The organism is Comamonas squillarum (assembly GCF_025309455.1).
Classification (GTDB): Bacteria; Pseudomonadota; Gammaproteobacteria; order Burkholderiales; family Burkholderiaceae_C; genus Comamonas; species Comamonas squillarum.
The window spans coordinates 57,672-114,600 of sequence record NZ_CP104377.1 but is presented as its reverse complement, the minus strand read 5'-3'; the positions used below and the strand labels follow the sequence as shown (position 1 = coordinate 114,600).

Sequence of the window (56,929 nt, the reverse complement as noted above, 5' to 3'; positions counted from 1 at the left end):
GATCGGGCGGTGCGGGCTTGCAGCATTTGGCCAGTTGGGTCATCAGCGAATCAACGCCCACCACCAGCACGCCGCCCTTGCCCGAGCCCTCGGTGGCCTTGCGCGGGCGGCTCAGCACCATTTCATCATCGGCCTGCAGGGGCTCCGGGGGGCGCAGGATGTTCTCAATGGTGCGCAGCGACAACTCGTCCTTGCCCACCACCTCAAACAGTGCCTCTGCGGTCTTGAAGCCCAGCTGGTCGGCCAGGTCATCGTGCTTGAGCGCCGTCTTGCCTTCGCGCTGCAGGAGTTTCTCGACCAGTTCGCGGCCCCGGCTCACCGTCTCGTGCATGACCTGGGCATTGAACCAGGCGCGCACCTTGGCCTTGGCGCGCGAGCTGACCAGGTAGCCCAGCTCGGCATTGAGCCAGTCGCGCGATGGCCGCCCTTCCTTGACGGAGACGACCTCCACCGTCTGCCCGTTTTGCAGCGGTGTGTTGAGTGGCACCATCTGCCCATCGACCTTGGCACCCCGGCAGCGGTGGCCCAGATCGGTGTGCACCGAATAGGCAAAGTCCACCGGTGTAGCGCCCTGGGGCAGCTCAATGACGGCGGCATTGGGCGTCAGCACATAGATATGGTCGTCAAACAGGCCACTGTCCTGGGTCTGGCCGACCATGTCCTTGCGCCAGGCCAGCAGCTGGCGCAGCACCGCAATCTTGGCGTCGTAATCACTGGTGGCAGATACGCCGGCATAGCCCTTGGTGCCCGCTTCCTTGTAGGCCCAGTGGGCGGCCACACCGTTTTCGGCATGGTCGTGCATGGCCTGGGTGCGGATCTGAATCTCGATGGCCTTGCCGTGCTCGTCCCGCACCACCGTGTGCAGCGACTGGTAGCCATTGGGTTTGGGCCGGGCGATGTAGTCGTCAAACTCCGACTCCACCGGGCTGAAGGCCTCGTGCACGAAGGACAAGGCGGCATAGCAGTCCTTGACCGTGGGCACCACCACGCGCAGCGCACGGATATCGAAGAGCTGGTCAAAGCCCAGCGACTTGCCGCGCATCTTCTTGATGATGCTGTAGATATGCTTGGGGCGGCCAGCGACTGTCGCGCTGATGCTGTGCGCGCGCAGGTCGGATTCGAGCCGCTCGCGCAGGCCCACCATATAGAGCTCACGCTCGACCCGGGTCTCATCGAGCAGCTTGGCGATCTTCTTATAGGTATCGGGCTCCAGAAAGCGGAAAGCCAGGTCCTCGAGCTCCCACTTGATCTGCCAGATACCCAAGCGGTTGGCCAGCGGCGCAAAAACCTGCAGGCTCTCGCGCGCCACCGCGGGCGACACGGGCCCCTTGGTGGCCGCATACCAGCGCAAGGTTTGCAGGCGTGATGTGAGGCGCAGCATCACCACGCGCAAGTCGCGCGAGAACGCCAGCAGCATCTTGCGGATGTTCTCGGTCTGCGTAGCCGGGTCATCGACCAAGTGGCCGGCATCGGCCTGGCGCGCTTGCGCCTGCACCTTCATCAGCGCCACGGTCTCCACCGCCAGCACCGCATAGCTCTCGCCAAAGGCTTTGCCGATGACTTCGCGCGGCTTGTTCAGCTGCTCACTGGTGTGTACCAGATAGGCAGCCGCCTGCATCGCTTCGGAGCCACCAATGTGCTTGAGGATGGAAGCGACGGCATCAGCGTGCTGCAGTGCGTTCTCGCCCGTATCCAGGGTCTCCTCGGCGATCAGCGGTACGGAAAAAGCGCGCGCCCGGGCCAGCACGTTGTCTTGCATCGGCAAGGCATTGGCAGTGGCAGCCACCAGCGGGGAGACGGGCTCCGGGGGAAGATATTCCGCGCCTGGCGCGGGCTGAGCGACTGCCGTAAGACTTTTCATGTTGTCACCACCATCACACCCCCTCCGGGGCGTGCGCTACGCACCGCATAAAAAAGCCAGCACGGCAGCCGTTTGATCAAAAGATACCAAGGTGGGCGCATGGCCGACACCGGGGAACTCCACCACCCGCGCCTTGGGGCCGCGTTCCGCCATAGATTGGGCCGTTTTCGCAGAAAGCAAGTCTGAATCTGCACCCCGCAGCACCAAGGTCACAGCCTCGATCTGGTCGTAGAGGCGCCACAGCAGTTGCTCGCCGGCGGCAGCCATCTCTGGGGTCATCGCCTGCATGGGCTGCGCAATGGCGGGGTCGTAATGCAGGCGCACACTGCCGCCAGCTTCGGGCCGCAGCATCGGGCGCGACAGCGCCAGCCATTCCTCATCGCTGTGCGGGCCAAAACCCTTGGAGAGCTGGCCCATGGACGCAACCGCCTCTTGCTCGGAGCCATACAGCATGTGCTGGCCCACATAGCTGCCAATACGTGCCAGCGCAGAGGCCTCGATGGTCGGCCCCACATCATTGAGCACCAGGCGGCGGATGGGTGCGGGCATCAGGGGCCGGATGCTGGGCTCGCCGGCCAGGCCAATGCCGATGAGGCCACCCATGCTGGTGCCCACCCAATCGAGCTTGCCAATGGGCGCTGCGCCGTGCACCTGCTGGAGCAAGGCCAGCATGTCGGCCACATACAAGGGGACCTGGTAGCCGGCCGGGTCTTCCAGCCAATCGCTGTAGCCGCGGCCCACCACATCCGGGCAGATCACCCGCGCCTGCAGCGACAGCTGCCGCGCCAGCACATCAAAATCACGTCCTTGCCGGGTCAGGCCATGGGCGCAGACGATCACATGCGGGTGATGCAGATCGCCCGTATCGTTCCACTCCCAATAGGCCATCCGGTGCGTGGCACCCTGGCGACCCGTGTCCGTATTCCCCGCCACCGCACAGGTGACATACTGCAAGCGTGGATCTTGGTACATGGCCCCTCTTATATAGAAGAACGCAGCGCTACCGGGCGAACCGTGGCTGGGGTTTGCCTTAGGATGGATGCATGCGTTTGCATGAATACTAACCGAGTAACTGGAGATATTGGATGTTGAAAGCAAAAACAGCGCTCGTCACCGGATCGACGAGCGGTATCGGATTGGGGATTGCCAAGGCGCTGGCGCGCCAGGGCGCCAACATCATCTTGAATGGCTTTGGCGACGCAGAAGGGCCCATCAAGGAAGTGCAGGACGTGATCACCAGCAGCGGCTCCGGCGCTCGGGTGGGCTACCACGGCGCCGACATGAGCAAGGCTGCCGACATCGAGGCCATGTTTGCCTATGCAACGCAGACCTTTGGCCGGGTGGACATCCTGGTCAACAACGCCGGCATCCAGCATGTATCCAACGTACAGGACTTTCCGGTCGAGCGCTGGGATGCCATCATCGCCATCAACCTCACCAGCGCCTTCCACACCAGCCGGCTGGCCTTGCCGCCCATGCAAAAGTCGGGCTGGGGCCGCATCATCAATATCGCCTCGGTCCATGGCCTGGTCGGCTCGGCCGGCAAATCCGCCTATGTCGCCGCCAAGCACGGCATTGTGGGCCTCACCAAGGTGACCGCGCTGGAGAACGCCGCCAGCGGCATCACCTGCAACGCCATCTGCCCGGGCTGGGTGCTCACGCCCCTGGTCCAAAAGCAGGTCGATGCCAAAGCTGCCCAAATGGGTGTCAGCAATGAAGAGGCCAAAAAGCTGCTGCTGGGCGAGAAGGAGCCCTCGATGCAGTTCACCACGCCCGAAGAGCTGGGCGAGCTGGCCGTGTTCTTCTGCTCACCGGCCGCCAACAATGTGCGCGGCGTGGCCTGGAACATGGATGGCGGCTGGGTAGCGCAATAAAGTGCAATAAGGCGCAATATGGCGCAATGACCTCCAGCCTGGGCCGCCAGCCCAGCGACACCCAGGCGCGAAAGCGCCTTTTTTCACGCCCATGATCGCCAATGCATTAAACGCATAGATATGAAACATATCCAGGAAAGGGCGATCCAGCATCCTTAAAAGAGGCAATCTCAGCAAAAAATGCAGGAAAAAGTCGATTTTTGGCGTAAGAACCGTCCTCCCATACTGCATATGTAACGCAAACTTTGTAACCATGGGTCAAAAAAGCGGTTCGAGTTGCGCATTTTTCGCAAAAACCGGTCAAAATGTAAAAGTTACATATCAACCGGAGGATTCCACCCATGGTTACAGCAACCAATCGCGTCGACAAAATCTTGGTCGTTGATGATGACGCACGAATTCGCGATCTGCTGCGCCGCTATCTGTCGCATGAAGGCTTTGAAGTCATGATTGCCGAGGATGGCAAGGGCCTGCAGCGCATCTTGCTGCGTGAGACCGTGGATCTGATCGTGCTCGATTTGATGATGCCCGGTGAAGACGGACTGTCCATCTGCCGCCGCCTGCGCGCCAGCAACGACCGCACCCCCATCATCATGCTGACCGCGAAGGGTGAGGACGTGGACCGCATCGTGGGTCTGGAAGTCGGCGCCGATGACTACATCGGCAAGCCCTTTAACCCGCGCGAACTGCTGGCCCGTATCCACGCCGTGCTGCGCCGCCGCCCACCGCAAGAAGCGCCGGGCGCGCCATCGGGCGAGAACGAGGTGGTCAACTTCGGCCCCTTCACCTTTGACATGAGCACCCGCGTGCTGACCAAGGACGGCGAAGAGCTTCCCCTGACCACTGGCGAATTCGCGATGCTCAAGACCCTGGTGCGCCACCCACGCCAGCCGCTGTCGCGTGAAAAGCTGGCCCTGCTCGCGCGCGGCCGCGAGTTCGAGCCCTTCGACCGCAGTCTGGACGTGCAGGTTTCACGCCTGCGCAAGCTCGTCGAGGTCGACCCGGCAGCTCCTCGCTATATCCAGACCGTCTGGGGCGTGGGCTATGTGTTCGTACCCGATGGCGCCAACTGATTGTTGAGCCTGGCGCCCCAAAAACCGCCCCAGCTTGGCTGCGGGGCGGTTTTTTTATACCCCCACTGCCGGGCACAGCATGGTGTCCCGCCCGCTTTACAGCGAGAATGTACAGGCACTTCCGGCCTTTATTGACCCGACTTTTCTACACGCACACGGCCATGGCTCCCACCCCTGTTAACGACGCCGACCAATCCGGTCTGGCCCCTCTGGATGGCAGCGCCGCAGCGGCCGCGCACAGCAACAAGCGCACCCGCGTCGGCCTCAATCTTTTTTGGCGCACTTTCTTTTTGCTCGCCATCTTGCTGACCGGCAGCATCCTGGCCTGGGTGCAGACCCTGCGCTCGCTCGAGACCGAACCCCGCGCCATCCAGACGGCCCAGCAGATCGCCTCGCTGGTCAACCTCAGCCGTGCGGCGCTGATGCACTCCGATGCCATCGCCCGCGTCTCCCTCGTCAAGACCATGGCCGACCAGGAAGGCGTGCGCATTGTGCCGCGTGAGCCCAAGGATGTGTACGAGTCCATCGACAACTCCACCCCGCTGGGCGCGCGCCTGACGCAGGAAGTGACCAAACGCCTGGGCCCCAGCACCATCGTGGCCAGCAGCGTCAATGGCGAAGAAGGCCTGTGGGTGGGCTTCACTATCGATGGTGACCAGAACTGGTTCCTGATCGAGCCCTCGCGCTTCAACCCGGCTGGCGGCAAGACCTGGCTGGTGTGGGTGCTGACGGCCGCAGCGCTGTCGCTCGCTGGTGCAGCGGTGATCGCAGGCCTTATCAACCGGCCACTCAAGCAGCTGTCCAGCGCCACCAACCGGCTGCGCGAAGGCGACTTTGCCGCGCAGCTCGACGAAGATGCCGTCACCAGCGAAATCCGTGAAGTGAACATCGGCTTCAACCGCATGAGCGAGCGCCTGTCCAAGCTCGAGCAAGACCGCGCGGTCATGCTGGCCGGCATCTCGCACGACTTGCGCACGCCGCTGGCCCGCCTGCGGCTGGAGACCGAGATGAGCGTGTTCGACCAGGTCGCGCGCGAGCACATGGTGGCCGACATCGTGCAGCTCGATGCCACCATCGACAAGTTCCTCGATTACGCCCGCCCCGACCATGCCGCCAAGCTCGCGCCGGTCAATGTTTACGGCGTCGTGTCCTCCTGCGTCTACGCCGTGCAGGACCACCAGGAGCTGCAGGTGCACATGAAGGTGCCCGAAGAGCTGATGGTCAATGCCGATGAGATCGAGCTCTCGCGCGTGCTGTCCAACGTGCTGGAAAACGCCCGCCGCTATGGCAAGACGCCAGGCGCCTCGCACACCCGCGTGGACATCACCGTCAAGTTCAGCGAAAGCACCGTCACCATCCGCATGCGCGACCATGGCCCGGGCGTCTCCAAGGACCAGCTGAGCAGCCTGACCAAGCCGTTTTACCGGGGTGACACAGCCCGCACGGCAGCCGCTGGTGCGGGCCTGGGTCTGTCGATCGTCGAGAAAACCGTGCAGCGCATGGGCGGGCGCTTGAGCATGGTCAATGCCTCGGATGGCAGCACGGGCCTGGTCACCAGCATCTACCTGCGCCGCGCGCCCGACCAGGCCATCGGCAAGGAGCCCAAGCGCCGCCTGCTGCGCCCACAGATCAAGCGGCACCTGCCGGGAGCCCCTACCAACCTGGCCGATCTGCAGTAAGCCCCCTCGCCTGCCAGCGGCACGCGCCGCTGGCACAAAGCCACGTCTGTGCATAGAATGCAGGCACCCCGTTGCCCGCCTAGGAGTTGACATGCAAGCCCAGTGCCTTTGCGGTGCGGTCCATGTGACTGCCCCGACTGTCCAAGATGTCCATGTATGCCATTGCAGCATGTGCAGGCGCTGGGGCGAGGGCCCCGCCTTCACCTTGCATGGCGGCACCGAGGTGGAGTTGACGGGCCCCGTCACCCGCTATGCCTCCTCCCCCTGGGCCGAGCGCGCCTTTTGCAGCCATTGCGGCACGCATTTGTTCTACCGCCTGCTGGCCACCAACGAGCATTTTCTGTCGGCTGGCCTGTTCCAGGACGAGGACGGCATGCGGCTGGCCTCGCAGATCTTCATTGACGAAAAGCCTGCCTATTACGACCTGGCCAATGACACCCCCAAGCTCACTGGGGCGCAGGTGTTGGCGCAGTACGAAGAGACCTGAGCTGGTGCCTCACGGCACGTTGGATGACCGCCTCTCGCGGGCCGTCATCCTTTCTTGCCAGCGCTTGACTTAGGCCTGCTCGCCAGCCCGCACCAGCAGCACCACCGCACGGGCTTCCATCGCCGCACCCTGGCCTACCGGGCCCATCTTCTCGGCCGTTTTGGCCTTCACATTGACCTGGGTTTCATCAATGCCCAAGGTCTTGGCAATAGTGGCCCGCATCGCAGGAATATGCGGCGCCAGCTTGGGCGCCTGGGCAATGACGGTGCTATCCACGTTGTTGACCTGCCAGCCTTGGGCCGCCACACGGCGCATGGCCTCGGCCAGCAACACGGCCGAATCGGCACCCCGGAAAGCGGCATCGGTATCGGGAAAGTGCGATCCGATATCGCCCATGCCAGCGGCGCCCACCAAGGCATCGGTGATCGCATGCAGCAGCACATCGGCATCCGAATGGCCCAGCAGGCCCGTGGTATGCGGCACCTGGATGCCGCCCAAAATCAGGTCCCGGCCGGGCACCAGCGCATGAATATCCCAACCCTCACCAATGCGCATTTGCAGCATGTGTATCCCTTATCTCGTCCGTTTACATCCGTACCCCAACGCGAGCCACGACAGGCCCGCCTAAGGAGCCGAGGCTGTGCAGCGCGTCGCCGGGGATTCAATCAAAAAGTGCCGCCACCTGGCTGTCGCCGCTGGCCATGCGCTGCAGCAGCAAGGCCTCGGCCAGCGCAAAGTCATCGGGGAAGGTGACCTTGAAGTTAAAGCTGCTGCCCGGCACCAGCCGGGGCTGCAAGCCCAGCGCCTCGATGGCACTGGCTTCGTCGGTGACATCGTTGCAGCGCTCCAGCGCTTCGAGCAGCGTACCGATGCGGAACATCTGCGGCGTCTGCGCCAGCCACTTGTCCACCCGGGGCAAGGTGCTGCTGACGCGGCTTTGGCCATGGACATCGGTGGCAGCGGCCTTGAGTGTATCGGGCAATGGCAGTGCCAACAGGCCCCCCACCGTATCGGCCGCACATTCCTGCATCAGCTGCTCGATCTGGCCGGGCTTGATCAGGCAGCGCGCCGCATCATGCACCAGCACCCAGTCATGGGGCTGGGCCCCCAGGCCCGAATCACCCAGCAGGCTGCGCAGACCGCCAGCCACGGTATCGGCCCGGGTGGGGCCGCCGCAGGCGCTGATGGCAAAGCCCGGGCGCTGGTAGCGCTGCAAAAAATCATCGCCCGCGCTGACACCGACCAGCACACCCGAGAGCGGCTTGGCCGCCATGAAGGCGGCCAAGGTATGCAGCACCAGCGGCCAGCCCGCCACCTGTTGGTACTGCTTGGGCAGATGGGCGGGGCGCGCGGCATCCACCGCACGGGCGCCCACGCCGGCACATGGCAAAAAGGCCCAGAATTTGGCCACCACCTCCTGGCGCATCTCGCCCAGCGCCTGGGTCTGGGCGCCCGGGTCAGCCGGCAAGACGGCTGCTGGCACCGTCACCGGCGCAGCCACCTCGGGTGCAGCCCTGGGTACAGCAGGGATCAATTCGTTGCGGGTGGTCTGGTTCATGGGGGTATTTTAGAATGGAGCGGTTGCACGGTGCTGTCAGCCAGACCCGTGCTTTTGCTGTTTATTGAGCGCCCAGGGGCGCCCTTGTAGGGGGTGGCCTTGGCTGCACAGGCCCAGGCGCGGCATGCCGCCCCGGGCTGTCGTCCGTGTATGGACTGGTTCGGACCCCTATGGAACTCCCCAAACTCAACGCCGGAAAACGTTTTCAACTGCCCATGCCCCCGGGCAGCGCCGATGCCTTGCTGCTCGCGACCTTGGCCACCCACGAGGCCGCAGCGCAGCGCGTCACGGCCATCATCACCGCTGACGCAGGCGATGCCCACCGCTTGCAGGACGAGCTGGCGTTTTTTGCCCCCGAGCTGCGCATAGCCCTGTTCCCGGACTGGGAAACCCTGCCCTACGACACTTTCTCGCCGCACCAGGACCTGATCAGCGAGCGGCTCGCTGCGCTGTGGCGCATCAGCCAGGCCGAAGCCGATGTGGTGCTGATCCCGGCCACCACGGCGCTGTACCGCCTGGCACCGCCCTCCTTTTTGGCGGGCTACACCTTTGCGTTCCAGGCTGGGCAAAAGCTCGATGAGGCGCGCCTCAAGGCCCAGCTGACGCTGGCCGGCTACAACCATGTCTCCCAGGTGGTGAGCCACGGCGAGTACTCGGTGCGCGGCGGCCTGATCGATCTGTACCCGATGGGCTCGCTCGTGCCCTACCGGGTCGACCTGTTCGATGACGAGATCGACTCCATCCGCACCTTTGACCCCGACACCCAGCGCAGCCTCTACCCGGTCAAGGATGTGCGCTTGCTGCCCGGGCGCGAGTTCCCGATGGATGACGAGGCCCGCACGCGCTTTCGCAACAAGTGGCGCGAGATGCTCGAAGGCGACCCGACCAAGAGCCGCATCTACAAGGACATGGGCAACGGCGTGGCCACGGCCGGTATCGAGTACTACCTGCCGCTGTTCTTTGAGGAGACCGCGACCGTGTTTGATTACCTGGGCAGCCAGGCCACCTTGGTGCTGCATGGCGATATCGAGCCGGCCTTCCAGCGCTTTTGGCAGGACACACGCGACCGCTACCGCCTGGTGCAGGGTGACCCCGAGCGCCCGGTGCTACCGCCCGACAGCCTGTTCCTGAGCCCCGACCAGTTCTACGCCACCGCCAAGCAGATGGCCCAGCTGTCGCTGCGTCCGCAGTTGGAAGACGTGGAGCACAGCGCCATCTTCCAAAAGCTGGGCGACCTGGCTGTGGTGCGCGGCGCCGAGGACCCGCTCGCCAAGCTGCAGCAGCACATTGCCCAGCGCCAGGCCCGCACCTTGCTGCTGGCCGAGAGCGATGGCCGGCGCGAGAGCCTGCTCGACTTCTTCCGCGCCAGCGGCCTCAACCCGCCAGCCTTTGATTCGCTGGCCGAGTTCCAGCAGACCACGGATGAGCCCGTCGGCATTGCCACAGCGGCGCTCGCCAAGGGCTTTCGCTGGGCCGAGCAAGGCATTGACTTTGTCACCGAGACCGAGCTGTTTGCTGCCACCGGCGGCGCCCGCCGCAAGCGCCGCCAGGAGCAGGCCAGCGATGTCGAGGCGCTGATCAAGGACCTGTCCGAGCTCAAGGTGGGCGACCCGGTCGTCCATGCCCAGCACGGCATCGGCCGCTACCATGGCCTCATCAACATGGATGTGGGCCAGAAGAACCCCGATGGCACACCGGCGCTGCAGGAGTTCCTGCACCTGGAATATGCCGACAAGGCCGTGCTCTATGTGCCAGTCAGCCAGCTCGCGCAGATCAGCCGCTACACCGGCGTGTCGGCCGAAGAGGCCCCCTTGCACAAGCTGGGCAGCGGCCAGTGGGAAAAGGCCCGCCGCAAGGCCGCCGAGCAGGTGCGCGACACCGCCGCCGAGCTGCTCAACATCTATGCCCGCCGCGCCGCCCGCGAAGGCCATGCCTTCCGCTACAGCCCGCAGGACTACGAGCAGTTCGCCAACGACTTCGGCTTTGAGGAAACCGCCGACCAGCGCGCCGCCATCCATGCGGTGATCCAGGACATGATCTCGCCCCAGCCGATGGACCGTCTGGTTTGCGGCGATGTGGGCTTTGGCAAGACCGAGGTCGCCTTGCGCGCGGCCTTTGTGGCCGTCACCGGGGGCAAGCAGGTGGCCCTGCTCGCGCCCACCACCTTGCTGGCAGAGCAGCACTACCAGACCCTGGCCGACCGCTTCTCCAAGTGGCCGATCAAGGTGGCGCTGGTGTCGCGCTTTCGCTCGGGCAAGGAAGTGAACACCACGATCAAGGGGCTCGATGACGGCACCGTCGACATCGTTGTCGGCACGCACAAGCTGCTGTCCGAAAAAACCCAGTTCAAGAACCTGGGCCTGCTGATCATCGATGAAGAGCACCGCTTTGGCGTGCGCCACAAAGAGGCGATGAAGGCCATGCGGGCCGAGGTCGATGTGCTCACGCTGACGGCCACCCCGATTCCGCGCACCATGGGCATGGCGCTCGATGGCCTGCGCGATCTGTCAGTGATCGCCACCGCGCCGCAGCGCCGCCTGGCGATCAAGACCTTTGTGCGCAGCGAAGGCACCGGTGTGATCCGCGAAGCCGTGCTGCGTGAGTTGAAGCGCGGCGGCCAGTGCTACTTTTTGCACAACGAGGTCGAGACCATCGAGAACCGCCGCCAGAAGCTCGAAGAGATCCTGCCCGAGGCCCGCATCGCCGTGGCCCACGGCCAGATGCCCGAGCGTGAGCTCGAGCGCGTGATGCGCGACTTTGTGGCCCAGCGCTACAACATCCTGCTGTGCTCGACCATCATCGAGACCGGCATCGACGTGCCCAGCGCCAACACCATCATCATCAGCCGCGCCGACAAGTTTGGCCTGGCGCAGCTGCACCAGCTGCGCGGCCGGGTGGGCCGCAGCTACCACCAGGCCTATGCCTATCTGATGGTGCCGGACTTGGACGGCCTGACCAAGCAGGCTGCGCAGCGCCTCGAAGCCATCCAGCAGATGGAAGAGCTGGGCAGCGGTTTTTACCTGGCCATGCATGACCTGGAGATCCGGGGCGCGGGCGAGGTGCTGGGCGACAACCAGAGCGGCAACATGATGGAGATCGGCTACCAGCTCTACAACGAGATGCTGTCCGAGGCCGTGCGCAGCTTGAAGGAAGGCAAGGAGCCCGACCTGCTCAGCCCCCTGTCTGCTGCCACCGACATCAACCTGCATGCCCCGGCGCTGCTGCCCAACGACTACTGCGGCGATGTACACCTGCGCCTGTCGTTCTACAAAAAGCTGGCGACTGCCAAGACCAGCGAGCAGATCGACCACCTGCTCGAAGAGATCGTGGACCGCTTTGGCAAGCTGCCATCGCAGGCCCAGACCTTGGTGGATGTACACCGCCTGCGCGTGCTCTGCGAGCCCTTTGGCGTGCAAAAGGTCGATGCCGCGCCCGGTGTGATCAACATTACCTTCCACCCCAACCCGCCGATCGAGCCGATGACCATCATCGGCCTGATCCAGAAGAACAAGGCCATCAAGCTGGCGGGCAACGACAAGCTGCGCATCGAGCGCGCGCTGCCCGAGGTCAAGGACCGCGTGCAGATGGTGCGCGATGTGGTGCGCAGCCTGGGCAAGCCCGTTTCGGCCGCTCCGACCGCTGTGGCCACGGCCTGAGCGGCCTTTGCCCATCCCGCAGCCCGTTTATCATTCCCCTACCCTCACCCCTCAAAAGCTCCCATGAGTGCCTCTACCGAATTCGCCCCTGGCCTGACGATCCAGAACCTGGCCACGCCGCAAAAGCTGTCCGACTACAAGCTGATCGCGTTCGACATGGACTCGACCCTGATCACCATCGAGTGCATCGACGAGATCGCCGACATCACCGGCAAGAAGGCCGAGGTGGCGGCGATCACCGAAGCGGCGATGCGCGGCGAGATCACCGACTACAAGGACAGCCTGCGCCAGCGCATGGCCCTGCTCCAGGGTGTGCCCATGGCCGCGATCGAGCGCGTGCTGCAAGAGCGCCTGACCCTGACCCCCGGCGCCAAGACCCTGGTAGATGCGGCGCATGCGGCCGGCCTCAAGGTGCTGCTGGTCTCGGGCGGCTTCACCTTTTTTGCCGACCATGTCAAAAGCCTGCTGGGCATCGACTTTGTGCGCGCCAACCAGTTCGAGGTCAAGGACGGCCAGCTGACCGGCGGCCTCATCGACCAGAGCTGGGGCGATATCTGCGACGGTGAAGAAAAGCGCAGCACCGTGCTGGGCCTGGCGTCGCTGATGGGCATCACGCCCGAGCAGGTGATTGCCGTGGGCGATGGCAGCAACGACCTGCCGATGATGCGGGCCGTGGGCCTGTCGGTCGCCTTCCACGCCAAGCCGCGCGTGCGCGCCGAAGCCAAGGTGGCGATCAACACCGGCGGGCTCGATCGCCTGCTGGAAGTGCTGGGCTGATAGCCCCGGCCGATCCGGCCGCACAACAACGGGAGCCATGTGCTCCCGTTTTCCGTTCTGTCCCAGCCGCTGGGCCATCTCATCTAAAACCCCAACACCCAACCCCAGCTTAGGCAGCGCGCCCTGCCGCCAGGGCCCAAGCACCCTACACTCAGTCACTTGCATGTAACACCAAGTGAAGCGCTATGAACACCCGCTCCTGGCTGGAAAAGCTGGTCGCATTCGACACCACCAGCCGCAACTCCAACCTCGCCCTGATCGAAACCGTGCGTGACGCACTGGCCCTCCAGGGTCTGAAGGCTGAGCTGATCCACTCACCCGAAGGCGACAAGGCCAACCTGTTTGCCACCCTGCCTGCCGATGACGGCAGCACCCAGGGCGGCATCGTGCTGTCGGGCCACACCGATGTGGTGCCGGTCGACGGCCAGAACTGGGACAGCGATCCCTTCAGCCTGACCGAAAAGGAAGGCCGGCTCTACGGCCGTGGCAGCGCCGACATGAAGGGCTTTATCGCCGCATCGGTCGCGCTGGTGCCCGAGTTCCTCGCCATGCCGCGCAAAAAGCCCATCCACCTGGCGCTGTCGTATGACGAGGAAGTGGGCTGTGCAGGCGCCCCGGTGATGCTGCGCGCCTTGAAGGCACGCGGTCAGCAGGCCGATGGCTGCGTGGTGGGCGAGCCCACCAGCATGCAGGTGGTGGTCGCGCACAAGGGCATCAACCTGTACCGCTGCAAGGTGCATGGCAAGGCAGCGCATTCGTCGCTGACCCCCAAGGGCTGCAATGCCATCGAGTACGCCGCACGCCTGATCTGCCATATCCGCGATGTGGCCGACCAGTTCAAGGCCAACGGCCCCTATGACGAGTTCTATGACGTGCCGTTCACGACCATGACCACCAACCAGATCTCGGGCGGCATCGCCGTAAACACCATCCCCGAGCTGTGCGAGTTCAACTACGAGTTCCGCAACCTGCCGGGCATGACGGCCGAGAGCATCCAGGCCAAGGTGCAAAGCTATGTGACCGGCGAGCTGCTGCCGCGCATGCGCCGCGAGTTTGCCGATGCCCGCATCGACATCGAAACCGGCCCCGCCGCCCCCGCGCTGGAAGCGAGCGAGCAAGCGGCCATCACCGCGCTGGTGCGTGCGCTGACCGCCGACCAGGCCACGCGCAAGGTGGCCTATGGCACCGAGGCAGGCCTGTTCCAGAACCTGGGCATCCCCACCGTCGTCTGCGGCCCCGGCAATATCGAGCAGGCGCACAAGCCCAACGAGTTTGTCGAGATCAGCCAGCTCGAGGCCTGCGAGCGCTTCCTGCGCAAGCTGGGCCAGTCGCTCTGATTTAAAATACGCACTGCGGCCGCAAGGCTTGCCACCGAGCCCACCCTGCCCCAGGGGGGGCTTTTTATCTTCTGCCAGAAACCGGCGCCAGCGAATGCTGCTGCAGCCTTCACGTACCATTGCGCCCATGAGCACCCAATACGAAGCCCTCAAAGCCCCCGAGCTGTACCTCAGCGCCTTCCAGGTAGAGCCCCCTGCAGAGATGGGCGAGCGCAAGATGACGCCGCGCCGGCCCGGCTTCTTTATCACCACCAGCCTGACAGGCGCCACCGATGCCGAGAACGCCGCGCGCAAGGCAGCGCTGGCCGAGCAGGCCGCTGCAGAGGCTGCCGCTGGGGGCACCAACGCGGAGCCCGCACCTGCTGCAGCCGCGCCTGACACACCCCGCCTGCTGGTGCCCGCGCAATGGGGCCTGGTGCCGCACTGGGTCAAATCGGCCTCCGATGGCCAGCTGCGCGCCACCAAGCTGGTGAATGTCAAATCCGACAACGCCTCCACCAGCACCGCCTTTCGCGATGCCTGGCTGAACAACCAGCGCTGCATCGTGCCGATGATGGCCTTTGTCACCGACGACTACCGCACCGGCAAGGCCAAGCCCACGCGCATTGCCCGCGTTGACGGCCTGCCGATGGGTGTCGCCGGCATCTGGTCCCGCTGGACAGACGACGACGGCACCGAGCTGCTCAGCTACGCGATCATTACCGTCAACGCCAATGCCCATGCGCTGATGAACCGCTACCAGCAGCCCGGCAACGACAAGACCATGCCCGCCATCCTCAACGAAGGCGCCTATGACGCCTGGTTGCGTTCATCGGCCTACAAGGCCAAAGAATTTCTGCGCGCCTACCCCGCGCAAAAGCTGCTGGCCAACCCGGTGGAGAAGGGCCGCAAGAATCTGCTGGGCATCTGATTGCCGCTGCCCGCCGCGCTAGCTGTGAACTGTCAAGAGGTTGTTTGCAGATTTGAGCCTGGCCATCGGGGTAATTCGACCAATGCCGCTGTGAGGCCTGTGCCAGTTGTAGTAATGCTGCCAGCGATGTAAGGCTTGTGTTCGCTCAGCTGAATTCTGGTATGTCCAACCATAGGCCCACTCGCGCAGCGCCGATTGGATGAATCGCTCGGCCTTGCCGTTGGTCTGTGGCCGGTACGGCCTGGTGAACTTGTGCTGCACGCCCAAGGCGTTGCAGGCCGCAGCGAACTCCCTTGAGCGAAATGCCGCACCGTTGTCCGTCAGCAGGCGTTTGATGCTCACTCCAAGCCCCGCGTAGTACGCCACGGCGTTGCGCAGAAAGGCGACGGCTTGCGGCGTTTTCTCGTCCGGATGCATAGCGGTAAAGGCAATGCGTGCGTGGTCGTCAATGGCCACGAACAGTGTCTCCCATCCCGCACCATCGACCGAATCGCGCCGATTGCCTGTGACGCGGTGGCTGGGCCGAACGATGCGCCCGAGCTTCTTGGTATCGATGTGCAGCATGTCTCCAGGCGCATCGTGCTCATAGCGAACCACGGGCTCGGACGGCTGCAGATCGCTGAGTCGAGACAGGCCCGCACGGGCCAATACCCGGCTCACGGTGGACGCCGAGACGCCTGCGTAGCTGGCAATGCGCGACTGCAGCATGCGGCGTTTGCGTAGCTCAACAATGAGTAAGGCCTTGGACTCGCAGATGGCTTTGGGAGAGCAAATGGGCCTGGAGGAAGCATCGGCCAGGGCTGCTTCGCCGCCCCAGAGGTAGCGGCCCAGCCACTTGCGAGCGGTCTGTGCGGTGACGCCTTGAAGGGCTCCGGCCTGAGAGGCATCCAGGCCTTGCAAGGTCATCTGTTTGACCATCTCCAGTCTCCGGGCAAAGGTAAGTCGGGCATGCTTATGAGTGTTCATCCGGTTGGCTGTCCTGAGTGGGTTGGGTGTTTGGCGACTTCCAGTCTCTCAAATCCAACCCGGATGAACACCGGATACAACCTATTGAACCTTCACAGCTAGCCACGCGGATGGTGCTGGCTGTGCAGCACCTTGAGGCGCTCGCGCGCCACATGGGTGTAGATGGTGGTGGTGGAGAGATCGGCATGGCCCAGCAGCAGCTGCACCACGCGCAGATCGGCGCCATGGTTGAGCAGGTGCGTGGCAAAGGCATGGCGCAAGGTATGCGGGGACAGCGGCGCAGTGATGCCAGCGCGCTGCGCATATTTTTTGACGATCATCCAGAACGCAACCCGCGTCATGCCGCTGCCGCGCTGGGTGACAAACAGGTCCGCGCTTTGCCGCCCCGCCAGAATGGCGGGCCGGCTCTCGGCCAGGTACTGCTCCAGCCACTGCTGGGCCACCTGGCCAAAGGGCACCAGCCGCTCCTTGCTGCCTTTGCCCACCACGCGCACGATGCCGTCGGCCAGGCTGAGCTGCACGCTTTGCAGCTCTACCAGCTCCGACACGCGCAGGCCGCTGGCATACATCAGCTCCAGCATCGCGCGGTCGCGCAGGCCAAGCGGGTTGCCGGCGTCGGGCGCTTCGAGCAGGGCCTCCACCATGGCCGAGGTCATCGTCTTGGGCACGCGCAGCGGCTGGCGCGCTGCCAGCATGCGCAACGTGGGATCGGCGCTGATCAGCGACTCGCGCAGCGCCCAGTGGAAAAAGCGCCGCAGCACTGTGAGGCGCCGGTTGGCCGTGCTGGCCTTGTCGCCCATGCGCGTGGCAAAAAAGGCCTGCAGCTGGGCCTCATCGCTGCGCTCAAGCGGCTGGCCGGGGTGCTCCTGGGCGAGCCACTGGCCGTACAGCGCCAGGTCGCGCCGGTAGGCCGCCAAGGTGTTGCGCGCCAGGCCGTCTTCGAGCCACACCGCATCGATAAAGCGGTCAATCACCGGGTGCGCCGCAGCAGTGCGGGCCGGGTCGGCGGCAGGGGCTGAAGGGGCTATCGGGGGTTTTGCAGATCGTGGAGCGCTTGCCATGCCCGGCATCATGGCATGAAAAAAGCCGCCGGCTTGCGCGGGCGGCTTGGGACTTTATGAGTCGGGATCAGTCCAGCTTCAGGTCCTGCTTCTTGACCACGTCCTTGTAGACGTCGAACTCGGCCTTGATCTGCTCGGCGAACTGCTCGGGCGTGTTGCCCACCACCAGCGAGCCGGTGTCTTCGATGCGCTTCTTCACCGCAGGGTCGGCCAGCACCTTCTTGGTGGCGGCATTGATGCGGTCCACCACATCCTTGGACACGCCCTTGGGCGCGAGGATGCCGTAGAAAGCCATGCGGTTCACCGGCTCCAGGCCCACTTCCTTGAAGGTCGGCACATTGGGCAGCACCGCCAGGCGCTCGGGCGCGGCCACGACGATAGGCACCAGACGGTTGTCCTTCACAAAAGGCAGGGTCGAGGGCAGGTTGTCCAGGATCATGTTGACCTGGCCGGCCACCGTGTCGTTGAGTGCCGGGCCCGCACCGCGGTAGGCGATGTGGGTCATCTGGATGCCGGTCAGGCTCTTGTACAGCTCCATCAGCATGTGCTGAATGCCGCCGGTGCCGGACGACGAGTAGGCGTACTTGTTGGGGTTCTTCTTGAGCTCGGCCTCGAACTCCTTGTAGTCCTTGGCTGGGAACTTCGGGTTCACCGCAATGATGTTGGGCGTGGCCGCCACATTGATGATGGGGGTGAAGTCCTTGATCGGGTCGTAGGAAATCTTGGGGTTGATCGCCGGGTTGGTGGCCACCGTAGAGACGGTCGCAATGCCCAGGGTGTAACCGTCGGCCGCTGCGCGCACCGTCTCCACCGCACCGATGGTGCCGCCCGCACCACCCTTGTTGTCCACCACCACGGGCTGGCCCAGCTCCTTGCCCAGGGGGTCAGCGATCACGCGCGCAATGATATCGGTGGTGCCGCCAGCTGCAAAAGGAACGATCAGGCGAATGGGCTTGTTAGGGTATTTTGTATCGGCCAGAGCGCCAGTGCTCAAGGTGGCTGCGGCAGCAGCGATCAAGGTCAGGCCCACGAGAGAGCGACGTTGCATGATGAATCTCCTCATTTGAAATGGTGTGGCCGTCGTTCGCGTGCCGGTGGATGACCCGCATGGCGCACGGCCACGTAATGCTTTTTCAGCACAGCGCGTTTATACCGGATTAATACGTCCGCAACCGTGCTGCAACCGCACAAAAAGCGCGTGATTTCCCTAGGATTTCCCTAGAAAAGGGCACGCGCTTTGAGGCAGAACAGACGAGGGACGGGGATCAGTCCAGCTGGATGCCCTGCTTGTCCACCACCGCCTTGTAGGCCGCGTATTCGTCCTTCATCTGCTGGGCAAACACCTCAGGCGTTGTGCCCAGAATGTCCGAGCCGGTCTCTGCGATGCGCTTTTGCACGTTCGGGTCTTCCAGCGCCTTTTTGGTGGCCGCGTTGACTTTGTCAACTATCTCCTTGGGCAGGTTCTTGGGGCCGACGATGCCGTAATAGGCACTGCGGTTGACCACGGGAACGCCCACTTCGGTGAACGTGGGGATGGACTCCAGCCCGGCCACGCGCTTGGGGGCGGCGACCACGATGGCGCGCAGGCGCTTGTCGCGGATAAAGGGGTAGGCCGAGGGCAGGTTGTCAAAAATCATGTTGACCTGGCCGGCGACCGTGTCGTTCAGCGCCGGGCCGCCGCCCCGGTAGGGAATGTGCACCACATTCACGCCGGTTTCGGACTTGAGCATTTCCATCAGCAAATGGGCAATGCTGCCGGTGCCGGGCGTTGCATACGAGTACTTGCCGGGGTTCTTCTTGAGCTCGGCAATGAACTCCTGGTAGTTGGTGGCCGGAAAGCTCGGGTGCACCGCAATCACATTGGGCGTCGCCGCCACATTGATGATGGGTGTGAAATCGCGCTGCACGTTGTAGGGCATCTTGGGGTTGACGGCCGGGTTGGTGGCTGTCGTCGACACCGTCGCGATGCTCAGGGTGTAGCCATCGGGCTGGGCACGCGCGGCTTCGGCCGCGCCCACGGTGCCGCCGCCACCGCTCTTGTTGTCCACCACCACCGGCTGGCCGAGGGCCTTGGACAGCGGCTCCGAGATCACGCGCGCCACGATGTCGGTGGTGCCGCCTGCGGCAAACGGCACGATCAGGCGGATGGGCTTGTTGGGATAGGGATCAGCGGCCAGGGCAGCGCTGCTGCCCAGCGCCAGTGCCATGGCCAGGCACAGTCGGCGGTTCATCATGGTGGAGGTCTCCTCGGGATCTGGGGCGCTGGCTGGGGCCAGCTTGGACGTAGCTCCCATGCTAGCGGTGTTGCCTGGCGGTTCTGCCCCAAAGCGCGCCGCGGATGGCCCGTGTTTTCCCGCATCGGGGAGGCGGATAGCGCAATTGGCAACTGCTTTGGCAGGGCTTGCACCCACACGGTGGCGACAGGGCACGGGCAGGGGCCAGCGCCCTTCCGCTATGCTTGCGCCGGTGAACTACGCCCAACTGCTTTTCCCTGATTTCTCGCTGATCCTGATCGGCTACCTGGTCTGCCGCTACACGGCGCTGAACCGGGCCATCTGGCAGCCGGTGGAAAGCCTGGTGTACTACTTCCTCTTTCCCACCTTGCTGTTCTATTCGATCATCAGAAGCCCGATCGACTGGCACGGCACCTCCAACCTGATGCTGGCCGGCGTGGCCACGGGCCTCGTCGCGGTGGCCCTGACCTACACCCTGCCGCGCTGGCCCTGGCTGGGCCGGCGGGTGGACAGCCGCGACGCCGCTGCCAGCGCGCAGATCGCGTTTCGCTTCAACTCCTTTATCGGCCTGGCGCTGGCCGACCGGCTCGCCGGCCCCCAAGGCCTGCAGCTGATCTCGGTGCTGATTGGCGTCTGCGTGCCCATGTTCAATATTGCTGCCGTCTACCCGATGGCCAAGGGCTCGCAAAATGGCTTTATGCGCGAGCTGCTGCGCAACCCGCTGATCGTCGCCACGCTCACGGCCCTCATCTGCAACCTGCTGGGGCTGCGCCTGCCCGCCATCGTCGAGCCCACCGTCGCCCGCATCGGCCAGGCCTCCATCGTGCTGGGCCTGATGTCGGCGGGCGCCGGCATGCAGCTGGGACTGCTGGCGCGCGGCAAATTGCTCAGCGGCGCAGTGCTGGCCATCCGCCACTTTGTCACGCCGCTGATTGCGCTGTGCATGGCCCACTGGCTGGCGCTGTCGGCCCAGCAGGCCGCCATTTTGCTGATCTTCTCGGCCTTGCCGACCGCATCGACCTGCTATGTGCTGGCCGCCCGCATGGGCTACAACGGCGCCTATGTCGCGGGGCTGGTGACCTTGTCCACCATCTGCGGCGTGGCCAGTCTGCCGTTTGCACTCAGCCTGCTGGGCTGGTGGCCGGTTTAACAACGCGGCCTGCCAAGGCCATCGGTTAAGCTCGGCGGCTATGGAGAAAACCATTGATTCCGCACGCCGCCATAGCCTCCAGCGCCTGGCGCTCATCCCCTTTCTGGGCCTGGCCGCAGCCGGGCTGGCCGCCTGCAGCAAAAAGGTGCCACTCGCCGCTGCGCTGCCCGCTGGCGCCACGGTGCTCGCATTGGGCGATTCGCTGACCCAGGGCGTCGGCGCCAGCGCCGCGCAGTCCTACCCGCAGTTGCTGGCCGAGCGCACCGGCTGGAACGTCATCAATGCCGGCATCTCCGGCGAAACCAGCAGCCAGATTGCGCAGCGCCTGCCGCAGCTGTTGGAGACCCACCAACCGGCCCTGGTGATTGTTTGCGCCGGCGGCAATGACTGGCTGCGCCGCCAAAGCGCGCAAGCGGCCCAGGCACAGATCGCCAGCATGCTGCAGCAATGCAAGGCCCAGCACATTGCCGTGTTGCTGGTGGCGGTGCCCGAGTTCAGCATGAGCGCCGCGTTGACCGGCCGCATCCAGGACCACCCGATCTACGAGGCGCTGGCCAAGGAGGAGCAGGTGCCCTTGCTCGCCAACGCCTGGAGCGAGGTGCTGGCCAATGACGCGATGCGCGCCGACCAGGTGCATGCCAATGCGGCGGGCTATGCGCGCTTTACCGAACTGCTGGTCGCGCAACTCAAGGCCTCGGGCTTTCTCAGCGCCTGAGAACCTGTTCTAAGCGCCGATCGCAGCGCCATCAGGCGCTGTGCGCTGGCCCAGCCCCCAGGCCACATGCTCGCGCACCATGGCGCTGTCGTGGCCCGCGCGGCTGTGCAGCGCCTGCGCATAGCGCGCCTCGCCCGTCTGGCGCCAGGCATTGCCCAGCGCAACGGCAATATTGCGCAGCCAGCGCGCATGGCCGATGCGGCGTATGGGGCTGCCCTCGGTGATGCGCAAGAACGTCGCCTCGTCCCATGCAAACAGATGGGGCAGCTGCTGGTCCATCAGCGCGCCGCGCGCATCAAAATCGGGCAGCGCCGCACGCTGGGCAAACTTGTTCCAGGGGCAGGCGAGCTGGCAGTCATCGCAGCCGTAGATGCGGTTGCCCATGGGGGCGCGAAATTCTTCCGGAATGGCGCCATCGAGCTCGATCGTCAGGTAGGAGATACAGCGCCGCGCATCGACCGATTGCGGCGCCACGATCGCCGCCGTCGGGCAGACATCGATGCAGGCCGTGCACTGGCCGCAATGCGCAGTCACCGGCGCAGTCGCCGGCAAGGCGATATTGACAAAGATCTCACCGAGAAAAAACATCGAGCCGGCATCGCGGCTCAGCACCAGCGTGTGCTTGCCGCGCCAGCCCTGGCCGCTGCGGCTGGCCAGTTCGGCCTCCAGCACGGGGGCCGAATCGGTGAACGCGCGGTGCGCCAGGTTGTGTTCGCCAAGCGCTGCATCGATGCGCTCGGCCAGCTTTTGCAGCCGGTTGCGCAGCACCTTGTGGTAGTCACGGCCCCGGGCGTAGACGCTCACCAGCCCCTCGCCAGGCCTGGCATGGCGCTCCCACTCCAGCCGCTGCCAGTCGGCAGGGATGTTTTGCGGCAGATAATCCATGCGTGCTGTAATCACGCTGAGCGTGCCGGGCACCAGCTCGGCCGGCCGGGCGCGCTTGAGGCCATGGGCCTGCATGTAATGCATCTCGCCATGGAAACCTTTTTCCAGCCACTGCATCAATCCAGTTTCCGCCGTCGACAAATCCACGCCTGCCACGCCGATTTGGGAAAATCCCAGCTCCAGCGCCCAGTCGTTGATCTGTTGAATGAAAGTGGGATCAGCGGCGTCCATGTGCTGCCATTGTAAAAAACCTGAGGGCCCGCGCGGCCCGGGAACGACATTTTGAACGCTACTGCCAGCCCCTCCTACCCCGCGCTCCACTGTGTCTGGAAAGACGAGCGCGATACGGAAGCCTTTGCCGCGCGCCTGGCCGCGCAGGCAGCGCTGTCGAATGTTTACCTAACTTTGCATGGCGATCTGGGCGCGGGCAAAACCACCTTGGTGCGCCACCTGCTGCGTGCGCTGGGCGTGCAGGGCCGCATCAAAAGCCCCACCTATGCGGTGGTCGAGCCCCATGAAGGGCGCGACTTCCCCATCTGGCACTTTGACTTCTACCGTTTCGACGATCCGCGCGAATGGGAAGACGCCGGCTTCCGGGATATTTTTGCCAGCCCCGGCCTGAAAGTGGCAGAATGGCCGCAGAAGGCTGCAGCGGTAACACCCATTGCCGATGTAGCTATCAGTATTGAAGCAATCAACGAATCAGAACGCCAGGTGCATCTGCAGGCCTTCACCCCGGCAGGTGCCGCCATCGTCCAAGGGTTTTCAGCGTGAGCGACACCCCGCAATATCTCCCAGCCTCTGCCCCTTTCACCACCGCTGACGGCGCGCCCGCCAGCCACCACGGTCTCTCGCGCCGCGATCTGCTGCGCGGCGGCAGCCTGGTGCTGCTGCTGGGCAGCAGCCACCTGGCCTTTGGCGCCAGCATCGTTGCAGTTCGCCTCTGGCCCTCCAAGGACTACACCCGCGTCACGATCGAGTCCGACACGCCGCTCAAGACCGAGCAGCGCTTTGTGCCCGAGCCGCCGCGCCTGGCGGTCGATATCGAAGGGATCGATCTCAACCCCGCGCTGCGCGAGCTGGTGGCCAAGGTCCGCTCGGACGACCCCAATATCGCCGGCATCCGCGTGGGCCAGAACTCGCCCAATGTCGTGCGCCTGGTGATCGACCTCAAGCAGGAAGCCAAGCCCCAGGTGTTTACGTTGAAGCCGGTCGCCCCCTACCAGCACCGCCTGGTGCTGGACCTGTACCCGGCCAAGCCCAGCGATCCGCTCGAGAGCCTGATCACCGAGCGCATGATGGAAAACAGCCATAGCGCCGTGGCCGCAGCGCCGGCCCCTGTGCCCCCGCCGGCTGCCGGCAGCAGCCTGCCGCCGTCGGTAGCTGCTGCGATTGCCGGCGACCCGCCCGCGCCCGCTGCACTGGGAACCGTGGTGGCCGCCACCCCTCCATCGCCAGCAGCCGCTGCCCAGGCTGCCGACCCGCTGGCCGAGCTGATTGCCAAGAGTGGCAACCGCCCGGTGGCACCCCCGGTTGCACCGGTCGCGCCGCCGCCCACCGTCGTGGCTGCAGCACCTCCTCCGCCCCCGCCGCCGCCACCTCCTCCACCGCCCGCACGCGGCCGCCCGGCATCGCGCACCGACCGCCTCATCATCGTCGCGCTCGACCCTGGCCATGGCGGTGAAGACCCTGGCGCCACCGGCCCCAGCGGTATCCGCGAAAAAGACATTGTGCTCAAGATCGGCCATATGCTGCGCGAGCGCATCAACAACAGCAGCGTGGGCGGCAACCCGATGCGCGCGTTCATGACACGCGATGCCGACTTCTTTGTGCCACTCAACACCCGGGTCGAAAAAGCCCGCCGTGTGCAAGCCGACCTGTTCATCAGCATCCATGCCGATGCGTTCACCAAGCCATCGGCCAACGGCGCCAGCGTGTTTGCGCTGAGCGAGCGCGGCGCGACCAGCTCGGCCGCGCGCTGGCTGGCCAACAAGGAGAACCAGGCCGACATGGTGGGTGGCCTGAACGTGGCCGGCGTCGGCAGCAGCGATGCCCATGTGCAGCGCGCGCTCCTGGACATGAGCACCACCGCGCAGATCAATGACAGCCTCAAGCTCGGCACCCATGTGCTGGGCCAGTTGGGCCAGTTCGCCCGCCTGCACAAGCCCCGCGTGGAGCAGGCCGGTTTTGCCGTGTTGAAGGCGCCCGACATCCCCAGCGTGCTGGTCGAGACCGCCTTCATCAGCAACCCCGAAGAAGAGGCCAAGCTGCGCACCACCGCCTACCAAAACCAGCTGGCCGATGCCATCATGCGCGGCATCCAGGCTTACTTTGCGAAGAACCCGCCGCTGGCGCGCAACCGCACGGTATAAGCTTCGATCCACCTTTGCAGCCACAAAAAAGGGACCGCCTCGGCGGTCCCTTGCTCATCGTGCAGTCGCTGCTCAGACGGCGCCAGCGGCCTTCTCGTTCCTGCCGGCGCGCCAGGCGCCAAAGATGGCCAGCAGGCCAGGCACGAGGATCAGGCCCCAGATGATCTTCTCCAGGTTGGCCTTGACCCAGGGCAGGTTGCCAAAGAAGTAGCCCGCCGCGCAGATGCCAAATACCCAGATGGCCGCGCCAATCAGGTTGTAGGCAATGAACTTGGCACGGTTCATGTTGGCAACGCCCGCGACAAAGGGCGCAAAGGTACGCACAAATGGCATGAAGCGCGCCAGGATGATGGTGATGCCGCCATAGCGCTCGTAGAACGCATGGGCCTTGTCAAAGGCCTTGCGGTTGAACCAGCGCGAGTTCTCCCACTTGAACACCTTGGGCCCCAAATGGTGGCCGATCTGGTAATTGCATTGGTCGCCGAGGAAGGCCGCCGCAAACAGCAAGCCGGTAGCCAGCGGAAAACTCATCAGCCCCGCGCCGCACATGGCGCCGACGATGAACAGCAGCGAATCGCCGGGCAAGAAGGGCATCACCACGACACCGGTCTCGACAAAGACGATCAGAAACAGCAGCGCATAGACCCACATGCCGTAGGTCGTTACAAAAGCTTCCAGGTACTTGTCGACATGCAAGATGAAGTCAATCAAATGCATGCCTGCATCGATGAACCAGCTGAAGAATTCCAAAACACAACCTCTCTACACAAAAACCGCAGCGGTCATGAGACCCTGCGGCAAACCATCTGGATGCCACCCTCCCAGCCCTCAGAGGCACAGCCCCAGAGCCCAAAGTGGCGATTGCACACTTTACCCCGAATGCCAGGCGGCTTTGCCTAAAATCCCTGCATGACCGCTGATACCGCACCCGCCACCCTTGACCCGGCAGACGCCCCCAACGACGCCCTGACGCCTGCAGCCGACAGTGGCAGCAGCGCGGCGCCCACGCGCCGACCCATCCAGGATCTGCCCGATGAGCTGGTCAGCCAGATTGCGGCCGGCGAGGTGGTCGAGCGCCCCGCTTCCGTCGTACGCGAGCTGGTCGACAATGCGCTCGATGCGGGCGCCACCAGCATCACCGTGCGCCTGCTCGCCGGTGGCGTGCGGCTGATCACCGTCGAAGACGACGGCTGCGGCATTCCGCGCGAAGAGCTGCCCATTGCGCTGCGCCGCCACGCGACCAGCAAGATCCGCAACCTGCATGACCTCGAATCGGTAGCCACCATGGGTTTTCGGGGCGAGGCGCTGGCTGCCATTGCCTCGGTGTCGGAGATGAGCGTGCTCTCGCGCCCCGCCCAGCAAGAGTCCGCCTACCTGCTCGATGCCCGCAGTGGCGAGCTGCGCCCGGCCGCCCGCAACCCCGGCACGACGATGGAGGTCAAGGAGCTGTTTTTCAGCACGCCTGCGCGGCGCAAGTTCCTGAAGACCGATGCCACCGAGCTCGCCCATTGCGTCGAGGCCGTGCGCCGCCATGCGCTCACCCGCCCGGGCGTGGGCTTTGCGATCTGGCATGAGGGCAAGCTGGTGGAACAATGGCGCGCCACGCTGCCGCCCCGCAACGATCAAGACCAGCCCGACGACGCTGCCTGGCAGCAGCTGGAGCAGCGCGCGATGGACAAGCGCCTGGCCGATGTGCTGGGCCCCGATTTTCTCGAGCAATCGATTGTTGTGAACTACCAGGCTGGCCATGTGCAGGTGCGCGGCCGCGCGGGTCTGCCCGATGCCGCTCGCTCGCGTGCCGACCAGCAGTTCTGCTATGTCAACGGCCGCTTTGTGCGCGACAAGGTGCTCACCCATGCGGCCCGCGCCGCTTATGAAGATGTGCTGCACGGCCACCGCCAGCCGGTCTATGCGCTCTATATCAGCCTCGATCCGATGCGCGTCGATGTGAATGTGCACCCGACCAAGATCGAGGTGCGCTTTCGCGATAGCCGCGAGGTGCACCAGGCGGTGCTGCATGGCGTGGAGAACGCGCTGGCCGCCCCGCGTGCCCAGCAGTTGCTGGATGCAGCGGCCGCCGCACCCACAGCCGCCGCTGCGGGCCAGCCCACCGCCTTGCCCGGCCAGGCCTATGCGCCAGCTCCCCAGGCACAGACTGCGATGCGCTTTGAGGCCCCGCCCCGCGTCAACGGCCTGCAGGCGCTGCAGCAAACCGCTGCGCTCTGGTGCCAGGGCGGGGGCGCTGCAACGCCGGATGCAGCGCTGGCAGGCATGTCCAGCAACACAGCGACCAGCATCGATGCCACGCCCTGGCAGGTGCAGGAAGCGAGCCCGCGCTGGAACCCGCAACCCGCTGCCGGCGTGATGGCTGCCGGCGCCCCACTGGTGCCCACCCTGCCTCCGGAATCTGCCGACAACCCCTGGCCGCTGGGCCGCGCCGTGGCGCAAATCCATGGGGTCTATATCCTCGCAGAAAACGCCCAGGGCATGGTCATTGTCGATATGCATGCCGCCCATGAGCGCATCGTCTACGAGCGCCTCAAAAGCCAGCTCGATGACGGTGATGCCAACAGCGCCATTGCCAGCCAGCCGCTGCTGATTCCCGCGACCTTCTCGGCCACACCCGAAGAAGTGGCCACCGCCGAAGACCACAGCGAGACCCTGGCCCAGCTGGGGCTAGAGGTCGTGCCCTTCTCGCCCAAGACCCTGGCCGTGCGCGCCACACCCACCACCTTGGCCCAGGGCAACCCGGTAGAGCTGGCGCGCAGCGTGCTCGCTGAGCTGGCCCAGCACGATGCCAGCACCGTCGTGCAGCGCGCCCGCAACGAGATCCTGGGGACGATGGCCTGCCACGGCGCCGTGCGCGCCAACCGGCAACTCACCATCGACGAGATGAATGCGCTGCTGCGCGATATGGAGCACACCGAGCGCTCGGACCAGTGCAACCATGGCCGGCCCACCTGGCGCCAGCTGAGCATGAAGGAGCTGGACGCGCTGTTCTTGCGCGGCCGCTAAACCGCGCCCCAGCGCCCAGACCGAAAAAAGGAAGCCGAGGCTTCCTTTTTCCATGTATGCAGCCGTGTGCAGTGCTGGATCAGTGCGCAGCCGATGCTGCCTCCGATCCGCCGCCGCCCTGGCCCTTCTTGGGGCCCTTGGCCAGCCAGACCAGCGGGATCAGCAGCAGGAACAGCATCGACGAGGCCCAGAAAATATCATTGGCCGCCAGCATAAAGGCCTGCTGGTTGACCAGCTGGTCGACCCGGGCGAGCGCCTGCTGCAGCGTAAGCCCGCTGGCCTGCAGGCCTTGCACCACTTGCGCGGTGGGGCCATCGCCCAGGCTGATGTGCTCGACCAGTTGCGCATGGTGCAAGGTGGCGCGGCGCTCCCAAAGGGTGGTGGCGACCGAGGTACCGACGGCACCGGCAGTGATCCGCACAAAGTTCGACAGGCCCGATGCACTGGGCATTTTCTCGGGCGGGATATCGCTCAAGGTGATGGTCATCAGCGGGATGAAAAAGCCTGCCATGGCCGCACCCTGCACGATGGTCGGGATCATGATGGTCGTCAGGTCCACCTGGGTGTTGAAGCGCGAACGCATCCACATCACCAGACCGAAGACGATGAACGAGGCCGTCGCATAGCGCCGGGGATCGACCTTGTGGATGGTCTTGCCCACCACCGGTGAGAGCACCAGCGCCAGCAAGCCCACCGGCGCCAGCACCAGGCCCGCATCGGTGGCGGTGTAGCCCATGAACTGCTGCAGCCACAAAGGCAGCAGCACCACATTGCCGAAGAACAGGCCATAGCCCACCGAGATGGCCAGGGTGCCCGCCCAGAAATTGCGGTTCTTGAACAGGCGCAGGTCCACCACCGGGTGCTTGTCGCCCAGCTCCCAGATCAGGAAGTACAAGAGGCCAACGACCGCAATCACCGCACAGGCGACCACCATCGGCGACTGGAACCAGTCGTGCTCCTTGCCGATATCGAGCATGATCTGCATCGCCGAGACCCAGACCACCAGCAGCCCCAGACCGATCGCATCGATCGGCAAGGCCTTGCGGACCGAATCCCGGTTGCGGAAGATCGCCCAGGTGGCGCCCACGGACAGCATGCCGACCGGCACATTGATGTAGAAGATCCAGGGCCAGGACATGTTGTCGGTGATCCAGCCGCCCAGGAGCGGCCCCATCACCGGCGCGATGAGGGTCGTCATCGACCAGAAGGCCATGGCCGTGCCCGCCATCGCGCGCGGGTAACTGGCTAGCAGCAGCGACTGCGACAGCGGAATCATCGGCCCGGCGACAAAGCCCTGCAAGATGCGGAACGCGATCAAGGTCGTCATGTTTGGGGCCAGGCCGCAGAGCCACGACGAGATCACGAACAAGGTCACGCTGAGCATGAACAAGCGCACCTGGCCAAAGCGCATCGACAGCCAGCCGGTCAGCGGCACCGAGATCGCATTGGCCACGGCAAAGCTGGTGATCACCCAGGTGCCCTGGTTGGCGCTGACGCCCAGGTCACCGGCAATGGCCGGCAGCGACACGTTCGCGATCGACGTGTCCAGCACATTCATGAACACCGCAGCTGAGAGCGCCAGGGTGCCAATGAGGCGCGCCGAGCCTTCGAGCGGCGGGTGGGGTAGCGAGGGATTGGAAGTTGCCATAACGCATCCTTGGGCCACCCTCTGGGCGGCCCCTGGTCAAAAATTACAGCTTCTTGCCGGCGTTGCTGGCGATGACCTGCGCAATCACCGCATCGGCGCCTTCGTCCTGCACCTCATAGACATTGGTCTGCACCAGGGGCTCCTTGCGCGGCACATCGGCCAGCAGCTTGCCGTCCTGGTTCTGGATGTCCACATCGACCAGCATCGACAGGCCCACGCGCAGCGGGTGCTCCTGCACCTGCTTGGCATCGAGCGCAATGCGCACCGGCACGCGCTGCACGACCTTGATCCAGTTGCCCGTCGCGTTTTGCGCGGGCAGCAGCGAGAAGGCCGAGCCGGTGCCCACCCCCAGGCCTTCAACCGTGCCGCTGTACTCGACCTTCTTGCCGTAGAGATCGGCCGTCATCTTGACGGGCTGGCCCAGGCGCAGGTTGCGCAGCTGGTTTTCCTTGAAGTTGGCCTCCACCCAGAGCTGGTTCATCGGCACCACGGTCATCAGCGGCGTGCCGGGAGCCACGCGCTGGCCCACCTGCACCGAGCGCTTACCCACCACGCCCGAGACGGGCGAGACCAGCTCATTGCGCTGCATCGCCAGATAGGCCTCACGCACCTTGGCCGCAGCGGTCAGCACATTGGGGTGGTCATTCACGCTGATGCCTTCGGTCAGCGACTGGTTGCTGGCCAGCTGCTCGCGCGCCGTGTTGACGGCGGCCTGCGACGCATTGACCGCTGCCTGGGCGGCATCGACCTGGCTTTGCGCATGGCTCAGCTCTTCCTTCGATACGGCGCCATTGCCCGTCAGAGCCTGGCGGCGCTTGAGGTCGCTTTGCGCGCGCACCAGGTCGTTCTTGGCCTTGGCCACCTCGGCCTGGCGCTGCGCGATCTGCGCAGTGTAGGAGCCATTGTTCACATACAGGGTGCGCACCTGGCGCACCGCCTGGGCCAGGTTGGCCTTGGCCTGCTCGAAGGCCACCTTGGCATCAGCCGGGTCCAGGCGCACCAGCGGCTGGCCTTCCTTCACATAGTCGGTGTCATCGGCCAGGATGGACTGCACCGTGCCGGCGGTCTGCGGCGCGATCTGCACCAGATTACCCTGCACATAGGCGTTGTCGGTTTCTTCGAAGTGGCTGTTGACCATCCAGTCATAGATGCCGTAGGCGGCGCCCAGCACGATGACGATGCCGGTCAGGCGCAGCAGCCATTTTTTGCGCGGCTGGGCTGCCGGTGCCTCAGGGGCAGCGGGCGCGGCGGAGGGAGAAGCGGAGGTGTTGTTGTTCGACATGGTATTGCGTAGCGAGTTATGTGACGAGAGGCGTCGCCTTCAAGGTCTTGCTTATGTGTGTTGCACGCGAGGTGGGCAGGTCAGCTCCTGGCGCTGTCCATCGGGGCGTTGGTCTGGGTGGGGAAGTTGCCGTCCAATTCGGCATTGCTGTCGCTGTTGCTGCTGCTCTGGGTCTGCTGCTGGTAGCCCCCACCCAAAGCCTGGGCCAGCGCGGCATTGGTCGACAGAATGCGGGCCTCGACATCCACCATCTGCTGGCGCTGGGTGAGCACATTGGTCTCGGCCGACAGCACATTCAAATAGGTGCCAAGCCCTGCGGCATAGCGCTGGTTGGCAATATCGAGCGCGCTTTGCGCGGCATCGGCAGCGCGGCGCTGCTCGGGCAGTTGGGCCTGCGCGGCGCGCACGCTGGCGACCTGGTCGGCCACATCGTGTACCGCCGTGATCACCGCCTGGTTGTAGGCCTGCACGGCCAGCTCGTAGTCGGCCGATGTGCCGCTCAGGTTGGCACGCAGCCGGCCCGAATCAAAGATCGGCAGGCTCAGCGCCGGGCCCACGCCCCATTCACGCGCGCTGCCCTTGGCAAAGTTGTTAAAGCCAATGCTCGACAGACCCAGGAACGCGGTCAGATTGATATCGGGATAGAACTCGGCCTTGGCCTGGTGAATGCCCTGCTCGGCCGCTTCCACGCGCCAGCGCGCGGCCACAATATCGGCACGGCGCCCCAGCAGGTTGGATGACAGCTGCGACGGAAAACGCGGCAGGCTCAGTTGTGTGATAGGCGATGCGACCAATTCCTGGGCGCGTGCGGGCTGGCCCATCAGCGCGGCCAACGCGTTTTGTGCCAGCTGCTTTTGCTCACGCACTTGCAGCAACTGCACCTTGGCTTGCGGCACGCCGCTCTCGCTTTGGCGCACTTCCAACGTGGTCTCCAGGCCTGCGTCATAGCGGTCACGCACCAGTTGCAAGGTGTGGGCACGCTGGTCGATGGCGCGCATGGCCACCTCTTCCTGCGCCTGCAGACGTGACAGCTGCACATAGGCCTGCACCATGGAGCTGGTCAGCAGCACGCGGGCGGCGTCCATGTCGGCCTGGGCCGCGCGGGCCGAGCCCACGGCGGCATCGAGCGCAGCGCGGTGCTTGCCAAACAGGTCCAGCGACCAGCTGCCATTGATACGCGCCTCTGCCGTGCTGTAGTTGTTGCCCGCCAGGGGCGGCGGAATCATGCCATTGGCCGGCGCATGGTTGCGCGCGGCACTGGCCTGACCATTGACCTGCGGGCCCATTGCTGACTCACTGACCTGCGCCAGCGACCAGGCCTTGCGGATGCGCGCCTGCGCCGATTGCAGGTTGGGGCTGTCGGCCAAGGCGGTATCGATCAGCGCATTGAGCTGCGCATCGCCCAGCGCCTTCCACCACTGCGCATCGACCGGGGCCACGGTCGCGGCCTGGTCTGCCGCTGAAGGCTCAGTGAGCAAGCCGACGGACTGCGGCGAGCGCATCTGGGCATGTGTATCGATGCCGCGCATATCGGCGCATCCGGCGATGAACGTGCTGGCCGCCAGCGCAATGGCTGACAGGGCCAGCCGGCGGTCGGCGCCCACAAATGAAAAACTGCTGGTCATACTGCCCTCTCCTTGCCGGGCTGCTGTGCTGTGTTGTCGGAGTTGTCGGTGGCGTCACCGGCGCAGCCATCGGGGGGCAGGCACATGTCCACCGACAAGGTGTTGGGCATGGCCTCATAGATGCGGCGCAGGTAACCGTGGAACTGGGTCAATTCATCGGGTGACAAGGGGCTGAGCGCGGCGCTGTTGACGCCTTTGACGATATCGGGCACCTGCCTTGCAGCAGCCAGCCCCTCCTCGGTCAGGCACAGGCTGACCACGCGGCGGTCGTCGGTGGAGCGTTCGCGCTCGATGATGCCCTTGTCGACCAGGCGGTCGATGAGCCGCGTCATCGCGCCCGGGGTCTGCAAGGTGCGGCGCGCCAGGTCGGCCGCCGTATGGGCCTTGCCGCTGGCCAGGTGCAGCACAGGAATCCACTGCGCCTGCGTCAGGCCCAGCGGCTCCATGCGGCGGTCCACCTCGGCACGCACCACAGTGGAGATGATGCGCATCAGCCAGCAGGGGAAATCCACCGGCCGGATGGCTTCAATCTCGGGAAAGCCGCCCGCCAGCGCTTCTTGGTCCTCGCCAGCAGACGCGGGTTTTTCCTGGTGCGAATCGGTCATGCCGCAGGCCCTTTCTGAAATGGTTTACAAGGCAATGATTATCCAATCATTCATTGCCTAGGCAATTGTTGAAAAGGCAAAGACCACAATCGGCACACAGATTTGTGGCACTGCAGCGCCCGGGATGACAGCCAGCCCCCCGCACAGCCCCATTTCAGGGCATGGCAGCCGGCCCGTAAAGCCGCTCGCGCCCTCAAAAAGCACCAAACCAGTGCGACCCGCTGATTGTTCAGGGTCATCCCATGTGGGTTTTATGCATTAATGCATGCGGATTCGGCATAATGTCGGTTTTCGGCGCGATGGCGCACCATCGCTGTGCACACCTCGGCCCTCGCACAAAATCAGTGCAAGCCGGCTTTAGACCTTGAAAGTTTGTCCATGCAACACCAATCCCTGGCCCAGTTTCTCGCTTACGTCGAACAGCGCAACCCCGGCCAGCCCGAGTTCTTGCAGGCCGTGACCGAAGTCATGGAAAGCCTGTGGCCCTTCATCGAGAAGAACCCCCGCTACGCCCAGCACAGCCTGCTCGAACGCCTGGTCGAGCCCGAGCGCGTGGTGAGTTTTCGCGTCAGCTGGGTGGACGACCAGGGCGTGGTGCAGGTCAACCGTGGCTACCGCATCCAGCACAGCATGGCCATCGGCCCCTACAAGGGCGGCCTGCGCTTTCACCCCTCGGTCAACCTGTCGGTGCTCAAGTTCCTGGCGTTTGAGCAGACATTCAAGAACGCGCTGACCACGCTGCCCATGGGCGGCGGCAAGGGCGGCTCGGACTTCGACCCCAAGGGCAAGAGCGATGCCGAAGTGATGCGCTTCTGCCAGGCCTTCATCAGCGAACTGTTCCGCCATGTGGGCTCGGACACTGACGTGCCCGCCGGCGATATCGGCGTGGGCGGCCGGGAAGTGGCCTTCATGGCCGGCATGTATAAAAAGCTGGCCAACCGCGCCGACTGCGTGTTCACCGGCAAGGGCCTGGCCTTTGGCGGCTCGCTGATCCGCCCCGAAGCCACCGGCTTTGGCACCGTCTACTTTGCGCAGGAAATGCTCAAGACCCGTGGCAAGAGCTTCGAAGGCCTGACGGTCTCGGTTTCGGGCTCGGGCAATGTGGCGCAGTTCGCCATCGACAAGGCCATGGCACTGGGCGCCAAGGTGGTCTCGGCTTCTGACTCCTCGGGCACCATCTACGACGCGGCCGGTTTTGACGGTGACAAGCTGGTCAAGCTGATGGACATCAAGAACAAGCAGTACGGCCGCGTGAGCGACTACGCCAAGCAAGTGCCGGGCGTGGAGTACTACGAAGGCAAAACCCCCTGGTTCATCAAGGCCGACGTGGCCCTGCCCTGCGCCACCCAGAACGAGCTGGAACTGGCCGACGCCCAGACCCTGATCAAGAACGGCGTGCTGTGCGTGGCCGAAGGCGCCAACATGCCTTGTACCATCGAAGCGGCCAAGGCCTTTGAAAAGGCCGGCGTGCTCTACGCGCCCGGCAAGGCATCGAACGCCGGCGGCGTCGCCACCTCCGGCCTGGAGATGAGCCAGAACGCGCTGCGCCTGAGCTGGCCCGCTGCCGAAGTCGACCAGCGCCTCTTTGAAATCATGGAAGGCATCCACTCGGCTTGCGTCAAGTACGGCCAGCGCGACGACGGCACCATGAGCTATATCGACGGCGCCAATATCGCCGGCTTTGTGAAGGTGGCCGACGCCATGCTGGCCCAAGGCGTGTTGTAAAAACGCCCGGGCATAGCGCCCGGTCAGCACCCACTGCACAATGCCCCCATCGTTCAGCGCGCTGGGGGCTTTTTGCTGCGCGCCAGAACATCACAACGACAACCACAACGACAAGGTATGAGGGGCGGGCCATGGAGCAAGCGGACTTTATCCATCTGGTGCGCGAGAGCGAAATAGAAAGCGCCAACGACAGCGCCGCCTACCGGCGCAGCGTCATCCAGTTTGCGCTGCTGGGCTACCTCTGGGTGGTGGGCTGCCTGGTGCTCAGTCTGGGCGTCCTCGGCTTTGTCGTGGCCCAGGCAGTGCGCGGCCAGTTTCGCGGCGGCTATGTGCTGGCGCTGGTGTTTGCGCTGGGCCTGCTGTGGACCAGCTTCAAAGCGCTGTGGACGGGCCCGGCCGACGAGCCCGAAGGCATTGCCATTACCGAGGCCGAGGCTCCGGAGCTGTTCAAGGCGCTCGATCGCATACGCCGCAAGGTCAAGGGCCCGGCCATCGATGCCGTCTACCTGCAAGATGACTTCAATGCCGCCATCTGGCAGCGGCCCCGCTTTGGCATGCTGGGCGTCTCGGTCAACTACCTGATAATTGGCCTGCCGCTGCTGATGGCGCTCGACAAGGCCAGGGTGATGGCCGTGCTGGCCCATGAATACGGCCATCTACGCGAGAACCATAATCGCCTCAGTGCCTGGGTGTACCGCTCGCGGCGCGCCTGGCTCAAGCTTTACTACAGCATGCGCGAAGATGACGGCCCGATGGCCGCAGCCACCCGCTCGTTCCTGAACTGGTACTTTCCGCGCTTTGCCGCCAAGACCTTTGCGATGGCCCGGCAGGACGAGTACGAGGCCGACCGCATCGCCGCCCAGCTGCTGGGGGCCGACGTGGCGGCTGCCACACTGACCGAGCTGGAGATCAAGGCCGCCTGGCTGAGCGATGCCTTCTGGGGCCAGCACTGGCGCAGCGCAGCCCAGCACCCGCTGCCCCAGGGGCCGTTCAGTGCCATGCAGGCCCTGCTGCGCCTCAAGCCCGAGCCGGCATTTGCGCAACAGGCCCTGCGCCAGGCGCTCGCGCGGATCAGCGATGTGGACGACACCCATCCCGCCTTGCGCGACCGCGTGGAGGCCATCAGTGGCGAGCGCCCTGGCCTGCCCAGCTGGTCCACCAAAGGCGCTGTGAGCCTGCTGGGCCCCAAGGCTGCGGAATGGATGCAGCAGTTCGACGCCCGCTGGTGCAAGGACAACGCCAGCACCTGGAAGCAGCACCATGCACGCATGGCGCGCTGGCAGCAGCATGCCCAGCAGCTGCGTGCCAATGCGGCCCACTCCAGCAATGCAGAGCTGATCGAGCGCGCGCGCATTGAGCGCAAGATCGACCGCCAGGCCCCCGTGCGCCAGCTCTACGAGCAGGTGCTGGCCCGTGATGCGCAGCACCCCGGCGCGCTGGCCGGACTGTCCGCCTGCCTGCCCACCAGCGATACCGCCTTGCAGCAAAAATGCCTGGAGGCGCTGTGGCAGACCGCCCCGAGCTACCGTCCCTATGCCACGCGGGCGATGGTGGGCATGCTGGAGGCCCAGGCCAAGCAAAGCAGCTACGACGCTGCCGCCATGCGCCTGTGGCGTGACCGCGCCCGCGAGGCCGAACAGCAACAGCAGGAATTTTTTGACCGCTTGCAGCAGGCCCCTGTGTTCCAGGGCACGCGCGTGAACGATCTGAGCGCCTTCGAGCTGGCCGATCTGCGCGGCGAGCTGGCCCTGTTCAAGCCGATCAGCCAAGCCTGGCTGCTCAGCAAACCAGAATCAAGCATGCCCGAGCTGCGCATCCATCTGCTGCTGGTGCAGGCCCCTCGCCTCCATGAAGAGCAACGCAGCGAGCTGCGCCGCGCGCTGTACGCCGATATCGACCTGCCCGGCATGCTGCTGGTGGTGTGCGTGGGCCCGGGCGAGCCGGCCAGCGAAGAAGAGGCAAGGCGCCACGCGCGCCAACCCATTTACCTCGCCACTCTGTAGAACCAGCGTCAGGCCTGCATCGAAAACTCCCGCCCAGCCAGTTGGCTTCGCTTTGGCCCTACACTGGCGGCCAGACATCACTCCTGTATTGATAGCTGTCTGCGCCAGCCCCCATGCCTGCATAGGGTCCCTGCGTGGCCAGCTCACCGCTTCTTTACCGTGCCATCCGCTGCAAGCTCTCCTCTCTGCCTGGGCCTGGCAGGCCCCACCGCCTCCGGCAAGACCGGCGCTGCCATTGCGCTGGCGCAGCAACTGGGCGCGGCGCGGCCCGTCGAGATCATCAGCGTGGACTCGGCCCTCATCTACCGGGGCATGGACATTGGCTCGGCCAAGCCCAGCGTGCAGGAGCAGGCCGGCATTGCCCACCACCTGCTCGATATCCGCGACCCGCTGGACGCCTACAGCGCGGCCGAGTTTGTGCGCGATGCGCTGGCGCTGGTCGCGCAAATCCATGCGAGGGGCGGCATCAGCTTGCTGGTGGGCGGCACCATGCTGTACTTCAAGGCGCTGATGGATGGCATGGACGATATGCCCGCCGCCGACCCGGCAGTTCGCGCCCAGCTTGATGCCGAAGCCGCCCTCCATGGCTGGCCCCATATGCATGGGCTGCTGGCGCAGGTTGACCCGGTGACCGCGCAGCGCCTCGCGCCGGGCGACAGCCAGCGGGTGCAGCGCGCGCTGGAGGTCTGGCGCATCAGCGGCCAGCCGCTGTCGCACTTCCATGCGCAGCAAAAGCGGCCGTCGCCACTGCTGCAGCTGGCACCGGGTTTTCAGCTCTTCAGTTTGGAGCCCAGCGACCGCGCCTGGCTGCATGCGCGCATTGCGCTGCGCTACGACCAGATGCTGGCCCAGGGATTCTTGGCCGAGGTGCAGCAGCTGCGCGCGCGCGGCGATCTGCAGCTGAATCTGCCATCGATGCGCTGCGTGGGCTACCGCCAGATGTGGGAGATGCTCGACCGCTGCGCAGAGCGAGGCATTGCCGTGCACACCGAGCGCGACGTGCCGCCCGCATTGTGGGCCGAGATGCGCGAGCAAGGCATTGCCGCCACGCGCCAGCTGGCCAAGCGCCAGATCACCTGGCTGCGCAGCATGCCCGCCCGCCAAGCGATTGCCTGCGATGCGCCGGGTGCGCTGGACCAATGGCTGCGCGCCGCCAGCGCCCGGCTCGCCGCTGCTGGCGCCTAAACGCGGGCCCACACCATGCCCACCCAACCGCAAGAAACACGGCCGCCTGCGGGCAGCCGCATCGCCGAGCGCCTAGCCGGCGCGCATTTTCAGGATGCCTGGTGCATCCACACCGCGCAGACCGGCGAGCCGGCGCTGGCCTATTTTCTGGCCGCAGTCGCGCGCACGCCGCGCTGGATTGAGTGGTGCATGCAGGCCCGCAACCGGGTTGGACAGCTGGTAGGGCTCAAGAACCTGGGCACCCTCTCCCAGATCGACCCGCAGCGGCCCGCCAGCGCCTACCAGCCTGGCGAGCGCGTGGGCGTTTTTACGGTGTTAGAGAACAGCGCAGGTGAAGCACTGATCGGCGACAGCGACAAGCATTTGAACGTGGTGCTGAGCGTCCACCGCGCGCCTGTGGCGGGCCGCCAGGACCAGGTCGCCATCACCATCACGACGGTGGTGCATGTCCACAACCTGCTCGGCCACTTGTATATGCTGCCGGTGGCGCCGATGCACCGGCGCATTGCACCTGCGGTGCTGGCCGCCTTGGGCCAGGCACAACCTGCAGCGGCCTAAGCGTTCGCAGCGGCGTTCGCAGGATCCGCACGCATCCAGTCGCAGGTCGCCCGCCAAAACAGCAGCGCGCTGCCGCTGACCACCGCACCCAGCGCACACACGCCGAGCCACCCCGCATAGGCATAGACGCTGGTGGCGCTGATGGCGCCTAGGCCGCTGCCTACTGCATAGAACAGCATGTAGACGGCGACCACGCGGCTGTGCGCATCGCTGCTGCGCGCAAAGATCAGGCCCTGGTTGCTGACATGCAAGGCCTGGCCCCCCAGATCCAGTAGCACAATGCCCAACACCAAGGCTGTGATCGCCCAGCGCGGATCGGGCAGCCCGCCCAAACCGGCCAAGGGCAGCCAGGCCAGCAGCAAGGCCAGCAAGGCCCACATTGATGCGCGCTGCGCCTGGCCCCTGTCCACCCAGCGCCCCGCTAGCGTCGCCGCCAACGCGCCGGCGGCACCTACCAGGCCAAACAGGCCAATGGCAGTGTGCGAAAAACCAAAAGGCGCCGCGCGCAGCGGCAGCACCAGGCTGCTCCAGAAAATGCTGAACGCGGCAAACATCAGCAAGGCCAGCACCCCGCGCACCTGCAGGACCCGGTCGCGCCGCAGCAGGCTGCCCATCGACGCCACCAGTTGTCTATAGCCCAGGGTGGATGGCCGATGCGCCAACACTGGCAACCACCACCACAGTGGCAGCGCCATCGCCAGCATCAGCGCCGCCGATGCCATATAGACGCTGCGCCAGCCCCAGGCATCGCCCACGGCCCCGGCCAGCACACGCGCCAGCAGCAGCCCGATAAAGACCCCGCTTTGCGCGCCCCCCACCACCCGCCCCCGGGCATCGGGCGGCGCTGCACTGGCGGCGTAGGCGATCAGGCCCTGGGTCATCGCGGTGCCCAGCAAGCCCACCGCCAGCATCGCCCCCATCAACAGCGGCGCAGAAGGCGCCCAGGCTACGGCCAGCAACGCCAGCACCAGGGCCAGCAATTGCCAGGCCATCAAGGGGCGCCGGTTGACCCGGTCGCCCAAGGGCACCAGCAGCAGCAAGGCGAGGGCCGATCCCAGCTGCGTGGCGGTGATCACGCCACCGACCGCAGCCAGCGGTATGCCCAGGTCCAGCGCCACCGCATCCAACAAGGGCTGGGCGTAGTACACATTGGCCACGCTGGCGCCAGCGGCCACGGCGAACAGCCCCACCAGGCCTGATGGCACGACAGGATGCTGGACCTGCCGGCCCGGGGTATCAACACAGGAAGAGGAAGTCATCGAGTCATCACAATCTAGTTTTAATTTAAAACCAGATGAATTCTAGGCATTCCAGTTTTAAAATGCAACTCAAATGAAAACTTGGAGGATACCGCATGACCCAGCCTGAGCCCTGCCCCGTTGCGCGAGCGCTCGATACCATTGGCGACCGCTGGTCGCTCTTGATCGTGCGGGATGCCTTTGACGGCGTGCAGCGCTTTGGCGATTTGCAGCGCAACCTGGGCATGGCGCGCAATATCCTGAGCGACCGCTTGCGCAAGTTGGTGGACGCGGGCGTGCTGCAGACGCAGCCCGCATCCGACGGCAGTGCCTACCAGGAATATGCGCTGACGGCCAAGGGCCTGGGCCTGTTCCCGGTGGTGGTGGCGCTCAGGCAATGGGGCGAGGACCAGCTGTTCGCGCCGGGCGAGGCGCATTCGAGTTTGGTGGAAAAAGCCAGCGGCAAACCCGTGGCGCGCATGCAGCCGCAAACCGCCGATGGCCAGGTGCTGGCGCCCAGCGCCGCCATGGTGCGCAAGCTGGGCTAGCCGCTTATTAGCAAGACAGGCCAGGGCCTTACTTGCCGACCAGGTCGCTCAGCTTCTGGGCTTCAAATTCTGTCTCTCGCTGCGCATCGCAAGGCACGCAATCGCCCAGCTTGCTTTGCAGCGACAGCTTCTCGATGGCAGCCCAGAGCATGGTGATCTGCTGCTCATGGCCGGCCGCGCTGTCGATGATGCCGCGCATGGCCTTGGACAGAGGATCGTCTTCCTGCGTCACGCCGTAGGCGGCAAACTTCTGCTCAGGCTGGGCCTCGGTCACATCGGCGCTGGCGCCTTGGCGCGAGGCAATGATGCGCGCGGGGATGCCCACGGCGGTGGCACCCGCAGGCACCGGCTTGATGACCACGGCATTGCTGCCGATCTTGGCGCCGTCGCCCACCTCAAAGCCGCCCAGCACCTTGGCACCCGCAGCCACCACCACGTTCTTGCCCAAGGTGGGATGGCGTTTGGCGCCCTTGTAGAGCGTGGTGCCGCCCAGGGTGACGCCGTGGTAGATGGTGCAGCCGTCGCCGACAACCGCGGTCTCGCCAATCACGACACCCATGCCGTGATCAATAAAGACATTGCGGCCAATCTGCGCGCCGGGGTGGATCTCGATGCCGGTCAGCCAGCGGGCCATGTGCGAGATGAAACGGCCCGTCCATTTGAATCCATGGCTCCAGCACCAGTGCGCAGGACGCTGCATCCAGATCGCATGCAGACCGGGATAACAGGTGATGACCTCCCAACGGCTGCGGGCAGCAGGATCGCGGTCGAGGATGCACTGAATATCGGAGCGCAGGCGGTCAAGCATGGAAACAATGGTTATATAAGTATTCGAGGGCCCGCCAGTCTAGCGTTTTGTGGCCTCGGCCGTGCGCAGCATGGCCTTGGCAACACCTCTGAGGATATGGATTTCCTCCTGGGTCAGTTGCGCGCGGTTGAACATCTGGTTGAGCCGGGGCATCAGCTTCTTGGGCGCATCCAGGTCCAGAAAGCCGATCTCGGCCAGCGCCTGCTGCCAGTGCGCGAGCATGCCCGCCACCTGCTGCGCATCGGCCCGCTCGCCCCGCGCCGCCACATCGCTCACGCCATAGCCGCCCAGTGCCTGGCGCCAGTCATAGGCCACCACCTGCACGGCCGAGGCCAAGTTGAGCGAGCCAAAATCCGGATTGGTCGGAATCGACAGCGCCACATCGCAGCGGTACACATCCTCATTGGCCATGCCATAGCGCTCGCAGCCAAACAAAAAGGCCACGCCACTCTCGCCGCTGGGGTTGGCGGCTGCGGCGTCGCTGGCTGCGGGGGTGGTCTCTTCATCCAGCCGATCCGGCCCGGCCTGGGCGGCCAGCGCACCTTGCAGCAGCAGCGCAAAGTGCTCGCGCGGCGTGCGCGCGGGCGGGCCAAAGTCACGCGGGGTCATCGCCGTGGCGCACAGGTGGCTCATGCCATCGAGCGCTTCCTCCACGGTGGCCACAATGCGGCAGTTGGCCAGCACATCCAGTGCGCCGCTGGCGCGCTGGATGGTTTCTTCCTTGCGCAGCACATTGCTCCAGCGCGGGCGCACCAGTACCAGGTCATCGAAACCCATGGTCTTGATGGCGCGGGCGGCGGCACCCACATTGCCGGCGTGGCTGGTTTCGATCAGAACAAAACGGGTTTTCATAGACAGGTCGAGCAAAAATGGACATGCACCAGCGAAAAAAATCGACCGCAGGTACAATCTAGCCCCTATTGTCGCTGCCGCATCGCCGGCCGCGGTCTACTTGCCGCTCTTGCCCCAGCGTTTCGCAGCGTTTTTGCTGCCCCACTTACGCCCACACAATTTATGTCGTCCTCCTCCCTGCACCCCATGCTCAACATGGCCATCAAGGCCGCTCGCGCTGCTGGCGCCATCATCAACCGTGCCGCGCTTGACGTGGAATCGGTGCGGGTATCGACCAAACAGGTGAACGACTTTGTGACTGAAGTGGACCAGGCCTCCGAGCAAGCGATCATCGAGATCTTGCTGACCGCCTACCCGGACCACGGCATCCTCGCCGAAGAATCGGGCAACGAATACGGCAACCCCCGCTCCAACCACATCTGGATCATCGATCCGCTGGACGGCACCACCAACTTCATCCACGGCTTCCCCGTCTACTGCGTCAGCATCGCGCTGGCCGTGAACGGCCGCGTCGAGCAAGCCGTGGTGTACGACCCCACCCGCAACGACCTGTTCACCGCAACCCGTGGCCGTGGCGCCTTCCTGAACGAGCGCCGCATCCGCGTGTCCAAGCGCACCCAGCTGCGCGACACACTGATCACCACCGGCTTCCCCTTCCGTCCGGGCGACAACTTCAAGCAGTACATGGCCATGCTCGGCGATGTGATGCAGCGCACCAGCGGCGTGCGCCGCCCCGGCGCAGCGGCGCTGGACCTGGCCTATGTGGCCGCCGGCTTCAGCGATGGTTTCTTTGAAACGGGCCTGAGCATCTGGGACGTGGCAGCGGGCTCGCTGCTGGTGACCGAGGCCGGTGGCCTGGTCGGCAACTTCACCGGTGAAGCCGACTTCCTGGAGCAGCGCGAAGTGCTGGCCGGCACGCCCCGCATCTACGGCCAGTTGGTGCCCATCCTCGCCAAGTACAGCAAGTTTGCCAGCGCGGGCGACAAGGCTGCCGTGCGCCAGGCGCTGAACGACGACGGCGCCGAGCCCGCTGCGGACACCCCGGCCGAGCCCGACGCCGAGCAAGCCGAGTAAATTTCCGCACTCTCCTACGACAAAGCCCACAGGCCAGGCCTGTGGGCTTTGTCTTTGGGCGATCAGAAAACCGCCTATGTCTGTCAGTTGCCAAACACGATCTGCGCAACCACACCAGACGCAATGGCCACCAGCAGGTAGTCACCGCCATTCTGGATCCAGTGGTAGCCGCGCGGAGGCGAGCTCAGGCGGTGTCCGCGCCAGTCATTGACCACATAGCCATGCGCCCGGTACTGGGGCGGCACGCGCGAGCCCTTGACCCAGCGGTGGTCCGGCCCCGCACCGCGGTGGTTGCGCGCATCGGGCCGGTGCGCATCATGGCGGCGATCGGGCTGCGCACGACCCCGGTCATCATGGCGGTGCACCTCCTGCGGCGGGCGCGGTTGCGCTTGCACGCCGACTGCTCCAGCCCCCATCGTAGCCACCAGTGCAGCGGCGGCGATACGGCTCATCCATGTTGTCGTTGCGTTTGTCATTGAGGACCTCCTATCCTTGTAGAGCACAAGGCAGAACCGCCTTGCTTGCAACCCATGATGGCGCAAGCCTGAGGGCAAGGTGGTAGGAATCGGGCAGCTTTACCGAGATTTTCGAGGCGGTGCGATGGGCTTTACATTCGCATCGGGGTGTTAAATCTCTTCAAAGATAGCGGCGCTTGCCGCTGCGGCGTCCGCCCGCGCCGAGAACTCCTTGCATGGCAGATCTGCCAGATATTTCCATGCGCTGCATGCGAGTGACCGCCAACTTTATTCGCCAATTGCGTTAATATGCTCACCCCGCCCAGGCCAATCCCCCCCAGCCAGCCTTGTATGATGCGCATAGCGGCCAGACGCACACAGGCGCAGCCACCCTGCCCCCTGATGCACCGCCGGTGGTGCCGGCTTTATGGGCCCGGTGCCAACCCCATCACCCATGCCATGCCAAGTTGGATGCATACCAACCCATACCAATAGATGAGTTCAAACCCAATGGAAAATCCAACGCTGACAAAAGCCGATTTTTCATCGCATACGCCCATGATGCAGCAGTACCATGCTGCCAAAGTTGACCACCCCAACACCTTGCTGTTCTACCGCATGGGGGATTTTTACGAGCTGTTTTATGGCGATGCCGAGAAGGCCGCGCAGCTGCTCAATATCACCCTGACCCAGCGCGGCCAGTCGGCCGGCCAGCCGATTCCGATGGCCGGCGTGCCCTTCCATGCGCTGGAGAACTACCTGGGGCGCTTGCTCAAGCTCGGCGAATCGGTGGCGATTTGCGAGCAGGTGGGCGAAGTGGGGGCCAGCAAGGGGCCCGTCGAGCGCAAGGTGGTGCGCGTGGTCACGCCCGGCACGGTGACCGACAGCGAGCTAATGAGCGACAAGGCCGAGGCCATGCTGCTGGTGGTGCACCAGGCCCAGCGCGCCCGCTGTGGCCTGGCCTGGCTCAGCGTCACCCAGGGCAAGATTTTTCTGGCCGAGTGCACGCATGAAGAGCTGCCCGCCTGGATTGCGCGCATTGCGCCCAGCGAAGTGGCTTACAGCGCCGGTGCCTCGCAGCGCTTTGAGCAATCGCTCTACCAGCTGCGCAGCAGCGGCGTGCTGACCTGCCCGCTGGCACTGCGCCCCGACTGGCAGTTTGACGAGAAGCTGGGCGAGCGCAAGCTGCTCGAGCAACTGGGCGCGGCCAGCCTGCAGGCCTGGAACGCGCAGGCCTTGTATGCCGCCCATGCGGCCGCTGGCGCGCTGCTGACCTACGCCGAACACACCCAGGGCCGCAACCTGCCCCATGTGCAGACCATCCATGTGGTGCGCGACGATGCACTGATCGACCTGCCTGCGACCACACGCCGCAATCTCGAGCTGGTCAAGACCTTGCGCGGCGAGGACGGCCCGACCTTGTTCTCGCTGATCGATACCTGCCAGACCGGCATGGGCAGCCGCTTGCTCAAGAGCTGGTTGCTCGAGCCCAGCCGCGACCGCAGCGATGCGCGTGCGCGCCTGGGCGCCATCGCCGTGCTGCGCGGCGACAGCGACACGCTGTCGGCAGCGCCGTGGCAGATTCTGCGCACCGAGCTCAAGGGTGTCTCCGATGTGGAGCGCATCACCGCCCGCATCGCCCTGCGCCAGGTGCGCCCGCGCGAGTTGGTAGCGCTGGGTTTGACCTTGCAAAAGGCCCAGCAGCTGGCGCGCAATGCCGCTGCGCCCGCGCCACTGCTGGGCGAGATTTTTGAAGCGCTGCAGCCACCCTTGGAGGCGATGGAGCTGCTGATCCGTGCGATCGATCCCGAGCCCGCAGCGCTGGTGCGCGACGGCGGCGTGATTGCAAACGGTTTTGATACCGAGCTGGATGAGCTGCGCGCGATCCAGACGAATTGCGATGCCTTTTTGCTGGACCTGGAGACGCGCGAAAAAGCGCGCACCGGCATCAGCAACCTGCGCGTGCAGTTCAACAAGGTGCATGGCTTCTATATCGAGGTCACCAGCAGCCACAAGGACAAGGTGCCCGACGACTACCGCCGCCGCCAGACCTTGAAGAACGCCGAGCGCTTTATCACGCCCGAGCTCAAGACCTTCGAAGACAAGGCGCTGTCGGCCCAGGAACGCGCCTTGCAGCGCGAGAAATGGTTGTACGAGCAGGTGCTCGACCAGTTGCAGCCGCATGTCAGCGCCCTCACGCGTGTGGGCCAAGCGATTGCCTCGCTCGATGCGCTGTGTGCGCTCGCCGAGCGCTCATTGACCCTGAACTGGTGCGCGCCGCAGTTTGTGCCCGAGCCCTGCATCGACATCGATGCCGGCCGCCACCCGGTCGTGGAAGCGCGCCTGGCCGAAACCTCCAACGCTTCCTTCATCGCCAACAACACGCGGCTGTCGAGCCTGCAGCGCCTGCAGATCATCACCGGCCCCAACATGGGCGGTAAATCGACCTATATGCGCCAGGTGGCGCTGATTGCGCTGCTCGCCAGCATGGGCAGCTATGTGCCCGCCACGCGCTGCCTGCTCGGGCCCATTGACGCGATCCACACCCGCATCGGCGCGGCCGATGACCTGGCCAATGCCCAGTCCACCTTCATGCTGGAGATGACCGAGGCCGCGCAGATCCTGCACAGCGCCACCCCCAACAGCCTGGTGCTGATGGACGAGATCGGCCGGGGCACCAGCACCTTTGATGGCCTGGCGCTGGCCAGCGGCATTGCCACGCATCTGCATGACAAGACCAAGGCCCTGGCCTTGTTCGCCACCCATTACTTTGAGCTGACCGAGCTGCCGGCCAAGGCCAAACATGCGATCAACATGCATGTGGCCGCGACCGAAGCGGGCAGCGACATCGTGTTTTTGCATGAACTGCAACCGGGCCCGGCCAGCCGCAGCTATGGCGTGCAGGTGGCCAAGCTCGCGGGCATGCCCGCGCCCGTGCTCAGCCATGCCCGCCATGCACTGGCCGCGCTGGAAGCGCGCCAGCAGGCGGGCGACTCCCAGGTGGACCTGTTTGCCCAGCCGGCCTCGGCCGAGACCCCCACTCCCAGCGCCGTCGAGGCGCAATTGCGCGAGCTGCAACCCGATACGTTGACACCGCGCGACGCCCTCGATCTACTGTATTCACTCAAGCGACTCGCTGACAAGTCATGACCTATTGTGTAGCCATCAAGCTGAACGCCGGCCTGGTGTTCCTCTCCGACTCCCGCACCAATGCGGGCCTGGACCATATCAGCACCTTCCGCAAGATGATGGTGTATGAGAAGCGCGGCGAGCGCTTCATGGTGCTGCTGTCTGCCGGCAATCTGTCGATCTCGCAATCGGTGCGCGAGATATTGCAGACCCAGCAGCTCGAAGACGAGAACGGCGGCCCGCCCATCACCATCTGGAACGCCAAGAGCATGTTCGATGCCACCCGCGTGCTGGGCGCTGCCGTGCGCCATATCCAGGAGCGCGATGGCAAGGCGCTCGAGCGCGCTGGCGTCGACTTCAACTGCAGCCTGGTGTTTGGCGGCCAGATCGCTGGCGAGAGCCCGCGCCTCTTTCAGGTCTACTCGGCCGGCAACTTCATCGAGGCCACGGCCGAGACCCCCTACTTCCAGATTGGCGAGGCCAAGTATGGCAAGCCCGTTCTCGACCGCGTGCTGACGCCCAAGACCCCCCTCAATGAAGCGGCCAAATGCGCGCTCGTCTCCATGGACAGCACGCTCAAATCCAACCTGTCGGTGGGCCTGCCGCTGGACCTGGTAGTCTACGAAACCGACCAGCTCGCCTGCGACAACATCGCCTGCATCGACGAGTTCAACCAGTACTTCCGCATGGTGCGCAACACCTGGGGTGACAAGCTGCGCCAGGCCTTTGACAGCATCGACGACCCGCACTGGGACAGCGGTGATATGGCCGCATCGATCCAGCCGGACAACAGCGCCATCCGGCCGGTCAAAAAAATCACCAATTCAAATGTGATGCTCTAAAGCGGTAGTTGGTACGGAGTGCGCCAGCCTGCGCACAAACTATCAGCCATGCACCAGATTGGGGTTTTGCGCCAGCTGCTGGGCAATCGCACGGCAGGTGCGCAGCAGCGGCTGGATATAGGCGGCCTGCACATCTTCGCGCTGGCGGAACAGCAAGGTGCTGACGCTGATGGCGGCCACGGGGCTGCCGTCCGGCCCCAGCACCGCAGCGCCAAAGCAGTAAATGCCCTCTTCATTTTCTTGCGCATCGGTGGACCAGCCGCGTTGGCGCACTGCGTCCACCTGCTGCTGCAGCGCCTGCGCATCGCCCACCGTCTGCGCCGTCAGCGGCGCATAGCTCAGCTCTGCCATCAGCGCACTGGCATCGCCGGGAGGCAGCGCGGCCAGGTAGGCCTTGCCCACGGCGGTGGAGTACAGGTTCACGCTGGTGCCAATGCGCGATGACATCTGCACGGCGCTGTCGCTCTCGAGCTTTTCGATATAGACCATGCTGTGGCCCGAGGGCACGGCGAAATGGATGGTCTCCTGCGTGGCATCGCGCAGATCACGCAACGCCTGGGTCGCTGCCATGCGCAGGCCCGAGCGGCTCCAGCTGCGGCTGGCCAGTTGTACCAGGCGCGGGCCCAGGGTCCAGCAGCGCGTGCTCCCCACTTCCACCAACATGCGCTCGGCCTGCAGCGCCGCCACAATGCGGTGCACCGTCGGGCGCGGAAAACCTGTTGCCTTGGCCATCTCGGCAATGCCCAGCGGCTCGCTGCCATCTGCCACCAGCTGCAGCACGCGCATGAACTTGGAAAACGCTGCCGTGCCGGCAACACTGCTTTCAGAAGACGAAGTAGCCATGCGCCGTAGCATACCCCAGCGCAAGAGGGTTCAGGGTCGCCAGCTGCATGCACTGCGCGCTCTCCTGCCATTCGACGCATACAGAGGCCAAAGCATTCTTCTTTTCCATAGGAATGCGGTTCCATCCCTTCAACGGTGATGCCTTCCGAATGATCACTATGGAAAATCCATAGCCAGAATCGCGGCAGACCGCTACCATGGCGCATCCCCCCACGACACCGCTTCCCGCCCGCCATGCGCTTTGACCTGCAAGACCTGCGCCTTTTTGTCCATACGCTGGAGTCCGGCACCATCACCCAGGGGGCAGAGCGCTGCCATATCACCCTGGCATCGGCCAGCGAGCGCATTCGCGGCATGGAAGCGGTGCTGGGCGCGCCCTTGCTCCACCGCAGCAAGCGCGGGGTCACAGCGACCGAGGCGGGGGCCGTGCTGCTGCCCCATGCCCGCCGCATGCTGCTGCAGATGGAGCAGCTCGCCGGCGACATGCAGGCCTTTGGCCAGGGCCTGGGCACGCGCATTGAGCTGCTGGCCAACACCTCAGCGATCAGCGAGCACCTGATTGCGCCGCTGGGCGCGTTTATGCAAGCCAACCCGCAGCTGCGCCTGGAGCTGCGCGAATGCACCAGCGATGCGATTGCGCGCGCGCTGATGGCCGGTGAGGCGGATATGGGCGTGCTCTCCAACGCCGTACCTGCGGGCAGCCTGCACACCCAGGTCTGGCGCGATGACCCGCTGGTGCTGCTGGGCACGACGCGCCTCTTGGCCGCCCTGCCCCAGGATGTGCAACTGCACCACCTCAAGGACATTGCGCTCCTGGGCCTGCTGCCCCAGCATGCGCTGCACCAGCTGATGGCCGCGCAGGCACTGCAGGCGGGCGTGGCGCTGCGCTACCGCGCGCTGGCCCCGCACCTCGAAGCCCTGTGCGACTGGGTCGCGATGGGCCTGGGCGCTGCGCTGGTGCCGCGCACCGCTGCCGAATGCGCCACCCTGCGCTGGCCCCAGGCCCGGCTGCGCCTGCGGCCGCTGAGCGCCGACTGGGCCGCACGCCAGCTGGTGCTGGCCTGCCGCGACCCCGCCCAGCTGCCGCCCCAGGCGCTGCAGCTATGGACCTTTCTGCAGGAAGCGGCCCACTAGGCATTGCAGCGAGCGCCATCCACGGCCCGCATAGCCGACGGCCTGCCCGGCCTTTGTCCCCGGCGGGCCCATCTTGTGCAACACTTGCGCGCTTATGTTTTCCCGCCTCTCTGTTTACCTGGCGCCAGCGCTGCTGTGCGCTGCCGCCCCTGCCCTGGCTGCAGGCTTTGATGACTGCCCGCAGTTCTTCTCGGGCAAGCCGCCCAGCACCAGTGCCTACGGCCAATTGCGTCCTTTGTGTTTTGAAGAGTTTGCCGTGCTGCATTCGGGCCAGACCAAGACGCCGATCTTTGTGGCCCAGCGCCTGAACGCCCGCATGCTGGACCAGGCCAAGGACTTGAAGCGCAGCGACAAGTTCTACGAAGAAGCCCGTCTGCCCGCGCGCGAACGCGCCCAGCTGTCGGACTACCGGCGCTCGGGCCTCAGCCGTGGCCATATGGCTGCGGCCGGTGACATGAGCACCAAGTACGGCAAGGCCCAAAGCTATTCGCTGGCGAATATGGTGCCACAGGACCCGACCCAGAACGGCAAGCCCTGGTCGCAGATCGAGCAGGACACGCGCCGCTACATCCGCCGCGCCAAGGGCGATGTCTTTGTCATCACCGGCCCGGTTTTTGGCAGGCAGCACCGCACCATCGGTGACGGCCAGGTCTGGGTGCCCGATGCCGTGTTCAAGATGGTCTACGACCCAGCGACCGGCCAGCGCTGGGTGCATCTGCAGGACAACCAGCCATCGACCAAGGCGGGCAAGCCCCTCAGCTACGCGGAGTTTGTGCAGCGCACGGGCATTCGCCTGCTGGACTGAGCACAGTCCCTGGCTCAGAAAAAAGGCCCATGCTGCAATGCGCAGACATGGGCCTTCGCGGGTGAATGGTGCGGCTCAGTGGTCGTTGGCCGCATCCAAAAACGCCGTGCCTTCGCTCAGCGGCGCAAAGCGGTAGGACGCGGGCGTGCGGCTGAGTTTGACCGGGGCGCCCAGGCCGGTGTAGTCGCCCATCTTCACAACCATCTCGCGGTGCGCGGTGTGCGGCGCTTGCAAGGCCTGCTCCACATTCAGCACCGGCGCGGCGGGCACGCCAATGGCCATCAGGTCTTGGGCCAGTTGCACGCCGTCGTGCGCGGCAAAGGCTTTTTCAAGCAGCGGCTTGAGCACATCACGGTTTATTGAGCGTTGGCCGGCGGTGGCAAAGCGCGTGTCATCGGCCAGGGCCTCCTGCCCCAGGTGCTGGCACATCAGGCGGAACTGGCGGTCATTGCCCACGGCCAGGAAAATAGGCGCCTTGCCGGTGTTCACCACATCGTAGGGGTAGATATTGGGGTGGGCATTGCCGGAGCGGCCGGGGATCTTGCCGTTCATGAACCAATTGGCGGCATGCGGGTGCAAGAGCGAGATGCCCGCGTCGTACAGCGAGGCATCGACCAGCTGGCCCAGGCCGCTGCGGCCGCGCTCATGCAGCGCCAGCAGCACGCCAATGACGGCATTGAGGCCGGTGACCATGTCGACCACCGGCAGGCCCACACGCAGCGGGTCGCGGTCGGCCTCGCCGTTGATGCTCATCAGCCCGGCCATGGCCTGGATGGCCGCGTCATAACCGGGCAGGCTGCCCAGCGGGCCATCGGCGCCAAAGCCGGTGACGCGGCACCAGACCAGGTGCGGAAACTGCTGCTGCATCTGCTCGTAGCCAATGCCCCATTTCTCCATCGTGCCGGTCTTGAAGTTCTCGACCACCACATCGGCCTGCGCCATCAAAGCGCGCACCTGGGCCTGGCCTTCGGCACTCGCCAAGTCCATGAACTGCACGCGCTTGTTGCGGTTCAGACCCAGGTAGTACGAGGCCACGCCTTCGCGGAACGGCGGGCCCCAGCTGCGCGTATCGTCGCCTTGCGGCGGCTCGACCTTGAGCACATCGGCGCCATGGTCGCCCAGGATCTGGCCGCACAGCGGCCCGCCCAGAATGCGCGAGAGATCGAGCACCTTGATGCCCTGCAAAGCGCCTGCTTGGGCCGCCTGTGTTGTTGTCATGGTCCGTTTTTCCGTTTTCCGTTGGATCAGTCCAGCGTCACACCCGACTGCTGCACCACTGCCTGCCATTTGTCTACTTCAGTACCGATAAAGCGCCCCAGATAGGCGGGCGACCGGTCCGGTGATGCCTCCAGGCCCTGCGCGGCAAAGGCCTTTTTCACACTGTCCGAATCCAGCGCCTTGGAGAAGGCCTGGTTGAGCACCTGCACACGCTCGGGCGGCGTGCCCTTGGGGGCGACGACACCGAAGAAAACACCCACGTCATACCCGGCCATGCCCTGCTCGGCCACGGTGGGAATGTCGGGCAAGGCGCTGGAGCGGCGCGCGGTGGCTACGCCCAGCGGTTTGACCTTGCCTGCCTTGATATAGGGCATGGCCGTGAGGATATCGGTAAAGCTCATGTCGACCTGTCCCGCCAGCAAATCATTGAGCGCCGGGCCCGTGCCCTTGTAGGGAATGTGCTGCAGCTTGGTGCCCGCCAGGTTGTTGAACATGACCCCGGCCAGGTGCGACGAAGCGCCATTGCCCGATGACGCGAAATTGAGCTTGCCGGGCTGGGCCTTGTCCAGCGCGATCAGGCCCTGCACGTTGTCGGCTGGCAGGCTGGCCTTCACCACCAGGATATTGGGCAGGTAGCCCACATAGATGATGGGCGCGTAGCTGGTGCGCGGGTCGTAGCTGATCGACTTGTACAAGCTCTTGTTGATCGCCAGCGGCCCCGAGGTGCCGAACATGATGGTGTAGCCATCGGGCTTGGCGCGCGCCACATACTCGGCGCCGATATTGCCGCCTGCGCCCGCGCGGTTCTCCACCACTACGCTCTGGCCCAGCTCGCGCGTCAGCTCGGTCGCCAGAATGCGGGCCATCGCATCGGTGGGGCCGCCCGGTGGGAAGGGTACGGTGAACATGATCGGACGGTCGGGGAATTTGTCAGCGGCTTGCGCCGAGGCGATGCCCACGCCACCCAGCCCGGCCAGGCATGCGAGGGCGAGCGCCGCCGTGTTCAAGGAAAATTTTTGCATGTTTGTCTCCATGTATTGAGGGATGCAGGTCTGCTGCCTGCGTATTGATGGGGGTGTCTCTGCCGGTCTGCGTATCTGTTATTCAGTCCAGCCAATCAGCGGGAATGGCGTCGCTCGCCAACGGGTCGCGCGGCAACACGCGGTGCAGCAGCACCAGTTGCGACAGACGCAGGCGCTCGGCCGAGTCGATCTGGCCGGCTTCCCAGGCCATCGCAATGGCGGTGGTGCAGTTGTACAGACCGGTGGCAGCCTGGCGGGCCAGCACCGCGCCGCCGTCTTGCGCGGCACGCTCGGCCAGCGCGCTGGCGCGGGCCAGAGCGGCATCCAGCGTCTGGCGGTAGCCTGCGCTGATGCTGCAATGCGCCAGCAGGCCGTGCAGATAGGCCTGCAGCACCGGCAGCGAGCCTTCCCGCTGGATGGCGCGCACGACATCAAGCGCGACAATATTGCTGGTGCCTTCCCAGATGGAGCCCAGGTGGGCATCGCGCACCAGGCGCGGGTCCGTCCATTCCTCGATGTAGCCGCAGCCGCCGCGCACTTCCATCGCGTCACCTGTGACCTTGCGCGCATCGCGGCAGGCGCGGAACTTGATCATCGGCGTCAGGATGCGCAGCAGCGCATAGGCCTCCTTGTCGCCCGCGTCCGAGCGCATCAGGGTCTGCGCGGTCTGGAACACCATGGAGCGCGCCTGCTCGGCGGGCACGCGCAGCTTGTCGAGCTGGCGCTGCATCAGCGGCATGTCCTGCAGGCGCTTGCCAAAGGCCACGCGCTCGCTGGCGACAAACTCGGCCTCGGCGACCGCGCGGCGCATCATGCCGGCCGAGCGCACACCATTGGACAGGCGCGAGTTGTTGACCATGTCGGCCATCTGCACAAAGCCCCGGCCCTGCTCGCCGATCAGGTAGGCCGTGGCGCCTTCCATGCGGATCTCGCCGCTGGCCATCGACTTGGTGCCCAGCTTGTCCTTGAGGCGAATGATGCGGTAGTGGTTCTGGCTGCCGTCATCGAGCTTGCGCGGCAGCAAAAAGAGCGAGATGCCCTTAATGCCAGCGGGCGCGCCTTCGACACGGGCCAGCACCATCGCAAACTCGGCATCAGGGTTGGAGCAGAACCATTTGTCACCCGTCACGCGCCAGCTGCCATCGGCCTGCGGTTGGGCCAGGGTCTGGGTGTTGGAGATGTCGGAGCCGGCGGCCTGCTCGGTCATGAACATGGCGCCCTGGGCCTGGCTGTCCCAGTCCAGCGACAGCAGCTGCGGCAGGTACTTGGCGACCAGCTCCGGCGCGCCGAACTTCTTCAAGGTGCGCGTGAGCGAATCGGTCATCGACAAGGGGCAGCACAGGCCAAACTCGGACTGCACAAACAGATAGGTCAGCGCATATTTGACGATGGGCGGCATCTTGCCCTGCCAGCCCAGCATGTCGTCGCGGTGCGAAATCGCCTGCAAGCCGAACTCGCCATAGGCAATGCGTTCGAGCTCTTCATAGGCCGGGTGCTTGATGATGCGCTGGCGGTCTTCACCGGCGCGGCTGCGGTGCTCCAGGGTGGGCGGGTTCTTGTCGGCAATGCTGGCGAGCTCATCGATGCGGCCGCCTGCGAGCTCACCCATGCGCTGCAGATAGGGCTGCAGATGGGCCAGCAGGTCGGCGGGAAGGTAGAGCTGCAAAAGCTGCTGCAAAGCCGGGTCGGTGCTGTAGAAATTGCTGCCGTGGCGATCGGGCACGGGGTGCTCATGGGCCTGTGCCACTTGCGCCATGGCGCTGCGCTGGGATGGGTCCGGTGCGGACATGCGGGTCTCCTGATGGCGGGCTGGCGGCGATGCTCTGCCGGCCCGCATGGTTAGGCGTGTTTTGTGCGCGGGTTCGCGCTCGGGTCGCGAGGTTTTGCGCCATTTCAGCAGCCAGTGCTATTCGCGTCAAATATTATTAAAATCTTTATCGATACGTATTAAATATAGATAGGAGCCTCCATGGAGCTGCGGCTGCTGAACTACTTTGCAACGCTGGCCGAAGAGCTGCACTTCAGCCGTGCAGCCCAGCGCCTGTCCATCTCGCAGCCGCCGCTGTCGGTTGCCATCCGCCAGCTGGAAGAAGAAATTGGCGCCGCGCTGTTTGAGCGCAGCAGCAAGGGCGTGCGCCTGACCGCTGCCGGCGCCCACCTGCTGCCACGCGCGCGCCAACTGTTGGCGCTGGCCGGGCAGGCGGCGCAGGAGACGCGCGATGTCGGCCAGGGCGTGCGCGGCCATCTGCGCCTGGGCTTTGTCGGCTCGGCGCTCTACCGGGGCGTGCCCCAGGCTTTGGCCCATTTTCAGAACGCGCATCCGCAGGTGCGCATCGACATGCGCGAGCTCAACAGCGCCGAGCAGCTGCTGGGCCTGCAGCAGGCCGAGCTGGACATGGGCCTGGTGCATTCGGTGATGCTGCCCGAAGGCCTGCGCAGCCAGCTGCTGATGCAAGAGCCCTTTGTGGCCTGCCTGCCGCGCCCGCATGCGCTGGCGGGCCATGCCGCGCTCGATCTGGCGCAGCTCAAGCACGAGCGCCTGGTGCTGTTCTCCAGCGCTGTCTCGCCGCTCTACCACCAGCGCATCTACCAGATGTGCATGGCCCATGGCTTTGCGCCCGAGGTGCGGCATGAGGTGCGGCACTGGCTGTCGGTGCTGTCGCTCGTGTCGCTGGGCCAGGGCGCGGCCATTGTGCCCGCCGCGCTGCAGCGCGTGGGCATGCCCGATGTGGTGTTCATCCCGCTCTTGGGCGAGCAGCCGCAGTCCGAGCTGCTGGCGGTCTGGCGCAGCCAGCCAGACAACCCGCTGGTGCACAAGCTGCTGCTCAGCCTGCAATCCGCCGTGCAGGCCGTGCAAGCCCCTGACCCAGGCGCCTGATCAACCCGTGTGGCCGCTCAGCACGGTGCGCAGCAGCAAATCATCGAGCGGCGCAAAGTCCACGCTCGGTGTCTGCGGCGCGGGGGCGGCTTCCAGCTGCGCCAAGGTCGTCTCGATAAAGGCATTGAGCACCGGCATCGCGGCACCATGCTCGGACTCCTTGGCCGCGCGCTTGACCACCAGCAGCGCCGCAATCGCGTCAAGCACGGCCGGGTCAGCGACCGTGCCATCGACCAGATCCTGAAAGCGCATCGGTGCCACGCCCCGGCCCTCGGCCAGCCACAGGCAGGCCAGCAGCGGGCGCAGCACATAGAGGTATTTCTTGAGCCGCACCGTCTCGCCCTGCAGGTACTCGCGGTAGTTTTTGCGCGCCATGTGCAGGTAGTGGTAGTGCGTGCGCTCGGGTAGGTGCACGCGCTCGATGGCGGCGCGCATGTCGGCCACAAACAGCGGATCGGCCTGGTAGACCACGGGAGAATCAAACCATTCGATCAAGGTGGCATTGCCCTTTTTGAGCAGGCCCAGCGCCTTGCGCAGCTCCCAGCCATTGACATCGAAGACATCGGAGATAGGCAGCTCGATCACATCGCGCTGCTCGCTCACGCTCAGGTACCAGGGCAGGCGCGGTGCATAGATAAAGCGCACATCGTAGTCACTGTCGGGCGATGCAAAGCCCCAGCCCCGGCTGCCGGACTCGCAGGCAAACAGAATGCGCACCTGGTGCTCGATCTCGATCTGCGCCAGCTTGGCTTCGATGTCGGCGCGCACTGCCGGGTCGATGGGGTGCACTTGCTCTTGCCAGGCTTCGGATGGGTTCACGCTCGCTCCCTTCAAAACCGTTGATCTTGCCAGAACCGGTGCGACCCAGCCCTGACCCGAGCCGCACTGGCTGCATAGGCAATGCGAATGCATCTGCTTACAGCCCGCATCCAGAGCGGTGCTACATGGGCATTTGGCTGCTTTCGCAACCAAGCGCACGCAGACACGCGATACTGCAGGCTTCGCAAACTCACCCGAGAACAAGAACATGCAAGGCCATCCCGACGTCGTCGACTACCTCAAGGACCTGCTGCGTGGCGAATTGGCCGCACGCGACCAGTACTTTGCCCACTCGCGCATTTACGAAGACCAGGGCTTTACCAAGCTGTTCACCCGCCTGGACCATGAGATGCAGGAAGAGACCCAGCATGCCGACGCACTGCTGCGCCGCATCCTGATGCTGGGCGGCCGCCCCGATATGCGCCCCAAGGAATTCACGCCCGGCGCGACCGTGCCCGAGATGCTGCAAAAGGACCTGGACACCGAATACGAAGTGCGTGCCGGCCTGCGCCAGGGCATGGAACTGTGCGAGAAGCACAGCGACTATGTTAGCCGCGACATTCTGCTGGCCCAGCTGCGCGACACCGAAGAAGACCATGCCTACTGGCTGGAAAAGCAACTCGGCCTGATCCATATGATGGGCCTGCCCAACTACCTGCAAAGCCAGACCTGATTGGTACGGCGCCGTGCGCCACCAAAGCGCACCGCCCCATGCATAAGGCCGCCAGATTTGATTCTGGCGGCCTTTGTTATTGCGGCATGTAGCTTAGAACCTGTTCAAAGTCTCCTCGCGCCGCGACAGTGTCTTTGCGAGATGGGATGCGAGGGGGGCGCCCAGCCGCGCAATACCGCAGCAATAGCCCGGCTATTGCGAGGATTTGCAACGACGCAGACCGCTCCCTAGCCGGGCGCCCCTTCCCGGGCAGCGCAAAGCCACTGTCCCTGCGGGTTGGAGTGAAATCGGGCGATTTCTGCGCGCTGGCACCTGCCAAAGGCTCTCAGGATGCCGCAGCAGGCGCCGCC

At 64.9% G+C, this 56,929-nt stretch carries 49 protein-coding genes (2 of these 49 only partly in view); 25 read left to right on the top strand and 24 right to left on the bottom strand.

What is annotated here, in order from left to right; genetic code table 11:
- Nucleotides 1-1,861, bottom strand: partial view of a RelA/SpoT family protein gene (locus N4T19_RS00520; RefSeq protein ID WP_409935141.1) — the 5' portion only. Its footprint begins 380 nt before the window's first position; 1,861 of the gene's 2,241 nt are visible here — the first part of the coding sequence; the start codon lies at nt 1,859-1,861; its stop codon lies off the left edge, out of view.
- Between the two features lie 36 nt (nt 1,862-1,897).
- A complete protein-coding gene (locus N4T19_RS00515; protein WP_243419261.1) occupies nt 1,898-2,833 on the bottom strand; it encodes an alpha/beta fold hydrolase in 936 nt (311 codons plus the stop codon).
- A gap of 113 nt (nt 2,834-2,946) precedes the next feature.
- Between N4T19_RS00515 and N4T19_RS00510 the strand changes: the two genes are divergently transcribed.
- The 4 genes from N4T19_RS00510 (at nt 2,947) to N4T19_RS00495 (ending at nt 6,974) form a co-directional block, all read left to right on the top strand.
- Nucleotides 2,947-3,735, top strand: a complete 789-nt coding sequence (locus N4T19_RS00510) for a 3-hydroxybutyrate dehydrogenase (protein ID WP_260719168.1) — start codon at nt 2,947-2,949, stop codon at nt 3,733-3,735.
- Between the two features lie 341 nt (nt 3,736-4,076).
- Nucleotides 4,077-4,808: an osmolarity response regulator transcription factor OmpR gene (gene ompR, locus N4T19_RS00505; protein WP_021027409.1), complete on the top strand. Its 732-nt coding sequence runs from the start codon at nt 4,077-4,079 to the stop codon at nt 4,806-4,808.
- A gap of 161 nt (nt 4,809-4,969) precedes the next feature.
- Entirely contained in the window at nt 4,970-6,487 is a 1,518-nt protein-coding gene (locus N4T19_RS00500; protein WP_116924990.1) for a sensor histidine kinase, read from the top strand.
- Between the two features lie 91 nt (nt 6,488-6,578).
- Nucleotides 6,579-6,974, top strand: a complete 396-nt coding sequence (locus tag N4T19_RS00495; RefSeq protein WP_116924989.1) for a GFA family protein — start codon at nt 6,579-6,581, stop codon at nt 6,972-6,974.
- A 69-nt stretch (nt 6,975-7,043) separates the two neighbouring features.
- On the opposite strand, the gene ispF is transcribed toward N4T19_RS00495, so the two are convergent.
- Complete coding sequence (ispF, locus tag N4T19_RS00490) at nt 7,044-7,529, bottom strand: 2-C-methyl-D-erythritol 2,4-cyclodiphosphate synthase (protein ID WP_116925242.1); 486 nt, start codon at nt 7,527-7,529, stop codon at nt 7,044-7,046.
- A gap of 106 nt (nt 7,530-7,635) precedes the next feature.
- Nucleotides 7,636-8,400 (bottom strand): IspD/TarI family cytidylyltransferase, encoded by a 765-nt coding sequence (locus tag N4T19_RS00485; protein ID WP_260720335.1) that lies wholly within the window; start codon nt 8,398-8,400, stop codon nt 7,636-7,638.
- 302 nt (nt 8,401-8,702) lie between these two features.
- Here N4T19_RS00485 and mfd point away from each other — a divergent pair, with 302 nt between their 5' ends.
- The 4 genes from mfd (at nt 8,703) to N4T19_RS00465 (ending at nt 15,212) form a co-directional block, all read left to right on the top strand.
- A complete protein-coding gene (gene mfd, locus N4T19_RS00480; protein WP_182345295.1) occupies nt 8,703-12,188 on the top strand; it encodes a transcription-repair coupling factor in 3,486 nt (1,161 codons plus the stop codon).
- A 63-nt stretch (nt 12,189-12,251) separates the two neighbouring features.
- Nucleotides 12,252-12,965 (top strand): phosphoserine phosphatase SerB, encoded by a 714-nt coding sequence (gene serB, locus N4T19_RS00475; RefSeq protein WP_182345294.1) that lies wholly within the window; start codon nt 12,252-12,254, stop codon nt 12,963-12,965.
- 185 nt (nt 12,966-13,150) lie between these two features.
- Entirely contained in the window at nt 13,151-14,302 is a 1,152-nt protein-coding gene (gene argE, locus N4T19_RS00470; RefSeq protein WP_116924986.1) for an acetylornithine deacetylase, read from the top strand.
- Between the two features lie 127 nt (nt 14,303-14,429).
- Nucleotides 14,430-15,212, top strand: coding sequence for an SOS response-associated peptidase (locus N4T19_RS00465; protein ID WP_260719167.1), 783 nt, complete (start codon nt 14,430-14,432; stop codon nt 15,210-15,212).
- 18 nt (nt 15,213-15,230) lie between these two features.
- On the opposite strand, the gene N4T19_RS00460 is transcribed toward N4T19_RS00465, so the two are convergent.
- From N4T19_RS00460 to N4T19_RS00445, 4 genes are all read right to left on the bottom strand, one after another.
- On the bottom strand, nt 15,231-16,178 hold the full coding sequence (locus tag N4T19_RS00460) for an IS481 family transposase (protein ID WP_182341089.1): 948 nt from the start codon (nt 16,176-16,178) through the stop codon (nt 15,231-15,233).
- A gap of 98 nt (nt 16,179-16,276) precedes the next feature.
- Nucleotides 16,277-17,239: a site-specific tyrosine recombinase XerD gene (gene xerD, locus N4T19_RS00455; protein WP_260719166.1), complete on the bottom strand. Its 963-nt coding sequence runs from the start codon at nt 17,237-17,239 to the stop codon at nt 16,277-16,279.
- Between the two features lie 67 nt (nt 17,240-17,306).
- Nucleotides 17,307-18,287, bottom strand: coding sequence for a tripartite tricarboxylate transporter substrate binding protein BugE (locus tag N4T19_RS00450; RefSeq protein ID WP_027011016.1), 981 nt, complete (start codon nt 18,285-18,287; stop codon nt 17,307-17,309).
- A 217-nt stretch (nt 18,288-18,504) separates the two neighbouring features.
- Complete coding sequence (locus N4T19_RS00445; RefSeq protein WP_182328201.1) at nt 18,505-19,470, bottom strand: tripartite tricarboxylate transporter substrate binding protein BugE; 966 nt, start codon at nt 19,468-19,470, stop codon at nt 18,505-18,507.
- Nucleotides 19,471-19,693: 223 nt separating this feature from the next.
- On the opposite strand from N4T19_RS00445, the gene N4T19_RS00440 reads away from it, so the two are divergent.
- A complete protein-coding gene (locus tag N4T19_RS00440) occupies nt 19,694-20,623 on the top strand; it encodes an AEC family transporter (RefSeq protein WP_116924984.1) in 930 nt (309 codons plus the stop codon).
- A 40-nt stretch (nt 20,624-20,663) separates the two neighbouring features.
- Nucleotides 20,664-21,338 carry a DUF459 domain-containing protein gene (locus N4T19_RS00435; RefSeq protein WP_260719165.1) on the top strand — a complete coding sequence of 225 codons (675 nt, stop codon included), beginning with the start codon at nt 20,664-20,666 and terminating at the stop codon, nt 21,336-21,338.
- Nucleotides 21,339-21,347: 9 nt separating this feature from the next.
- On the opposite strand, the gene queG is transcribed toward N4T19_RS00435, so the two are convergent.
- A complete protein-coding gene (gene queG, locus N4T19_RS00430; RefSeq protein ID WP_260720334.1) occupies nt 21,348-22,421 on the bottom strand; it encodes a tRNA epoxyqueuosine(34) reductase QueG in 1,074 nt (357 codons plus the stop codon).
- An 84-nt stretch (nt 22,422-22,505) separates the two neighbouring features.
- Here queG and tsaE point away from each other — a divergent pair, with 84 nt between their 5' ends.
- Nucleotides 22,506-22,997: a tRNA (adenosine(37)-N6)-threonylcarbamoyltransferase complex ATPase subunit type 1 TsaE gene (gene tsaE, locus N4T19_RS00425; RefSeq protein ID WP_260719164.1), complete on the top strand. Its 492-nt coding sequence runs from the start codon at nt 22,506-22,508 to the stop codon at nt 22,995-22,997.
- Nucleotides 22,998-23,086: 89 nt separating this feature from the next.
- Nucleotides 23,087-24,595 carry an N-acetylmuramoyl-L-alanine amidase gene (locus N4T19_RS00420; RefSeq protein WP_260720333.1) on the top strand — a complete coding sequence of 503 codons (1,509 nt, stop codon included), beginning with the start codon at nt 23,087-23,089 and terminating at the stop codon, nt 24,593-24,595.
- Between the two features lie 72 nt (nt 24,596-24,667).
- Here N4T19_RS00420 and N4T19_RS00415 read toward each other — a convergent pair whose 3' ends face one another.
- Nucleotides 24,668-25,312, bottom strand: a complete 645-nt coding sequence (locus N4T19_RS00415; RefSeq protein WP_116925236.1) for a VTT domain-containing protein — start codon at nt 25,310-25,312, stop codon at nt 24,668-24,670.
- Between the two features lie 192 nt (nt 25,313-25,504).
- Between N4T19_RS00415 and mutL the strand changes: the two genes are divergently transcribed.
- Nucleotides 25,505-27,610: a DNA mismatch repair endonuclease MutL gene (mutL, locus tag N4T19_RS00410; protein WP_260719163.1), complete on the top strand. Its 2,106-nt coding sequence runs from the start codon at nt 25,505-25,507 to the stop codon at nt 27,608-27,610.
- A 79-nt stretch (nt 27,611-27,689) separates the two neighbouring features.
- Here mutL and N4T19_RS00405 read toward each other — a convergent pair whose 3' ends face one another.
- From N4T19_RS00405 to N4T19_RS00390, 4 genes are all read right to left on the bottom strand, one after another.
- A complete protein-coding gene (locus tag N4T19_RS00405) occupies nt 27,690-29,258 on the bottom strand; it encodes a DHA2 family efflux MFS transporter permease subunit (protein WP_021027661.1) in 1,569 nt (522 codons plus the stop codon).
- 43 nt (nt 29,259-29,301) lie between these two features.
- Nucleotides 29,302-30,540: an HlyD family secretion protein gene (locus tag N4T19_RS00400; RefSeq protein ID WP_116924979.1), complete on the bottom strand. Its 1,239-nt coding sequence runs from the start codon at nt 30,538-30,540 to the stop codon at nt 29,302-29,304.
- Between the two features lie 80 nt (nt 30,541-30,620).
- Complete coding sequence (locus N4T19_RS00395; protein ID WP_260719162.1) at nt 30,621-32,165, bottom strand: efflux transporter outer membrane subunit; 1,545 nt, start codon at nt 32,163-32,165, stop codon at nt 30,621-30,623.
- Nucleotides 32,162-32,770 carry a MarR family winged helix-turn-helix transcriptional regulator gene (locus N4T19_RS00390; RefSeq protein WP_182345285.1) on the bottom strand — a complete coding sequence of 203 codons (609 nt, stop codon included), beginning with the start codon at nt 32,768-32,770 and terminating at the stop codon, nt 32,162-32,164. Before N4T19_RS00390 ends, N4T19_RS00395 begins: the two co-directional genes overlap by 4 nt.
- Before the next feature lie 378 nt (nt 32,771-33,148).
- Here N4T19_RS00390 and gdhA point away from each other — a divergent pair, with 378 nt between their 5' ends.
- The 4 genes from gdhA to N4T19_RS00370 all read left to right on the top strand — a co-directional run bounded on the left by gdhA (nt 33,149) and on the right by N4T19_RS00370 (nt 38,241).
- The gene (gene gdhA, locus N4T19_RS00385; RefSeq protein WP_182345284.1) at nt 33,149-34,495 is read left to right on the top strand and encodes an NADP-specific glutamate dehydrogenase; all 1,347 of its coding nucleotides are present in this window, start codon (nt 33,149-33,151) and stop codon (nt 34,493-34,495) included.
- A 131-nt stretch (nt 34,496-34,626) separates the two neighbouring features.
- Entirely contained in the window at nt 34,627-36,498 is a 1,872-nt protein-coding gene (locus N4T19_RS00380) for a M48 family metallopeptidase (protein ID WP_260719161.1), read from the top strand.
- Nucleotides 36,499-36,657: 159 nt separating this feature from the next.
- Nucleotides 36,658-37,683: a tRNA (adenosine(37)-N6)-dimethylallyltransferase MiaA gene (gene miaA, locus N4T19_RS00375; protein ID WP_182345282.1), complete on the top strand. Its 1,026-nt coding sequence runs from the start codon at nt 36,658-36,660 to the stop codon at nt 37,681-37,683.
- A gap of 15 nt (nt 37,684-37,698) precedes the next feature.
- Complete coding sequence (locus N4T19_RS00370; protein WP_116924973.1) at nt 37,699-38,241, top strand: DUF2867 domain-containing protein; 543 nt, start codon at nt 37,699-37,701, stop codon at nt 38,239-38,241.
- Here N4T19_RS00370 and N4T19_RS00365 read toward each other — a convergent pair.
- Nucleotides 38,238-39,500: an MFS transporter gene (locus N4T19_RS00365; protein ID WP_260719160.1), complete on the bottom strand. Its 1,263-nt coding sequence runs from the start codon at nt 39,498-39,500 to the stop codon at nt 38,238-38,240. The genes N4T19_RS00370 and N4T19_RS00365 overlap by 4 nt on opposite strands.
- A 95-nt stretch (nt 39,501-39,595) precedes the next feature.
- Here N4T19_RS00365 and N4T19_RS00360 point away from each other — a divergent pair, with 95 nt between their 5' ends.
- Nucleotides 39,596-40,027, top strand: coding sequence for a winged helix-turn-helix transcriptional regulator (locus N4T19_RS00360; RefSeq protein WP_116924971.1), 432 nt, complete (start codon nt 39,596-39,598; stop codon nt 40,025-40,027).
- Nucleotides 40,028-40,055: 28 nt separating this feature from the next.
- Here N4T19_RS00360 and cysE read toward each other — a convergent pair whose 3' ends face one another.
- Nucleotides 40,056-40,835, bottom strand: coding sequence for a serine O-acetyltransferase (cysE, locus tag N4T19_RS00355; protein ID WP_116924970.1), 780 nt, complete (start codon nt 40,833-40,835; stop codon nt 40,056-40,058).
- Nucleotides 40,836-40,874: 39 nt separating this feature from the next.
- On the bottom strand, nt 40,875-41,687 hold the full coding sequence (locus N4T19_RS00350; protein WP_260719159.1) for an RNA methyltransferase: 813 nt from the start codon (nt 41,685-41,687) through the stop codon (nt 40,875-40,877).
- 162 nt (nt 41,688-41,849) lie between these two features.
- Here N4T19_RS00350 and N4T19_RS00345 point away from each other — a divergent pair, with 162 nt between their 5' ends.
- The gene (locus tag N4T19_RS00345) at nt 41,850-42,761 is read left to right on the top strand and encodes an inositol monophosphatase family protein (RefSeq protein ID WP_260719158.1); all 912 of its coding nucleotides are present in this window, start codon (nt 41,850-41,852) and stop codon (nt 42,759-42,761) included.
- A gap of 83 nt (nt 42,762-42,844) precedes the next feature.
- Here the strand turns inward: N4T19_RS00345 and N4T19_RS00340 are convergent, their stop codons facing one another.
- On the bottom strand, nt 42,845-43,213 hold the full coding sequence (locus tag N4T19_RS00340) for an RcnB family protein (protein WP_409935140.1): 369 nt from the start codon (nt 43,211-43,213) through the stop codon (nt 42,845-42,847).
- 561 nt (nt 43,214-43,774) lie between these two features.
- Here N4T19_RS00340 and mutS point away from each other — a divergent pair.
- Nucleotides 43,775-46,366, top strand: a complete 2,592-nt coding sequence (gene mutS, locus N4T19_RS00335) for a DNA mismatch repair protein MutS (RefSeq protein ID WP_260719157.1) — start codon at nt 43,775-43,777, stop codon at nt 46,364-46,366.
- On the top strand, nt 46,363-47,187 hold the full coding sequence (locus N4T19_RS00330; RefSeq protein ID WP_260719156.1) for a proteasome-type protease: 825 nt from the start codon (nt 46,363-46,365) through the stop codon (nt 47,185-47,187). Before mutS ends, N4T19_RS00330 begins: the two co-directional genes overlap by 4 nt.
- A gap of 42 nt (nt 47,188-47,229) precedes the next feature.
- Here N4T19_RS00330 and N4T19_RS00325 read toward each other — a convergent pair whose 3' ends face one another.
- On the bottom strand, nt 47,230-48,030 hold the full coding sequence (locus N4T19_RS00325) for an IclR family transcriptional regulator (RefSeq protein WP_021027677.1): 801 nt from the start codon (nt 48,028-48,030) through the stop codon (nt 47,230-47,232).
- Nucleotides 48,031-48,264: 234 nt separating this feature from the next.
- Here N4T19_RS00325 and N4T19_RS00320 point away from each other — a divergent pair, with 234 nt between their 5' ends.
- Nucleotides 48,265-49,164 (top strand): LysR family transcriptional regulator, encoded by a 900-nt coding sequence (locus N4T19_RS00320; RefSeq protein WP_260719155.1) that lies wholly within the window; start codon nt 48,265-48,267, stop codon nt 49,162-49,164.
- A 94-nt stretch (nt 49,165-49,258) separates the two neighbouring features.
- Nucleotides 49,259-49,969 carry a DNA/RNA non-specific endonuclease gene (locus N4T19_RS00315; protein WP_313900078.1) on the top strand — a complete coding sequence of 237 codons (711 nt, stop codon included), beginning with the start codon at nt 49,259-49,261 and terminating at the stop codon, nt 49,967-49,969.
- Between the two features lie 75 nt (nt 49,970-50,044).
- Here N4T19_RS00315 and N4T19_RS00310 read toward each other — a convergent pair whose 3' ends face one another.
- From N4T19_RS00310 to N4T19_RS00300, 3 genes are all read right to left on the bottom strand, one after another.
- Nucleotides 50,045-51,187 (bottom strand): CaiB/BaiF CoA transferase family protein, encoded by a 1,143-nt coding sequence (locus N4T19_RS00310; RefSeq protein WP_116924963.1) that lies wholly within the window; start codon nt 51,185-51,187, stop codon nt 50,045-50,047.
- Between the two features lie 26 nt (nt 51,188-51,213).
- On the bottom strand, nt 51,214-52,209 hold the full coding sequence (locus N4T19_RS00305; RefSeq protein ID WP_116924962.1) for a Bug family tripartite tricarboxylate transporter substrate binding protein: 996 nt from the start codon (nt 52,207-52,209) through the stop codon (nt 51,214-51,216).
- An 82-nt stretch (nt 52,210-52,291) separates the two neighbouring features.
- Complete coding sequence (locus tag N4T19_RS00300) at nt 52,292-53,998, bottom strand: acyl-CoA dehydrogenase family protein (protein ID WP_260719154.1); 1,707 nt, start codon at nt 53,996-53,998, stop codon at nt 52,292-52,294.
- Nucleotides 53,999-54,178: 180 nt separating this feature from the next.
- Between N4T19_RS00300 and N4T19_RS00295 the strand changes: the two genes are divergently transcribed.
- Complete coding sequence (locus N4T19_RS00295) at nt 54,179-55,087, top strand: LysR family transcriptional regulator (RefSeq protein WP_116924960.1); 909 nt, start codon at nt 54,179-54,181, stop codon at nt 55,085-55,087.
- Here N4T19_RS00295 and N4T19_RS00290 read toward each other — a convergent pair whose 3' ends face one another.
- Nucleotides 55,088-55,906: a nucleotidyltransferase domain-containing protein gene (locus tag N4T19_RS00290; RefSeq protein WP_232539567.1), complete on the bottom strand. Its 819-nt coding sequence runs from the start codon at nt 55,904-55,906 to the stop codon at nt 55,088-55,090.
- A 208-nt stretch (nt 55,907-56,114) separates the two neighbouring features.
- Between N4T19_RS00290 and bfr the strand changes: the two genes are divergently transcribed.
- Nucleotides 56,115-56,579, top strand: coding sequence for a bacterioferritin (gene bfr, locus N4T19_RS00285; RefSeq protein WP_116925234.1), 465 nt, complete (start codon nt 56,115-56,117; stop codon nt 56,577-56,579).
- Nucleotides 56,580-56,904: 325 nt separating this feature from the next.
- On the opposite strand, the gene N4T19_RS00280 is transcribed toward bfr, so the two are convergent.
- Nucleotides 56,905-56,929: the 3' portion of a 7-cyano-7-deazaguanine/7-aminomethyl-7-deazaguanine transporter gene (locus N4T19_RS00280; RefSeq protein ID WP_116924958.1), read on the bottom strand. 653 nt of this gene lie beyond the right edge of the window; 25 of the gene's 678 nt are visible here — the last part of the coding sequence; its start codon lies off the right edge, out of view — the gene reads right to left on this strand; its stop codon occupies nt 56,905-56,907.

Excerpts from the sequence above, each read along its gene's own strand:
- N4T19_RS00515 (WP_243419261.1), bottom strand. The coding sequence starts at position 2,833 with ATGTACCAAGATCCACGCTTGCAGTATGTCACCTGTGCGGTGGCGGGG.
- N4T19_RS00510 (WP_260719168.1), top strand. The coding sequence starts at position 2,947 with ATGTTGAAAGCAAAAACAGCGCTCGTCACCGGATCGACGAGCGGTATC.
- ompR (WP_021027409.1), top strand. The coding sequence starts at position 4,077 with ATGGTTACAGCAACCAATCGCGTCGACAAAATCTTGGTCGTTGATGAT.
- N4T19_RS00500 (WP_116924990.1), top strand. The coding sequence starts at position 4,970 with ATGGCTCCCACCCCTGTTAACGACGCCGACCAATCCGGTCTGGCCCCT.
- N4T19_RS00495 (WP_116924989.1), top strand. The coding sequence starts at position 6,579 with ATGCAAGCCCAGTGCCTTTGCGGTGCGGTCCATGTGACTGCCCCGACT.
- ispF (WP_116925242.1), bottom strand. The coding sequence starts at position 7,529 with ATGCGCATTGGTGAGGGTTGGGATATTCATGCGCTGGTGCCCGGCCGG.
- N4T19_RS00485 (WP_260720335.1), bottom strand. The coding sequence starts at position 8,400 with ATGCGCCAGGAGGTGGTGGCCAAATTCTGGGCCTTTTTGCCATGTGCC.
- mfd (WP_182345295.1), top strand. The coding sequence starts at position 8,703 with ATGGAACTCCCCAAACTCAACGCCGGAAAACGTTTTCAACTGCCCATG.
- serB (WP_182345294.1), top strand. The coding sequence starts at position 12,252 with ATGAGTGCCTCTACCGAATTCGCCCCTGGCCTGACGATCCAGAACCTG.
- argE (WP_116924986.1), top strand. The coding sequence starts at position 13,151 with ATGAACACCCGCTCCTGGCTGGAAAAGCTGGTCGCATTCGACACCACC.
- N4T19_RS00465 (WP_260719167.1), top strand. The coding sequence starts at position 14,430 with ATGAGCACCCAATACGAAGCCCTCAAAGCCCCCGAGCTGTACCTCAGC.
- N4T19_RS00460 (WP_182341089.1), bottom strand. The coding sequence starts at position 16,178 with ATGAACACTCATAAGCATGCCCGACTTACCTTTGCCCGGAGACTGGAG.
- xerD (WP_260719166.1), bottom strand. The coding sequence starts at position 17,239 with ATGGCAAGCGCTCCACGATCTGCAAAACCCCCGATAGCCCCTTCAGCC.
- N4T19_RS00450 (WP_027011016.1), bottom strand. The coding sequence starts at position 18,287 with ATGCAACGTCGCTCTCTCGTGGGCCTGACCTTGATCGCTGCTGCCGCA.
- N4T19_RS00445 (WP_182328201.1), bottom strand. The coding sequence starts at position 19,470 with ATGAACCGCCGACTGTGCCTGGCCATGGCACTGGCGCTGGGCAGCAGC.
- N4T19_RS00440 (WP_116924984.1), top strand. The coding sequence starts at position 19,694 with ATGCTTGCGCCGGTGAACTACGCCCAACTGCTTTTCCCTGATTTCTCG.
- N4T19_RS00435 (WP_260719165.1), top strand. The coding sequence starts at position 20,664 with ATGGAGAAAACCATTGATTCCGCACGCCGCCATAGCCTCCAGCGCCTG.
- N4T19_RS00415 (WP_116925236.1), bottom strand. The coding sequence starts at position 25,312 with ATGCATTTGATTGACTTCATCTTGCATGTCGACAAGTACCTGGAAGCT.
- mutL (WP_260719163.1), top strand. The coding sequence starts at position 25,505 with ATGACCGCTGATACCGCACCCGCCACCCTTGACCCGGCAGACGCCCCC.
- N4T19_RS00405 (WP_021027661.1), bottom strand. The coding sequence starts at position 29,258 with ATGGCAACTTCCAATCCCTCGCTACCCCACCCGCCGCTCGAAGGCTCG.
- N4T19_RS00400 (WP_116924979.1), bottom strand. The coding sequence starts at position 30,540 with ATGTCGAACAACAACACCTCCGCTTCTCCCTCCGCCGCGCCCGCTGCC.
- N4T19_RS00395 (WP_260719162.1), bottom strand. The coding sequence starts at position 32,165 with ATGACCAGCAGTTTTTCATTTGTGGGCGCCGACCGCCGGCTGGCCCTG.
- N4T19_RS00390 (WP_182345285.1), bottom strand. The coding sequence starts at position 32,770 with ATGACCGATTCGCACCAGGAAAAACCCGCGTCTGCTGGCGAGGACCAA.
- gdhA (WP_182345284.1), top strand. The coding sequence starts at position 33,149 with ATGCAACACCAATCCCTGGCCCAGTTTCTCGCTTACGTCGAACAGCGC.
- N4T19_RS00380 (WP_260719161.1), top strand. The coding sequence starts at position 34,627 with ATGGAGCAAGCGGACTTTATCCATCTGGTGCGCGAGAGCGAAATAGAA.
- N4T19_RS00370 (WP_116924973.1), top strand. The coding sequence starts at position 37,699 with ATGCCCACCCAACCGCAAGAAACACGGCCGCCTGCGGGCAGCCGCATC.
- N4T19_RS00365 (WP_260719160.1), bottom strand. The coding sequence starts at position 39,500 with ATGACTTCCTCTTCCTGTGTTGATACCCCGGGCCGGCAGGTCCAGCAT.
- N4T19_RS00360 (WP_116924971.1), top strand. The coding sequence starts at position 39,596 with ATGACCCAGCCTGAGCCCTGCCCCGTTGCGCGAGCGCTCGATACCATT.
- cysE (WP_116924970.1), bottom strand. The coding sequence starts at position 40,835 with ATGCTTGACCGCCTGCGCTCCGATATTCAGTGCATCCTCGACCGCGAT.
- N4T19_RS00350 (WP_260719159.1), bottom strand. The coding sequence starts at position 41,687 with ATGAAAACCCGTTTTGTTCTGATCGAAACCAGCCACGCCGGCAATGTG.
- N4T19_RS00345 (WP_260719158.1), top strand. The coding sequence starts at position 41,850 with ATGTCGTCCTCCTCCCTGCACCCCATGCTCAACATGGCCATCAAGGCC.
- N4T19_RS00340 (WP_409935140.1), bottom strand. The coding sequence starts at position 43,213 with ATGAGCCGTATCGCCGCCGCTGCACTGGTGGCTACGATGGGGGCTGGA.
- mutS (WP_260719157.1), top strand. The coding sequence starts at position 43,775 with ATGATGCAGCAGTACCATGCTGCCAAAGTTGACCACCCCAACACCTTG.
- N4T19_RS00330 (WP_260719156.1), top strand. The coding sequence starts at position 46,363 with ATGACCTATTGTGTAGCCATCAAGCTGAACGCCGGCCTGGTGTTCCTC.
- N4T19_RS00325 (WP_021027677.1), bottom strand. The coding sequence starts at position 48,030 with ATGGCTACTTCGTCTTCTGAAAGCAGTGTTGCCGGCACGGCAGCGTTT.
- N4T19_RS00320 (WP_260719155.1), top strand. The coding sequence starts at position 48,265 with ATGCGCTTTGACCTGCAAGACCTGCGCCTTTTTGTCCATACGCTGGAG.
- N4T19_RS00315 (WP_313900078.1), top strand. The coding sequence starts at position 49,259 with ATGTTTTCCCGCCTCTCTGTTTACCTGGCGCCAGCGCTGCTGTGCGCT.
- N4T19_RS00310 (WP_116924963.1), bottom strand. The coding sequence starts at position 51,187 with ATGACAACAACACAGGCGGCCCAAGCAGGCGCTTTGCAGGGCATCAAG.
- N4T19_RS00305 (WP_116924962.1), bottom strand. The coding sequence starts at position 52,209 with ATGCAAAAATTTTCCTTGAACACGGCGGCGCTCGCCCTCGCATGCCTG.
- N4T19_RS00300 (WP_260719154.1), bottom strand. The coding sequence starts at position 53,998 with ATGTCCGCACCGGACCCATCCCAGCGCAGCGCCATGGCGCAAGTGGCA.
- N4T19_RS00295 (WP_116924960.1), top strand. The coding sequence starts at position 54,179 with ATGGAGCTGCGGCTGCTGAACTACTTTGCAACGCTGGCCGAAGAGCTG.
- bfr (WP_116925234.1), top strand. The coding sequence starts at position 56,115 with ATGCAAGGCCATCCCGACGTCGTCGACTACCTCAAGGACCTGCTGCGT.